Source organism: Ochrobactrum sp. P6BSIII, assembly GCF_014138065.1.
Lineage (GTDB): Bacteria > Pseudomonadota > Alphaproteobacteria > Rhizobiales > Rhizobiaceae > Brucella.
Window position 1 is genome coordinate 226664 of record NZ_JACGXB010000004.1, and the last position, 57671, is coordinate 284334.

Below are 57671 nucleotides of genomic sequence, written 5' to 3' on the forward strand. Positions count from 1 at the left end.
TCTGCCTCCGCCATTCCGCAGGAAGAACTCCTGCGCATGACGGACGACATCATTGCGGCGCTGAAGACCGTGTACGACCCGGAAATCCCGGCGGATATTTACGAACTCGGTCTGGTCTACAAGATCGATATCGAAGACGACCGTACCGTGAAGATCGAAATGACACTGACAGCTCCCGGCTGCCCGGTTGCTGGCGAAATGCCGGGCTGGGTTGAAAACGCTGTTGGCGCAGTTGAAGGCGTTTCCATGGTCGAAGTTTCGATGACCTTCGATCCGCCATGGACTGCAGATCGCATGTCCGAAGAAGCACAGGTCGCTGTCGGCTGGTACTGATTGTCGTTACAAATCCATGTACGAAAAAGCCCTGCTATGCGGGGCTTTTTCGTTTGCAGTGCTCAGTCGCTCAATGTCCGGTCGTCTTGGCGTAATGCAGGGATTGCTTGCCTGCACAGCCACGCAGCAATCCGACAAGGCCGCCAAGCGCCGTTGCGGATGCAAGTACTGCAGGTGCTCCCTTCAGGGGGATAGACAATATGGACACCAGCAATTTCCAGCTGCGGCTTGCCAGCAGGGAAGGCAGTTTCCCAAGCGCTCGTGACGGGTTTTTCTTATAGTTCGAAATGAACTCCGTCGTATTGTGATCGCGATTACGGCGGAAATGATAGGAAAGCGTCAACCGGCAAAGCGGCACGGTTTCGTAGACGATCGCATCTGGCGCCCAACCCGTTCGCGCGCCAAGCGATTTCGCCTTCGCCCATAAATGCCAGTCCTCGCCGCCCGTCAGGCCGAAATAGGAATCGAATTTGAGGCCCGTCTCGCGGAAAAAATCGAGTCTGCCCATCCAGCTCCCGGTGGCAACCTTGATGCCATCAGCCATGCCGCCTTCCCATTTCAGGCGTGATTTGCGCTCTGAACGGCTGGCGAGCCGATCCAGTCCGGACCAGACGAATTTCTGCCAGTTGTTCAATTTGCTATCTATAGGCATTGGGCGCACGGGAGAGCCGACAATATCCAGCTTCTCGCGTTGCTGCTCTGCAAATAACTCAACCAGCCAGTCAGGTTCAGGAATCTCGTCATCATCAATAAAGACCAGAAAATCATGATCATTTCTGATGGCATGATTGAGCGCGCAATTGCGGGAATGCGAAATGCCGATCCGCTGTTCCAGCTGATACTGGACAACGTGCTCCGGCATTCGCGCTTCAAAGCGAGCAACCCGTTCATCCAGCGTTCTGCGCGTGTTGTTCTCCACGACCAGAAAATGCAGAGCGGCCTGTTCTGGCACGATGACGCTTTCCAATGACTTTAAAAGTGTACCCAGCATCGCAGGGCGATTTCTGGTTACAACAGAAACCAGAATGGAAAATTTTTGCATGAACCATCTCGTTCTTAAATAATGTCAAATTATATATTGAGTTGAGGAATGGTTGCATCGCAAATAATTGGGTTTAATTTTATAATGTTTATTATTAGAAATATAATATATAATTATACTACAAAGAAATTGGGTGTGACGCGAAATATGTCAGCCCCGATGGTCAGGCAAAGTTAAGACAGCAATTGGTTTTGAGTGGCGGCAAAAACTGGAGCGGGTAGCGGGAATCGAACCCGCGCGTTCAGCTTGGGAAGCTGACAGGCTACCATTACATCATACCCGCAATCTGCAAGATATTTCAGTATCTTGAAGCCTATTCTGGCTCAATCAGATCGAAGAGTTTTGCACTCTGGGAAACAAGCTATGTTCTCTTGCCGAGCCCGTCAATCTGTAAGATCACGGCAACGCTATCCATCATGAAGAAAGTTGTCCTTCAGTCGCAAAGCTGTGATTGACCGTGATCCTTATTGATCGAAAGCGCCATGAAAATAAGAATATTTTGTCTTATTTATAAGTATGGCCCGGCCCGACAGGTATTGGTGTTCTTCGGAGATAGGATCATCGAAGAAACCTGCGAGTTGACGGACCATCGGAGGAGCGCAATTCGATTGCGCTGTCTGGAGGAAGACTAGGATGCGTTACCATCTTATGGCTGCTGTCGCAGCAGGTGTTTCGCTTTTTGCCTTTGCGGCACACGCAGAAGATTTCACTATCGGAAAACTGAAGGCCTATGATCGCGCGAGCCAGGTCGTGACATTGGATAATGGTCAGAGTTTCGAACTTTTCCCGAATACACATCCCAATGTCAGGGTTGGACAGAAGGTCATCGTGGACTGGCAGAGCAATCTGAACGGCGATGACCATGCCGATTTTGTCGGTCCGATGCCGATGCATTGAAACTGGGAGCTTCAAATAAGAACGGCTTCGTGAAAGAGGCGGCATTCGTGCCGCCTCTTTGCTTTTGATCACGCGCTGTTACCGTCTTCAACTCTGCTGTCGTGGCGCGAGAATTAGCGCTGTCGCATATTGATATCCGTCAATCTGTCGCCATTTGCTGAACACGGAGTCCCGCCCGGCGGTTCTCCAAGGTGCGGACTAAGAGCGAAATCGATTGACGGATACTACATGGCGAAGACAACCAAGCGTCGCGCATTGCTGATCGTGAACCCTAATGCCCGTAACGGGAAGGGGTTTGGCGGCATGATGAGAACGGAACTTGAGCGCGGCGGATTGGAGTTGTTCGAGCATCAACCTCGCGAGGGTGAAACCATCTCGGATGTCATCTCACGCGAGAGGGACCATGATCTGGTCGTCATTGGCGGCGGAGACGGCTCACTCAATGCGGCTGCAAAAGGGCTTATTGAGACCGGCATGCCGCTTGCCATTTTGCCGCTTGGTACAGCCAATGATTTTGCCCGCACTGTAGGCATCCCAGCCGATCCGGTTGAGGCGGCACGTCAGCTCGTCGCTTATGAAACTCATCCCATCGATCTGGGCGAGGTGAATGGTCATCTCTATTTCAATGTGGCGAGCATCGGGTTTAGCGCCGAACTTGCGCAGCAGTTGAGCGCGGACGCGAAAAAGAAATGGGGCAAGCTCGGCTATGGTATCGTCGCAGCGCGCATTTTAATGCGTTCAGAGCTGTTTACAGCCTATCTCGAACATGACGGCATCACCGAAAAGATCAAAACCCTGCAGGTGTCGGTCGGTAATGGCAAGTTCTACGGTGGCGGTATGGCCGTTGAAAAGGACGCTGCCATCGATGACGGCAAGCTGGATTTCTACAGCCTCGAAGTCGACCACTGGTGGCATTTGCTTCGGCTGTTGCCAAGCTTGCGGCGAGGCACACAGTCGAAATGGGATGATGTGCGCGCTTTTCCCACCACAGAGGTGATTATCCGCACCAAGAAGCCGCGCGCGGTCAATACTGATGGTGAGCTTTCCACCTGGACGCCGGCGCATTTCAAGCTGCATCGGCGGGCGATCAATGCCCTTATTCCGGCTCCATCGGCGCGTAGTGGCTGAAAGTTAGTCAAAAAAAGGGCCCGCAGCTATGAAGCGCGGGCCTAATCATGACGTTAGGTGACTGGCTCAGAGGTCAAGAGAGCCACTTCCAAAACGGGATACTCCTCCGAATGTTCCGTCTTTAGAAGAAAAAATACCAGATAATCAGCACGAGGATGAATGGTACGCCCAGAAGCCACAGGATGAGTGCTCGAAACATGATGTTCTCCTTGTTGTATGTTTCCAACTCTGTGGGAGGCTGGTTGGTTCCACAATTCAGGGAGGCGGCGCGCTGCACCGTTAATCATCTTGTGCGTGTATCGACTCAAATTACAGCTTTTCTGAAAGTTTTAATGATCCGTCAATAAATCGGTGACATCACTGGATTTATGTAAAGTGCAGCCAGCGTTTTTGGCTGCCTGTCGAGTAACGGGCGTGTGGCGTATGAGTTCGAAGCGTGGGCTGAAAATTTCGGTCAGCGAGAAGGCGGCGATGTTGCGTGACAAACGCGGCTCGGTCGCCATGATGACCTTCATGGCTATTGCCGTTGCTCTTGCTGGTTGCGCCACGCCTCCACAGGGCAAGCCTAAACCCAAGCGCTCCAAGGAATATTTCGCTGAGTCCAAATATGGCGTGAAAGCCAGCCCCCGTGTTGCCTATGGCACCGGTAAGCCTTTGCCGCGCGGCGGCGGACGCGATCAGACGGGCCAGCCTTACAAGGTCAAGGGCCGCTGGTACTATCCGAAAGAAGACAAGAACTATACGGCTGTCGGCCGTGCGTCCTGGTATGGCGAGGCCTTTCATGGCCGTCTGACCGCCAATGGCGAAGTCTATGATATGGCGCATCTGACCGCAGCGCATCCGACCATGCCGCTGCCGAGCTATGCCCGCGTGACCAATATGGACACTGGCAGCTCCGTCATTGTTCGCGTGAATGATCGCGGCCCTTACGAATATAACCGCGTGATCGATCTGTCGCAGAAGGCGGCGGAAATGCTCGACTACCAGCATCACGGCACCGCCAATGTGAAAGTCGAATATGTCGGGCGCGCGCCGCTGGAAGGCAACGACGACGCCTATCTGTTGGCATCCTACCGTCCGTCTGGCGGCGACATGATCGGCCAGCCAGCAACGGGCGTGATGATGGCCATGAATGGTCCGACGCCTACATCGCCGAAATCCCGCATTCCGATGCCCGCCATGGCCCCGCAAAGCGCGCCTATGCCAGGCTATGCGCCTGTTCCGCAGGAATCGCCGTTCTCGGTCAATCCGGCTTATGGTGATGCTTCCGGCCCCGCACCGATTTTGCCGCCGAATGTGCCGACGCCGTCGCGCAAGCCGAATTCCAGCTTTGGTATGGCTAATGCCGGTCATATCAACGGACTGGCTGGTTATGCGTCTGACCGGATCGCCGCGAGCGCCTATACCAAAGAGCGCACTTATGGCAGCATCCTGACGCCAAGCGCTATATCGAGTGCATGGAAGCGCCGCAACGCGGAAGAGCACGGCGAATATGTCGAGCTGGGCCTGTTCGACACGCTTGAAGCTGCTGAAAAGATGCAGCGCGCACTTCCGAAAACAGCTAAAATCAGCCGCACCAAGGTGCCGACTGAAAAGGGCGAGTTCTATGAACTGACCGCCGTTGCGGAAAAGGGCGGTAACGATGCCTTGCTGCGCGCAGCCTGGAAGGCTGGAGCAGCGAACGCATTTGTCGTGCGCATGGACTGAGTGTCTGATCTAAAGCCGTAAGCCTTTTTGCTTTTTGATTCAGACACGAAGAGCGGTTCAATCGCATCATATTTGAGTGATGCGGTTTGAAGGATTGATTTTGGTCGAATTCGTTGCGTAAGCTTGCGTTCAGTGCGGTCGTGACAGGATTTCCATGGGGCTTCATTCGAGAATTGCTGGGGTTTTAGCAGCAGGAACGGTGGGAATCGCTGCCGTTCTGACGTCTTTTGTGTCTGTCGCTGCACCAGTTGAGACGTCGCTCGTGGTCAAGGCTCCGCAAGCCCTGCTGATCGATGATCGCAGCGGCACTGTGCTTCTCTCAAAAGGTGCAGAAACGCCAATCCCGCCCGCATCGCTTGCCAAGCTGATGACGGCGGAAGTGGTGTTTGAAGCGCTGGAAAAAGGCCAGACGACGCTCGAAACGCCCTATACGGTCAGTGAAAATGCATGGCGCACCGGCGGCGCTCCATCGGGCACATCCACCATGTTCGCCCGCATCAAGTCGTCACCGACCGTCGCGGACCTTCTTCAAGGGCTGATTGTTCAGTCGGCTAACGATGGTGCGATCGTTCTGGCTGAAGGACTGGCTGGAAGCGAGCAAAGTTTCGCAGAGCGGATGAACCAGCGCGCCAGGGAGCTTGGTCTTTCCAATTCAGTGTTCGTGAATTCGACTGGTTTGCCAGCAAACGGACAGTCGGTCACGTTGGATGATCTGGCCAAACTTGCGCGCCATATTCACTCGGCTCACCCGGATTTCTACAAATATTATTCGCAGGAAGCCTTTACCTGGAACAACATCACGCAGCGCAATCGCAATCCGCTGTTGCGGCTGGACGTTGGCGCGGATGGCATGGGCACCGGTTATACGGAAGCATCGGGCTACGCTCTCGTCGCATCGGCGCAGCAGAATGGGCGGCGTCTGTTTCTGGCATTGAGCGGTCTTGCCAGCGTCAAGGAACGCGAAGAGGAAGCCAGAAAGCTCATTCAGTGGGGCATGACGTCGTTTGACGATATGCGTCTTTATTCGGCAAACGATATTGTCGGTGAAGCGCAGGTCTTTGGCGGCACGCAGGCCAGCGTTTCGCTGAAAGTCAAAGATGATGTCGAATTGCTGCTGCCAAAAGAGGGGCGGGAGAAGCTGAAAGCGCGGTTCATTTATGAGGGACCGCTGCATGCGCCGGTTGAAGCGGACAGCAAGATCGGTCTTCTGGAATTTGACCTCAACGGCAACATGGTTCAGCAAGTGCCGCTATATGCAGCGCAATCTGTAGAAGAAGGCTCTCTTGCTCAGAGAGCCTGGAGCAGCGCGGTTGAACTCTCGACCGGCTGGTTGCGGAAATATCTTTAGACAGTTTTTGGGATGTGCTCAAAATTCTCGACCTGACCGCCAAAGGCCGGTATGAACTTGAATCAAGTTCTTGTGGCGATTGAATCTTTTCAGAACGTAATGCGGAAGCCAGAGTGTCAGGATTATTCATCACATTCGAAGGCGGCGAAGGTGCAGGCAAGTCGACGCAGATCGCCTTGCTGGCCAAATATTTGCGCGCAAACGGATTTAATCCCGTCATTACGCGTGAGCCCGGCGGTTCGCCGGGTGCCGAGGCTGTGCGGCACGTCATCCTGAGCGGCAATGCCGAAAGCTATGGCCCGGCTATGGAGGCGATGTTGTTTGCGGCGGCCCGCGCCGATCATGTCGATCAGCTGATCCGCCCGGCGCTTGCCGAGGGGCGTGTTGTGCTGTGTGATCGCTTCATCGATTCCAGTCGCGCCTATCAGGGTGTGACCGGTAATCTCGATGGGACCTATATGGCGGCGATTGAACGCATTGCAATCGACGGTGCTGTTCCTGACATGACGATCATTCTCGATATTCCCGCTGAAAAAGGGCTTTCTCGCGCAGGGAAACGCCGTGGGAACGAGACTGCGGATCGTTTTGAAAAGGAAGATATTGCCGTGCATGAGGCGCGCCGTCAGGCATTTCTGGCCATTGCTGAAACAGAGCCTGAGCGCTGCAAGGTTGTCGCGGCCGATCGACCGCAGGAAGAAATCGCCGAGGATATCGGCGCACTGGCCAGTGAACTCTTGAAAAAGAAGGGGCTGTTGTGATCGACGAACTCGACGTCCCCAAGGCGCATGATTCCATTGAAGGCATTCCGGAGCCGTCCGCGAGCGATTATCTGACCGGCCACGGAGAGGTGACGCGCTTTCTGGCGCAGGCCTATCGCGAAGGCCGGATGCATCATGCGTTGCTGCTTGAGGGCGAGCAGGGCATCGGCAAGGCGACGCTGGCCTTCCATCTGGCAGGACACATGCTGAGCCATGGCGATCAGGCTAATGCGCCGGAAGACATTGGCACGCCGGATTTCGCAAGGCCGCTTTGGCGACAGATTGCGGGTGGAATGCACCCGGCGGTGTTGCATATCAACCGCCCATTCGATCAGAAGACCGGCAAATTCCGCACGGGTATCACGGTCGAGGAAATCCGCCGCGTCACGCATTTTCTGACACGCACCGCTTCGGACCATGCATGGCGTATCGTTATTGTTGATCCTGCCGATGACATGAACCGCAATGCGGCCAATGCGCTTTTGAAAACGCTGGAAGAACCGCCAGCACGCGCGCTGTTCGTGCTGGTTTCGCATTCATCCGGTCGCCTTTTGCCGACCATCCGCTCGCGCTGCCAGAGCATCCAGATGCGCCCGCTGGACGAAGTGGCCATGAAGGATGCACTGTCCCATGTGGGTGCACACATCGGACTAGACGCGGCAAGTGTCACGCCGACGCTGCTGGAACGCGCGGAAGGCAGCGTGCGCAAGGCCCTTCTGCTTGTGGCGCACGGCGGCATCGAGATTTCCGACACGGTCGATGGGATACTGGAACGGCCAGCTTTCGATTTGCCCAAGGCACAGGCGCTGGCCAGTGTGCTGACCGGTCGCGAGGCTGAAATACAGTATCAACTCTTCCGCGACCATCTGATGGAGCGCATCGCTGCTGAAGCGCGCAGGCGCGCTGAGGCGGGGCAATTACGCGAGGCCGATCAGTGGTCACGATTCTGGAGCGACCTCGGTCGCGAGATCGTCGATGCCGAAACCTATAATCTTGATCGCAAGCAAGCGGTTGTGATCCTGCTGGAGAAGACGCATCGCGCTTTTCACACCGGTGCCGGGTCGTAGCTCCAGATAAGCCCAACTTGCTGCACTGTGGCGTGACATGACCGCTCACATGGTTTATGTCACAGCCGACGATTTTATCTTGTGTGTGTCTGGTGATCGTTCCCGCAAACGGTCAGGCGCGCTTTCAAACATCGAAAGACCGGGTCCATAATGAGCCGCGAAAAATACTATATCACCACCGCGATTGCTTACCCTAACGGCAAGCCGCATATCGGTCACGCTTATGAACTGATTGCAACCGACGCGATGGCGCGTTTTCAGCGCCTGAACGGCAAGGATGTGCATTTCCTGACCGGTACGGACGAGCATGGTATCAAGATGCTGCAAAGCGCGCGCAAGGAAGGCATCACGCCTCGCGAGCTTGCAGACCGCAATACTGAAGCTTTCCGTCGCATGGCCGAGGTGCTGAACAGCTCGAACGACGACTATATCCGCACCTCTGAAGAGCGCCATTACAAGGCCAGCCAGGCCATCTGGCAGGCAATGGCTGCCAATGGCGACATCTACAAGGGGGGCTATGCGGGCTGGTACTCGGTTCGCGACGAAGCCTATTATGGCGAGGAAGAAACCGAAGTCCGTGCGGATAATGTTCGCTACGGTCCACAAGGCACGCCTGTCGAGTGGGTTGAAGAGGAAAGCTATTTCTTCCGTCTTTCGCAATATCAGGACAAGCTGCTCGAGCTTTATGAAAAGAATCCGGGCTTCATCATGCCTGCCGAACGCCGCAATGAAATTGTGAGCTTCGTGAAGTCCGGTCTGAAGGACCTGTCGATTTCGCGCACCACTTTCGATTGGGGCATTCCGGTGCCGGGCGACGAAAAGCACGTCATGTATGTCTGGGTCGATGCGCTGACAAACTACATCACGGCGCTTGGGTATCCCGATACGACCAGCGACAAGTGGGCTTATTGGCCAGCCGATGCGCATATCATCGGCAAGGACATTTCGCGTTTCCATGCGGTCTACTGGCCTGCATTCCTGATGTCGGCAGGTATTCCGCTGCCAAAGCGCGTTTTTGCACACGGCTTCCTGTTCAACCGCGGCGAGAAAATGTCGAAGTCGCTCGGCAACGTCATCGATCCGTTCGGTCTGGTCGAGCGTTACGGTCTGGATCAGCTGCGCTACTTCCTGATGCGCGAAGTGCCGTTCGGTCAGGACGGCAGCTACAGCCATGATGCTATCGTCAACCGCACCAATGCCGATCTCGCTAACGATCTTGGCAATCTGGCGCAGCGTTCACTGTCGATGATCGCCAAGAATTGCGAAGGCAAGGTTCCGCAGCCGGGCGAATTCTCGGATGCCGACAAGGCCATTCTCGATCAGGCTGATGCAGCGCTGGAAACGGCGCGTAAAGCCATGGACGATCAGGCGCTGCATCTGGCGCTTGGCGCGATCTTCGCTGTAGTCGCGGAAGCCAACCGCTATTTCGCGGGTCAGGAGCCTTGGGCGCTGCGCAAGACCGATCCGGCGCGCATGGGTACCGTGCTCTATGTGACGGCAGAAGTCATTCGCCGTGTCGGCATCATGGTGCAGCCTTTCATCCCGCAATCGGCAGAAAAGCTGCTCGACATTCTGGCGGTCCCTGCCGACAAGCGTCAGTTCACTGACGTGGCAGCAAGCCAGCTTGTCGGCGGTGCCGATCTGCCAGCCCCGCAGCCGGTTTTCCCGCGCTATGTGGAAACAGAAGAGCAGAACTGAGTGCGATGATGCTTGTCGATAGCCATTGTCACCTCGACTTTGCCGATTTCGAGCCGGAGCGCGATGCTGTTGTACAGCGCGCGCTCGATGCCGGGATCAAGCGCATGGTGACGATCTCCACGCGCGTTCGCAAATTCGATACGATCCGCGCCATCGCGGAGGCCTATGAGTCTGTCTATTGCTCGGTCGGTACTCATCCGAACAACGCGCATGAAGAACTGGACATTACGGCTGACGATCTTGTGCGCCTTGCGGACCATCCGAAGGTTGTCGCCATAGGCGAGGCGGGTCTCGATTATCACTACGACTACGCTCCGCCCGAAGCGCAGCGTCAGGGGTTTCTCGTTCACATCGAAGCCGCGCGCCGGACGCAGCTGCCGCTTGTCATCCATGCACGCAGTGCAGACGATGATATGGCCGAAGTTCTGGAACAGGAAACGGCCAAGGGCGCTTTCCCTTTCATTCTCCATTGCTTTTCTTCCGGACGGGCACTGGCTGAAAAAGGCATTGAACTGGGCGGTTATGTTTCCTTTTCCGGCATTCTGACTTTCAAGAACTCGCCGGAAATTCGTGAAATAGCCACCATCGTTCCGCGTGACCGCCTGCTGGTGGAAACGGATGCGCCGTTCCTCGCCCCGCTGCCGCATCGCGGCAAGCGCAACGAACCGTCTTTCGTGCAGCACACCGCTGCCATGCTGGCCGATACGATTGGCGTGAGCAATGACGAAATCGCCCGTATCACGAGCGACAACGTGTTCAGGCTGTTCTCCAAGATGCCTCGGCCTTCAGAGGAAGTTTGAGCGTGACTTCTCCCCGAAATTGCCTGCGTTTCACGGTTCTGGGCTGCGGTTCGTCGCCCGGCGTGCCGCGCATCAATGGCGATTGGGGTAATTGCGATCCGGAAAACCCGAAAAACCGTCGCACCCGTACGTCACTGCTGGTGGAGCGTTTCAATGCGAACGGCCACTATACGACAGTGGTGATCGATACGGGGCCGGATTTCCGCACGCAGATGATCAATGCCAGCGTGCATTCGCTTGATGCGGCGGTCTATACCCATCCGCATGCCGACCATATTCACGGGATCGACGATCTGCGCACCTATGTGGTGGATAATCGTCGCCTGATGGATGTCTATGCCAATCGCTTCACGCGCAACCGGCTTTATGATGCCTTCGGCTATTGCTTCGAGACACCGGCGGGCTCAAGCTATCCGCCGATCTTGAGCATGCATGATATTGCAGCTGAAACACCCTTCACCATCGACGGTGCAGGCGGTGAAATACGGTTCGAACCATTCCGTCAGATCCATGGCGATATCGAGTCGCTTGGCTTCCGCATCGGCAATGTCGTCTATTGCACGGATGTCAGCGCATTCCCGGACGAGAGCCTGCGTTATGTCCGACATGCGGATGTGCTGATCCTCGGCGCTTTGCAATATCGCCCGCATCCGAGCCATTTCTCGCTTGAGCAGGCGCTGGAATGGATTGAGCTATTTGCGCCCAAGCGGGCAATTCTCACGCATATGCATGTGCCGCTCGACTACGAGACAGTGCTGCGTGAAACGCCCGATAATGTTGAGCCCGGCTATGACGGGCTCCGGTTTGAAATCCCGCTCTAAACAAAAAAGCCCGGCATCTCTGCCGGGCTTTTTGTTTCGTGTGGTGCGCAATCAGGCGCGGGCCGGGAAGGGCATCACATTGCTGCCTTCCGGGGTGCCTTCAGCGCTGCCCTCTGCGGACTTCTTGGTGGTCTGCTTGTCTTCGAGAGCCAGGCCACCGGCACGGAGCAGGTCGGAGAAACGACCGCCACGGGCTGCGAGCTCGTCAAAGCTGCCGCGTTCGACCAGATGGCCCTTGTCCATGAACAGAACCTGATCCGCCGAGCGAACCGTCGACAGGCGGTGCGCGATGATGAAGGTAGTGCGATTCTGGCTCAGATCGTCCACAGCCTGCTTCACCTTTTCTTCGGTCTCGACGTCGAGCGCGCTAGTCGCTTCGTCGAGCACGAGGATCGGAGAATCCTTCAGGATCGCGCGGGCAATTGCCAGACGCTGGCGTTCACCACCCGAAAGCTGCGAACCGCGTTCGCCGACGACCGTGTCGTAACCATTGGCCTTGGCAAGAACGAAGTCGTGGGCTGCGGCAGCCTTGGCTGCGGCATGGACTTCTTCATGCGAGGCGTTTTCACGACCGACGCGGATATTTTCCTCGACGGTACGGTTGAAGAGACCGGCATCCTGAAACACGGTGGCAATCGCATGACGCAGCGAGCGCCGGCTGACAGTGCGCGTATCGACACCGTCGATCAGCACGCGACCAGCAGCCGGATCGAACACACGCTGGAGAATATTGATCAGCGTGGTCTTGCCTGCACCGGTCGGGCCAACGATGGCGACGGTCTGGCCGGGCTTCACCTCGAAGGAAACGTCATAGACGCCCTGACCCGAATTCGGGAATTCAAAGGTGACATTGTCGAAAATGATGTCGCCCTTGACGTTTTCCAGATCGGCCACATTCTGCGGTTCCTGACGGTCGGCAGTCGCATCTTCCATTTCGAAGAATTCTTCGAGCTTGGCGCGTGCCGTCACGGTCTGGTTGATGAAGGCGCTGATCTGGTCGAGACGGCCGATCATCAGCTGTGCGAAGCCGATAAAGGCAATCACGTCGCCAACGCGCATCTGGCCTTTGGTCACGAAATAAGCGCCGAGAACCAGCACGACCACCATAGAAAAGGTCGAAGCCATGCGGTTCAAACCACTGGCGAGTGCCCACCAGTTGAGAACCGGAAACTGTGCCTTTTCCAGATTGCGCGCATAGTCGCGCAGCGCCTGCGTTTCAGAGGCAATGCGATTATAGCTCTGCACGACCGAAACATTGCTGATCGTATCGCTGACATGCTCGAACAGCTTGTGATGGTGCTTTTCGACAGCCATCTGGCCGTCCTTGGTCTTGCGCATGACCAGCTGACCGATCATGACATAGATCACGCCGAGCACGATCAGGACGAGCGACATACGCATGTCCATGTTCATGGCGACCGGAATAAGCGTCGCCAGTGCCACAACCGTGGTCAGGTGCTGACGCATGAATTCAAGCCAGAGCGTGAAGAGCGAGTCCGTTGCGCGGATCAGCGTGTGCAGGGCATTGGACGTGCCGCGTTTCTGATGCCAGGCGAGGGGCATGGTGATCAGGCGCTCATAGGAGTCGATCATCACGCCCAGACGGCGGCGATGCGCAAGCCTATCCGCACCACGCGCCACGAAAACGGCTGCGATGATGTTGAAGACGCCAAGCGCGGCCCACATCGATAGAGGGGAAATGATATCCCCCTTATCCGAGATAGCCTGAATGACCTGACCGAACAGGATCGGTTCGGCCAGCGTAACAAGGGCAACGAGGACACTCGCAACACACATCGATATCGTTGCGGCTTTCTCAACCGCAAGATATTCCATGGCTCGCCAGTATATTTTGAGCAATGACACTTTCGCACTCCCGCTCGTTCTATTTACGGGGCTAAATGGTACGACCCCACTGTTCTATCAATATCTAATGTCGGGAAGAAGTGGCTATTGGGTGTCAGAACCGACCATAAATTAAAAACGTATGTAACTGACTGTGAAGATTCTGGCCTTTTTCGTCCAATATTGGGCGCAAGTGGCCTGAAAGGCGTCAAATCGCAGTTTTCCGGAATTGCACTAGCAATCGGGGAAACTCACGTCTATTGACAGGATTAACAAGTTGGCGCGCGCGGTCGCGCCTCAGAAAGATATTGATCGGGTTTTTCCATGGCAGGCGTTGAACAGAAGATTGTGGATACGAGCGAGGCGGGCATGCGTCTTGATCGCTGGTTCAAGGTTCACTTTCCTGGGCTGGGCTTCGGTCATCTGCAAAAACTGCTGCGTTCCGGTCAGGTTCGCGTCGATGGCGGTCGCGCCAAGGCTGATACGCGTCTTCAGGCGAACCAGATGGTTCGTATTCCGCCGCTCGGCGTCGACGAAAAGGCGTCCGGTCCGGTCACGGCGCGCACCATCCGCAGCCAGCAGGACGGCGACGTTCTTTCGCAAATGCTGATTTATGAAGACCCGAAAGTGTTTGTCTTCAACAAGCCCGCCGGTCTGGCCGTGCAGGGCGGTTCGGGATTGACGCGTCATGTTGACGGCATGCTGGAAGCCTGGCGCAATAAAAGAGGCGAGAAGCCGCGTCTGGTGCACCGCATCGACCGCGATACGTCTGGTGTGCTGGTCGTTGCCCGCACACGTGGCGCTGCACAGGCTTTGACCGCCGCATTTCGCGAGCGTGACACGAAAAAGACCTACTGGGCTCTGGTGAAGGGCGTTCCACGCAAGCGCGAAGACAAGATTTCGACATGGCTGGTCAAGGAACAGACGCCCGATGGCGACAAGATGCGCGTTTGCCAGCACGGTGAGCCGGATTCCGATCATGCGGTTTCCTATTACCGCATCATCGAAAAGGCGGGCAACAATCTGACCTGGCTGGAAATGGAGCCTTATACGGGCCGCACGCACCAGCTTCGCGTCCATGCCGCCTATATCGGTCATCCGATCATCGGCGACCCAAAATATTTCGAAGCCGACCAGAACTGGGAGTTCCCCGGCGGCATTCAGAAGCGTCTGCATCTGCATGCGCGTCGCATCCGCATCCCCAACCCATCGGGTGGTGTGATCGACGTGACCGCACCGTTGCCGCCGCATATGGTGCAGTCGTGGAACCTGCTCGGCTTCGACGAGGACAGTGCGGAAGACTGACAACATAAAGAAGAAGTGAAATGGCAGGGGAAAATGGGGGGACGGCGCAAGGCCGGGCTTCTTTCGATGGGCTGGCCATTGCTCTGGTCATCTTCATCATGTTCAGCTGGGGGCTCAATCAGGTTGCTGTGAAGATCGGCAATCAGGGTTTTAACCCGATGCTGATGGCTTCCGCCCGTTCGGTTTTGGGCGGGATATGCGTGTTTCTCTGGTGTTTCTGGCGGCGCATTCCGCTGTTCAGGAAAGACGGGACTCTGCTGCCCGGCATCCTTGCAGGATTGCTTTTCGGCACTGAGTTTGTGCTGATTTTCATCTCGATGGACCTGACAAATGTCAGCCGCGTGACCCTGATGATGAATGTCATGCCGTTCTGGGTGGCAATCGGCAGTCATTTCCTGCTCGGCGAACGCATGTCTGTCCGTGCCTTTGTCGGCATGTGCGTGGCTTTTCTCGGCGTGTTCATCGTCTTTTCCGACCACGTCAGCCGACCGGGGCCATATGCGTTCTATGGCGATCTTCTGGCGCTCGTTTCAGGTATTCTCTGGGGGCTGACCACACTGGTCATCAAGCGCAGCAAGCTTGCTTATGCCGTTCCGGAGAAAATCCTGCTGTACCAGCTTGTCGTTGCCGCTTTGGTTCCGTTGCCGTTCATCGGCTTCGCCGGTCCGCTCGTTCGCGATCCGAATGTTCTTTCGGTGATCTCGCTGCTGTTTCAGTCCTTCTTCGTGGTTGCATTCACCTATCCGCTCTGGTTCTGGATGGTGAACCGCTATCCGGCCTCGAAACTCTCCAATTTCGCCTTTCTCACGCCGGCCTTTGGCGTATTGCTAAGCGGCATCGTTCTGGGTGAAGCATTGAGCTGGAAGATATTCGCAGCCATGGTCCTGATTGGCCTCGGCCTGATCATAATCAATCGACCGGCAAAGGCGGCAACAGCACGATGAAACTCGTTCTTTTCGATTGCGACGGCACTCTGGTGGATAGCGGTGACTTCATTCATCGCTGCATGGCGGAAAGCTTTGCCGATGCAGGGCTGACGCCGCCACAGCAGGCCGAGACGCATTCGATCATCGGCCTGTCGCTTCCTTTGGCCATAGCGCAGTTGCTGGGGCGCGAACCGGACGAGCAAGTCGACTGGCTGACGCAGCGCTATAAAGAAAATTTCATTCGCCTGCGACAGGCGCCGGATTTTGAGGAACCGCTTTATGATGGCATTCTGCCGCTTCTGACGGAACTTGGGGAGCGGGATGATCTGCTTTTGGGGATCGTTACGGGCAAGTCGCGTCGCGGCGTTCATGCGGTGTTCGAACGCCACGGCATTGGGAAGCATTTTCTGGTCATTCGCACGGCGGACGACTGCCCGTCCAAGCCCCATCCGGCGATGGTGCTTGAATCCTGCGCGGAAATGGGGATAGAACCCGACCGAACCATTGTTATCGGCGATGCGATCTACGATATGCAGATGGCCCGCTCGGCTGGCGCTTTGGCGGCAGGCGTGTCATGGGGCTATCATGACCGACAGGCGCTTGTCGAAGCCGGTGCACAGCACATATTGAGCACGCCGCACGACCTTCATCCGCTGCTGAAAGCAATGGATACGCTTTAAAAATTGGAAAGACCCATGCGTGATACTTTGAGCGATCTTGAAGCTGGTAAGCAGCTTTCCGACGAGAATCCCATCATTCGGGCCCAGAAGCTGATGCAGGCGCAGCTGCCGAAACGCTTTTATGAGCGGGTGGATGTCGCCGAAGTCGATGGTGGCTTTGCGGTTCATCTTGATGGTCGCCCCGTGAAGACGCCCGCGCGCAGCCTTCTGCTACTGCCGACGGTTGCTGCAGCAGAAATCGTCGCTGAAGAGTTTCGCGCGCAGGAAAAGGTCATCGATCCGGGCAAAATGCCTGCCACCCGGCTTGTGAACACCGCCATTGACGGTATTGCACAAGACCCGCAGGCGGTGCTTGAGGATGTGTTACGTTTCGCAGGCACGGACTTGCTGTGCTATCGCGCCGACGCACCACAGGAACTCGTTTCCCGCCAGACAGCGCGTTGGGACCCACTGATCGACTGGGCGGAAACACTTGGCGCCCGTTTTGCGCTCGCCGAAGGTGTCATGCATGTCGAGCAGCCGCGTGAGGCGATCACGGCATTTGGCATTCATCTGTCTGCTTTCAACGATCCGATTGCGCTCGCCTCGCTTCACACGATGACGACCCTGACCGGTTCGGCCATCATTGCGCTGGCTATTGCCAAGGACGAAGTGTCCGCCGAAGACGGCTGGTCGCTGGCGCATATTGATGAAGACTGGACGACTGAGCAGTGGGGCGAAGACGCCGAAGCTGCGGCGCGGCGTAAGGCACGCGAAGTCGAAATGATGATCGCGGCGCGTATACTCAAGGCGCTCTGAACCCATTTCTTAGATAGCTTATCCAAAGCACTGATAACAAAAAGAAAACCCGGCCATGAATCCGGGTTTTCTTTCGCGCGTTTTTAAAAACGCGTCGTTCCCCTCGGTAACTCTTGGAGTTGCGGGAGCGCAAGCGCCCCCGCTTACCCATGGATTAGACCGAGTAGTACATGTCGAATTCGACCGGATGCGGGGTCATTTCGAAACGCATCACTTCGGCCATCTTCAGCTCGATGAACGAGTCGATCTGGTCGTCGGTGAACACGCCACCGGCCTTCAGGAATTCGCGATCCTTGTCGAGCGACTGGAGCGCTTCACGAAGCGAGCCGCAAACGGTCGGGATCTTCTTGAGTTCCTTTGCAGGCAGGTCGTACAGATCCTTGTCCATGGCCTGGCCAGGATGGATCTTGTTCTTGATGCCGTCGAGGCCAGCCATCAGCAGGGATGCGAAGGCGAGATACGGGTTGGCAGCCGGATCCGGGAAGCGAACTTCAAGGCGCTTCGACTTCGGCGAGGAGCCGAAAGGAATACGGCAGGAAGCCGAACGGTTGCGTGCCGAGTAGGCCAGCAGAACCGGAGCTTCATAGCCCGGAACCAGACGCTTGTAGGAGTTGGTCGACGGGTTGGTGAATGCGTTCACAGCCTTGGCGTGCTTGATGACGCCGCCGATGAAGAACAGGCAGTTTTCCGACAGACCGGCATATTCATTGCCAGCAAAGGTCGGCTTGCCGTCTTTCCAGATCGAGAAGTGAACGTGCATGCCCGAGCCGTTATCGCCGAAAATCGGCTTTGGCATGAAGGTTGCGGTCTTGCCATAGGCATTGGCAACCTGATGCACGACATACTTGTAGATCTGCATCTTGTCGGCGTTGCGAACGAGCGAGTCGAACTTGACGCCGAGTTCGTGCTGAGCCGATGCCACTTCGTGGTGATGCTTTTCAACCGTTACGCCCATTTCCGTCAGAACGGTGAGCATTTCGGAACGCATGTCCTGGCAGCTGTCGATCGGCGGAACCGGGAAATAGCCGCCCTTGACGCGCGGACGGTGACCGAGGTTGCCGGTTTCATAGTCGGTGTCGTCGTTGGACGGCAGTTCGGTCGAGTCGAGCTTGAAGCCCGTATTGTACGGGTCAGCCTTGTACTTCACGTCGTCGAAGACGAAGAATTCGGCTTCCGGGCCGACATAGACCGTGTCGCCGATACCGAGCGACTTCATGTAGGCTTCCGCCTTTTTTGCGGTCGTGCGCGGATCGCGGCTGTAGGCTTCGCCCGAGATCGGCTCGAGAATGTCGCAAAGAATGACCAGCGTGGACTGGGCGAAGAACGGGTCGATATGAGCCGTCGTCGGATCGGGCATCAGAACCATGTCGGATTCGTTGATGGCCTTCCAGCCGGCGATCGACGAGCCGTCGAACATGACACCGTCAACGAACATTTCTTCGTCAACAAGGCCGATATCCATCGTGACGTGCTGGAGCTTGCCCTTCGGGTCGGTGAAGCGAAGGTCCACAAACTTGATGTCGTTGTCTTTGATCTGTTTCAGAATATCGTTGGCGGTCGTCATTTTAATTCCCTGTTTGCACGACGAAGGATAGGTAGGCTGATGTCAATCAGATGGCGTCCACGCCGGATTCACCGGTGCGGATGCGAATGACTTCTTCAATGTTGGAGACGAAAATCTTGCCGTCGCCGATGCGGCCCGTCTGGGCTGCCTTGCGGATGGCTTCAATCGCGTTGTCGACGGTTTCATCCGCTACAATGACTTCGACTTTCACCTTGGGAAGAAAGTCGACGACATATTCGGCGCCGCGGTAAAGCTCGGTATGACCTTTCTGTCGTCCAAAGCCCTTGGCTTCGATGACAGTAATACCCTGCAAGCCGACTTCCTGAAGGGCTTCCTTCACTTCATCGAGTTTGAAGGGCTTAATAATGGCTTCGATCTTTTTCATCAGAGAATGGTCTCCGCTTTTCTTCAGAAATGAGCGTTGTGCCCGTTTCACTGTAGGAGAAGCATGAAGCGTGCCAGTTTCAAAAACTTAGGCAAAATTTTCTCTTCTCTTCCATTTCCTTAGCAGAGTGGCACTAAAGGCGGCACCTTTGCAAGGCGGTGCCTATCGCTGGGGTGTGGAAGAGTGATCCCGATACCGAATGTATGATTAAAAAGTAATCAATTTGCGACAAATATAGGCTCTCTTGCACAAAGCCCAGTGGCGCGTGTTTAATCACCGCAAAATCCGTCTTACGAAACAGGTGCGTGATGTTGGAATTGCTTTCGCCCGATGAAATGGCCGCAGCGGACCGCTGGACCATGGATAATGGCGTGCGAGACGGCTTTTCCCTGATGTTGGCGGCCGGACGGGCCGTTGCGGATGTCGCACGGCGCATGTTCGCGAACAAGGGACCGGTCGCGGTTTTGTGCGGACCGGGCAATAATGGCGGTGACGGTTATGTCGCAGCACAATATCTTCTGGAAGCGGGTTTCGAAGTGGTCTGCTTTAGCGTGGCACCGCCGCGAAAGGGCACCGATGCGCTTCGCGCTTCGCTGTTTCACAAGGGCGAGGTGCGCAACATCAACGAATTTTCACCCGCGAGTTTTACGGGCGTCATTGACGCCATTTATGGCGCGGGACTGACGCGCGATATTCAAGGCGCAGAAGGCGTGGCCATCGACGCCATCAACGCATCAGACATTCCGGTTGTCGCCGTCGATCTGCCAAGCGGTGTGTCGGGCGCCAGCGGGCAGATACTGGGCGTGGCCGTCAAGGCGCGGGCGACGGTGACATTCTTCCGCAAGAAACCCGGCCATTTGTTGCAGCCGGGCAGGGCCTTATGCGGTGTTCTTCATGTCGCGGATATTGGCATTCCGGATCGCGTTCTGGACACTATTCATCCGCAGGCGCGTGAAAATGCTCCCGGATTGTGGATTGAGGACCTGCCTGTCCTGAACGTCAACGCCCATAAATATAGCCGCGGCCATGCCGCGGTCTTTTCCGGCGGAATGCACGCTACAGGGGCGGCGCGATTATCCGCACTTGCCGCTGCAAGAAGCGGCGCAGGAGCCGTAACGCTGTTATCGCCGCCGGACGCTGTGGCCATCAATGCGGCCCATGTCACCAGCATTATGGTGCGCGAGACCCGCAGCGCCAAGGATGTGCGGGATTTCGTCGCTGATCGAAAAGTTGCGGCAGTTGTGCTCGGCCCCGGCTATGGAAATGCGGTTTTTGCGCGCGAGCACGCCCTGATGTTGGCAGGTGGTTCGGCATCGGCATTTTCCGCACTTCAGGGGCTTGTGCTTGATGCCGATGGCATAACGGCCTTCGAAAAGAACCCGCGTGAACTGTTTGAGGCCAGAAAAGACGCAAAGACCGCACTCGTTCTGACACCTCACGAAGGGGAATTCCGTCGGCTCTTCCCAGATGTCGCCAGTGAGGATGCGTCAAAGCTCGACAAGGCGCGCAAGGCTGCTGCCCTTGCCAATGCTGTGGTGATCTATAAGGGGGCGGATACGGTCATCGCCGCACCGGATGGTCGCGCCGCGATCAATGCGAATGGAACGCCATTTCTAGCGACTGCGGGGTCTGGCGATGTTCTGGCAGGCATTGTGGGCGGATTGCTGGCGCAGGGAATGCCGCCCTTTGAAGCAGCCAGTGCTGCTGTCTGGGCGCATGCCGATGCCGGTCGGCGTTTTGGTCACGGATTGATTGCCGAAGACCTGCCCGGTTTGCTTCCAGCCGTCTGGTCGGCTCTGGTGGGGTCAACCCGAAACTAAAAGCTATCGGTGACGGGAGCCGCCTTGGCCGGTGCCGACATCGATGATGATATCGCCAGAGACAGACACATCGGTGTTGCCGACGCGAAAGTTCTTCCAGTTTCCCTTCGGAGCCTGATCCGGTTCCGGGGCGGGCGGCGGAGCCGAGACAAGCGGCTTTTGTGCTTCAACGCCCGGAAGCCCGGGCGCAGTTTTTTCCTGAGCGAAAGCGCCCGCTGCCAAAACAGTTGAAAAAGCCAGCGTAACAAACTGAAAAACTGTATTTTTCACCGTTCACTATCCTTTCAGACTGGGTCGGAGACCGCATCTATCAGCTGTTCAGCCATTTCGAGGGTGAATTCGTCATAATGCGAAATCACGCGGCTCGGCTCGTAATGCTGGACCGGAAGGTCGGTATAGCCGAAATCGACGGCTACTACCGGAATACCCGCAGCCTTGGCGGTATCAATATCCGTGCGGCTATCGCCGACCATAAGCGCGCGATCCCGATTGCCGCCGGCGCGGGCAATGGTGTCCGTCAGGTGGCGTGGGTCGGGTTTGCGCCAGGCGAATGTGTCTGCGCCACAAATGGCGGCAAAGCGCGAGGCTTCGCCCATCGACGTCAACAGCTTCACCGAGAGAGATTCGAACTTGTTCGTGCAGACAGCCAGTTCGAAGCCGTGTGCCTGAAACCGGTCGAGCGCTTCCAGTACGCCGGGGAAGAAGATGGAATGTCCGGGCATATTGTCCGCGTAATGCTCGCGGAACTCCTCCACCAGACGGTCGAGACGTGTCTCGTCGATCTGGGTTTGCTGGGCAGCAAAAGCGCGTTCGATCATTGTGCGTCCGCCCTGACCGACAAAGCGGCGCAAGGCCGTGCGATCAGCCGCCTTGAGGCCGGAAATCGACAGGCAGTGATTGAGGCTGTCGAGAAGGTCCGGCGCGGTATCGACGAGCGTGCCGTCGAGATCGAAAACGATGATGGGCTTGGCACTGGCAACGGACATAATGGGTCTTTCGCATAGATGGGGTCTGGCATACGTAACCGATAGCGCACGGTGGCTCAAGGGTAGGTTCTTTAGTCGCGCAGATGTGAAATTCTGCGTCATATTTAAATAGATGCTTTGTTGTGATGCCCACGCGTGCTAGAGGCGAACCGAATTGGGACGAGAATCCGCCGGGTCAACCCGGAGGATATGCTAGGATTTCTTTCATGGACGAAGCACGCAAGCTGAAGATCGCCGCCGCAGCCGAGGCACTGACGCATGTCAAGGACGGTATGCGTCTTGGCATCGGCACCGGCTCCACGGCAGAAGAATTCGTGCGTCTGCTGGCCGAAAAAGTGCAGGGCGGTTTCAAGATCATCGGTGTGCCGACATCCGAACGCACCGCCAGCCTGTGTCAGGAACTGGGTGTTCCCCTCACAACACTGGAAGAAACCCCGCATCTCGATCTGACCATTGACGGCGCTGACGAAGTCAATGGCGAGCTTTCGCTCATCAAGGGCGGCGGCGGTGCGTTGCTGCGCGAGAAGATCGTAGCCGCAGCCTCTGACGCCATGATCGTCATTGCAGACCAGTCGAAAGTTGTGGAAACGCTCGGTCGTTTTCCGCTTCCCATCGAGGTCAATCGCTTCGGTCTCGGCGCAACGATGCGCGCAATCGAGGCGGCAGCCGCGAAATGCGGCCTTGCAGGCCCGCTGAACCTGCGTTTAAAAGATGGTTCGCCTTTTGTAACAGATGGTGGACACTACATCGTCGATGCATCTTTTGGCCGCATTCCCGAGCCAAAGACACTCTCTGACGCTCTCTTCGCCATTCCTGGCGTTGTCGAGCATGGACTTTTCATCGGGCTGGCGCGTGCGGCAGTAATTGCCGGAACCGACGGCATTCGAACCCTGAACCGGTCTTGAACTGCCAGTGCTACAGCTGGTGTTGAACTGATTGAACGGAGTATTGAGCATATGATCCCGGTAACTGGCTTTCGTCGTCTGATTGCACCGCTTTCCGTATTCGCCCTGATGGCCGGCGTTCATGCGGCTTCGGCGCAGGAAATCACTGATGCCCATCTGCAGGCTGCCCGCGAAGCGATCTCCGCGATCCACGCAACCGAGCAGTTCGACGAAATTCTGCCGAACGCAGCCCGTGCGCTCAAGGGCGAGCTGATCCAGAAGGATCCAAACCTCGAAGGTCTGATCACCAAGACCGTCGATGAAAAGGCTCTGGCTCTGGCTTCCCGCCGTTCGGACCTCGAAACCGAATCCGCCCGCGCTTATGCAAAGGCATTTTCCGAAGAGGAACTGAAGGCAATCTCGACCTTCTACACCTCGCCAGCTGGCAAGAAGCTCCTGTCGGAAGGCCCGATCGTGACCCGCGAAGTCGTGAAGGCTGCCAATGTCTGGCAGAATGGCGTTGCTCGTGACCTCGCTCGCGACGTTGCTGAAGTTCTGGCCGCTCAGGCCGGTTCGAGCGCCGCTCAGCCGACGGACCAGCCTGCTCAGCAGTAATTTGCGAACAGCATAAGAAAAATTGAAAGCCCGGCGACTTGGCCGGGCTTTTTCTTTTGCTTACATATCACCCGAATCTGTTGTTGATGCAGAATCCCGCCGGAAAAGCCTCGGGCGTTCGGGCGTGTGATTCAAAAGGAGAATTCCCATGGCCAGCTACGACTACGACCTCTTTGTTATCGGCGGCGGTTCCGGCGGTGTGCGTGCAGGCCGTCTGGCAGGTGCCATGGGGAAAAAGGTCGGTCTGGCGGAAGAGTATCGCATGGGCGGCACTTGCGTCATTCGTGGCTGTGTGCCGAAAAAGCTGTTTGTCTATGCCTCGCAGTTTCCTGAACATTTCGAGGATGCCGTTGGCTACGGCTGGACCGTGGGCGAGAGCAGCTTCGACTGGAAGAAGCTTATCGATGCCAAGGACAAGGAAATTGACCGTCTGGAAGGTCTCTACCGGAAGGGACTGGAAAACTCGAAGGTCGAAATTTTCGCAAGTCGCGCGGTGCTCGTCGATGAGCACACGGTCGAGCTGAAGGCCGATGGGCGTCGGATCACGGCCGAGCATATTCTGGTTGCCACCGGTGGTCGGCCGAACCCGCATGAGGCACTACCCGGTCACGAGCTTTGCATCAGCTCCAACGAAGCCTTCCATCTGGAAGAATTGCCCAAGGCGATTGTCATCGCGGGCGGCGGCTATATCGCGGTCGAGTTCGCCAATATCTTCCATGGTCTCGGTGTGGACACCACGCTTGTCTATCGGGGCAAGGAAATCCTGAACGGTTTTGACGGCGATGTGCGCCATCTGTTGCATGAAACCATGGCTGCCAAGGGCATTCGCATCATTTGTGAGGCAGTGTTCGAAAACGTCGCGAAGCAGGCAAACGGTCTGTTGTCGATCACGCTGTCCAACGGCGAAACGCTTGAAGCCGGGCAGGCGATGCTTGCGCTTGGCCGCATGCCCAATACGGACGGTCTCGGCCTTGAGGCTGCTGGCGTGAAGCTCGACAAGCTTGGCGCAATCGAGGTGGATGATTATTCGCGCACCAGCACCGCCAATATCTGGGCGGTCGGCGATGTCACCAACCGCGTGCAGCTGACGCCTGTGGCCATTCACGAGGCAATGTGCTTCCTCGAAACGGTGTTCAAGGACAATCCGACCAAGCCGGATCATGAGCTGATTGCAACCGCTGTCTTTTCCCAACCGGAAATTGGCACTGTCGGTTTGAGCGAAGAGCAGGCTGCGAAGAAATATCCGGAAGTTGAAGTCTATCGCGCGCTGTTCCGCCCGATGAAGAACACGCTTTCGGGCCGCAACGAAAAGATGCTGATGAAAATCGTCGTCGATGCGAAGAGCCGCAGGGTTCTGGGCACCCATATTATGGGGCCGGACGCCGGTGAAATGGCGCAGATTCTGGGCATCTCTCTCAAGGCGGGAGCGACCAAGGACGATTTCGACCGCACCATGGCTGTGCATCCAACTGCAGCCGAAGAACTGGTCACCATGTACAAGCCAAGTTATCGCGTCGTAAACGGCGAAAAGGTCGACGGCTGATCCTTTCGCCGCAGGCGAATATCCTTAACGAATATTACTGGCATTAAACCCGCACGTGCATTATATCAGCGCGACCCACGCACGCCGGGGTTTAGATATGAGGCTGGCATCTTCTTCAGGTGCAAGCCTCATGTTCGGGAATTCCGGCTTTCGTGTAAGGAGGATATAATCCGAGGATTATCGAGCGGATAACGCAAAACAGGTGCTCTAATGACGAAGAACTGGACCCCGCATTCCTGGAGAAACAAACCGATCAAGCAAGTGCCGTTTTATCCGGACGCACAGGCTTTGAACGACGTTGAGGCCCGTCTTCGCACCTATCCGCCATTGGTTTTTGCAGGCGAGGCGCGCAAGCTCAAGCAACAGCTGGCCGCAGTGGCGGAAGGCAAGGCATTTCTGCTTCAGGGCGGCGATTGCGCTGAGAGCTTCGCTGAACATGGCGCGGATAATATCCGCGACTTCTTCCGCGTGTTCCTGCAAATGGCCGTCGTACTTACCTTCGGCGCTTCCAAGCCGGTGGTGAAGGTTGGCCGTATTGCCGGTCAGTTCGCCAAGCCGCGTTCGTCGGATATGGAAACGAAGGATGGCATTGAGCTGCCGTCCTACCGTGGCGATATCATCAACGGCATCGATTTCGATGAATCCTCGCGCACGCCCGATCCACAGCGCCAGGACATGGCTTATCGCCAGTCGGCCGCGACGCTCAACCTGCTGCGTGCTTTCGCGCAGGGCGGCTATGCCAATCTGGAAAACGTGCACCAGTGGATGCTCGGCTTCGTTGGCAAGAGCCCGCAGGCTGAACGTTACACCGCTCTGGCGCAGCGCATTTCCGAAACGATGCACTTCATGCGCGCTATCGGCATCACTTCCGACAGCAACCATTCGCTGCGCGAGACGGATTTCTACACCAGCCATGAAGCACTGCTTCTCGGCTATGAAGAAGCGCTGACCCGCGTCGATTCTACGTCGGGTGACTGGTACGGCACGTCCGGTCATATGATCTGGATCGGTGATCGCACGCGTCAGGCTGACCATGCGCATATCGAATACTGCCGTGGCATCAAGAACCCGCTCGGTCTCAAGTGTGGCCCGTCCTTGCAGCCGGATGACCTCATCCGCCTGATCGATCTGCTCAACCCGGAAAACGAAGCTGGTCGTCTGACGCTCATTGCTCGTTTCGGTTACGACAAGGTGGGCGATCACCTGCCGCAGCTCATCCGCGCTGTCGAGAAGGAAGGCCGCAAGGTTGTCTGGTCCTGCGATCCGATGCACGGCAACACCATTACCGCTGGCGGTTACAAGACGCGTCCGTTCGACCGTATCCTCAAGGAAGTGGAATCCTTCTTCGCGATCCATCGCGCCGAAGGCACACATCCGGGTGGTATCCATGTCGAAATGACCGGCAAGAACGTTACGGAATGCACGGGCGGCGCCCGCGCCATTTCCGCAGACGATCTTCAGGACCGCTACCACACGCATTGTGATCCGCGTCTCAATGCCGATCAGGCATTGGAACTGGCGTTCCTGCTGGCCGAGCTTCTGAAGAAGGAGCGCGATGCAGGAGCTGACAAGCAGGTCGCTAGCGCCTGAGCAGTTCTTAAATAGCTATCGTTACGCAGGGCGGAGGTTTCGATCTCCGCCCTGTTGCTTTTGAGGCAAAGTTCTCTAAAGCATTCTCGGGCAACAGCGCGAAATCATGACCAGTGTCTTTTGGGGGTATTTATGCAGCGCATTTTTCTGGCTTTCCTGAACTCGATGCGGGCACTGAAATACCTCGCGGGCAATGAAAAGGCTGTGCAACAGGAACTGGTACTGTTCCTGATCTCGTTGCCAGTCGCATTCTTCCTCGCGCCGACATGGCTTGCCTTCCTGCTGATGACCGGCTCGATCCTGTTTTTGATGATGGTCGAAATTCTGAATACGGGTATCGAGGCCACATGCGATGCGGTTTCGCTTGATTTTCACAAGGAAATCCAGATCGCCAAGGATTGCGGCTCCTTGGCTGTGCTGATTGCAATTATATTTGTCGTTGCAACCTGGGGCTATGTGCTGATTTCGTCTTTCTATTATTAAAATAAATACAGTACTATTCGAAATGGAGAGTGTGCGAATAGTTTCTTCATTGTTGGTATTTCGTAAATTTTACTGATTGATATCTTCTCTTGGAAATGAATCACGGAGAGGAAAATGATCAGAATAATTTATCTGTTTTTATTGTTGATATTCATAATGTCGGCTGGGCTCTATTTTGTTGACGCCAACGCCGCCGATGCTTCGCCTTCGGAAACGAATGGGCATCATTGTGATAGTTATGAAAATCTGGCGGATTATATTCATTGTCTTCCTACAACACCGAATGCGGACGGGAAGTGATTTACAGCAGGTCGCGAAGTTGGCGCATGTCGATCTTCGGGGGGGTGAGAATAATTCAGGTCATTCTCGTCAGTAATCTAAGCCAATCTCCGAGGGGATGCAGAGCCGCTCATTGCATCCCTTCCACTCCCACGCTAAATCTCAGACAGAAATAGTGTTGGTGAGAATCTCATTATGCTTCGTATTGCAGTCGCGCAGCTCAATCCCGTCATGGGCGATATCGCCGGAAATCTTGTCAAAGCTCGCGCCGCTCGTGCACAAGCTGCCGAGATGAAGGCTGATCTCATCCTGTTCACAGAGCTGTTCATTGCCGGTTATCCTCCTGAGGATCTGGTGTTGAAGCCATCCTTCGTCGCAGCCTGCGAGCATGCAGTTCGCGAACTCGCCGCCGATACGGCGGATGGTGGACCGGGCGTCATCATCGGAACGCCTTTGCGGCGCGAAAGCGGTTTGCACAATTCGGTCATGGTGCTGGATGGCGGTGAGGTGATTGCCGAGCGGTTCAAGGTCGATCTGCCGAATTACGGCGAGTTTGACGAAAAACGCGTTTTCGAGGCTGGCCCGCTGCTTGGCCCGGTCAATTTCCGGGGCGTGCGCATCGGCATCCCGATCTGCGAGGATATCTGGGGTGAACTTGGCGTTTCGGAAACGCTTGCCGAAAGTGGTGCTGAATTCCTTCTCGTGCCCAATGGTTCTCCCTATCATCGTTCCAAGCTGGACTTGCGCTATCAGGTCGTTCTGAAGCAGGTGCTGCTGGCAGAATTGCCGATGCTCTATGTCAATCAGGTTGGCGGTCAGGACGAGCTTGTCTTCGACGGTGCGTCATTCGCTTTCAATCCGGGCAACAATTTCGCGTGCCTGCAAATGCCGCAATTTGCCGAGCAGATTGCCTTGACCATCTGGCGGCGTGACGGTGACACATGGCGTTGTGAAGAGGGTGAGAAGGCCACACTTCCAGAAGGGTTGGAGACGGACTATTCCGCCTGTGTGCTGGGTCTGCGTGATTATGTGAACAAGAACGGTTTCAAGGACGTCGTTCTTGGTCTTTCGGGCGGTATCGACTCGGCAATCTGCGCTGCCATGGGCGTTGACGCATTGGGGCCGGAGCGCGTGCGCTGCATCATGTTGCCATATCGCTATACGTCGGATGAATCCCTGAAAGACGCAGCCGATTGCGCCAAGGCGCTTGGCGTGCGTTACGATATCGTGCCGATCGCCGAGCCGGTTGAAGGCTTCATGAGCACGCTCCAGCCACTCTTTGCTGGAACCAATAGCGGCGTGACTGAAGAAAACCTGCAAAGCCGTGCGCGTGGCACGATCCTGATGGCGGTGTCGAACAAGTTCGGCTCCATGGTCGTCACGACCGGCAACAAGTCGGAAATGTCGGTTGGCTACGCAACGCTTTATGGCGATATGAATGGCGGCTTCAATCCGATCAAGGACGTGTACAAAATGCAGGTCTATGCGATGTCGGAATGGCGCAACAGCCATGTTCCGCAAGGTTCGCTCGGACCGACAGGCGCGGTGATCCCCGAGAACATCATCTCCAAGGCACCGTCCGCCGAATTGCGTGAGAACCAGACCGATCAGGACAGCTTGCCGCCATATCCGGTGCTCGACGATATTCTGGAATGTCTGGTCGAAAACGAAATGAGCAATGCTGATATCGTTGCACGCGGTCATCCGGTTGAAACCGTGCAACGGATCGAACATCTGCTCTATCTGGCTGAATACAAGCGCCGGCAATCTGCGCCGGGTGTAAAGATTACCAGGAAGAATTTTGGACGCGATCGCCGTTATCCCATAACGAACCGCTTCCGCGACCGCTGAACATACTGACTGAAAGCCTTTGAAATGACTGTAACTGTGCGTTTCGCTCCGTCGCCGACGGGCTATATTCATATCGGCAACACGCGCACTGCGCTGTCCAACTGGCTTTTTGCCAAGAAAAACGGCGGCAGGTTCATCCTGCGCTATGACGATACGGATGTTGAACGGTCGCGTGTGGAATATGCCGAGGCCATCGCAGTCGATCTCGACTGGCTGGGCGTGAAACCGGACCGCGTCGAATATCAGTCGAAGCGTTTTGATGTTTATGCCCGCGCAGTGGAAAAGCTGAAGGCCGCAGGCCTGCTTTATGCCTGCTATGAAACCGCTGACGAACTGGAACGCCGCCGCAAGCTGCGCTTGGCGCGCCGCCTGCCGCCGGTTTATGGCCGCGAGGCGCTGAAGCTCACCGATGCGGAAAAGGCCGCTTTCGAGGCGGAAGGCCGCAAGCCGCATTGGCGTTTCCTGCTACCGAATTTCGAGAGCGACCCGTTCGCAACACAGCGCACCGAAGTTCACTGGGACGATCTGGTGCGTGGGTCTCAGGTTGTTGATCTGGCGTCCATGTCGGACCCCGTGCTGGTGCGTGAAGATGGCACCTATCTCTATACGCTGCCTTCGGTCGTGGATGATATCGATCTTGGTGTCAGCCATATTATCCGTGGCGACGACCATGTGACGAATACGGGTGTGCAGATTGCAATCTTCCGCGCGCTCGGCGCTGAGCCGCCGGTGTTCGGACACCATAATCTGCTGACAACCACGACCGGCGAAGGGCTTTCAAAGCGCACGGGCGCGCTTTCGGTCGGATCACTGCGCGAAAACGGCTACGAGCCGATGGCGGTTGCTTCGCTGGCTATTCTGATCGGCACGTCGGAAAACGTCGCCGCCGCGCCAACCATGGATGCGCTGGCAGAACGTTTTGATCTGGCGTCAATTTCGAAATCGTCTGCCAAGTTCGATCCGGCAGAACTGGACACGCTCAATCGCGCATTGCTGCATGAAATGTCTTTTGCAGACGCCAAGCCGCGGTTCTCAGCACTTGGCATTGAAGGCGAGAAGGCCGAGCCATTCTGGCTCGCCGTGCGCGGTAATCTGGATCGTTTCGGTGATGTGCAGCATTGGTGGCAGATCGTGACCGGTGACCTGCCGGACGCGCCGGAACTGTCGGATGAAGATCGCGAATTCGCGCGCGCCGCGTTCACGCTTTTGCCAGCAGGCCCTTGGGATCAGCAGACCTGGAAGATGTGGACGGATGCGGTCAAGTTGGAAACGGGACGCAAGGGTAAGGGGCTCTTCATGCCGTTGCGTCTGGCGCTGACCGGACAGGCTCACGGGCCAGAACTGGCCGACCTTCTGGTGTTGATGGGCCCGGAAAAGGCGCAAAGCCGACAGCCTTGATCGGATCGTTTCCGATAGGAAATAAAAAAGCCGGCACAGTGGATACTGTGCCGGCTTTTTTGTTTTGGAAGATGCTTACTTGCGGAGCTTTCCCTTGCGGGCAGGCGCTTCGCCTGCGCGCTGCAACGCTTCCACAACCGACAGAGCGGTCATGTTGACGACACCGCGCGATGTCACCGAAGGCGTCAGAATATGCGCAGGGCGTGCTGCACCGAGCAGGATCGGGCCGACATGCAGCGCGTCTGTGACGGTCTTGACGACGTTGAGCGTGATATTCGCTGCATCGAGGTTCGGGAAAACCAGAAGATTGGCTTCACCCTTGAGGCGCGAATTCGGGAACACGCGGTCACGCAGCGCCTGAGACAGCGCTGAGTCACCATGCATTTCGCCGTCGGATTCGAGGTCTGGAGCCTTTTCCGCGAGAATAGCGGCAGCCTGACGCATCTTTTCCGCACTGGCGCTTTCCTTCGAACCGAAATTCGAATGCGAAACGAGAGCAGCCTTCGGCACAATGCCGAAGCGGTCGATTTCCTTGGCGGCGAGAATTGCCATTTCGGCAAGCTCGTTGGCATTCGGATCGACATTCACATAGGTGTCGGTCAGGAACAGCGCGCCGCGCTGCGAAATCAGCAGGCTGAGTGCGGAGTAATCGCGGATACCCGGCACAATGCCGATGATCTGGCGCACAACGCGCAAATGGCGTTCGAAACGGCCTTCAAGACCGCAGATCATCGCATCCGCTTCGTCACGCATTACTGCGAGTGCCGCAATAGCGGTCGAATTGGTGCGCACGATGGTGCGGGCAGCTTCCGGCGTGACGCCCTGACGACCCGTATAAGACAGGTACAGGTCGACATAGTCGCGGTAGCGTGGATCGTCTTCAGGGTTGATCAGTTCGAAATCGACGCCTTGACGGATTTTCAGGCCATAGCGGCGCAGACGCGTTTCAACAACCTGCGGACGACCGACGAGGATTGGCGCGGCGATACGTTCTTCGATCACCACCTGCGCGGCGCGCAGCACGCGCTCATCTTCACCATCGGCATAGATGACGCGCTTCGGCTTGTCTTGCGAACGGGCCGCAGCGAAAACCGGCTTCATGATGAGGCCCGAGCGGAACACGAAGCGGTTCAGCCTGTCGAGATAGGCTTCCATGTCTTCGATCGGGCGCGTGGCGACACCGGTTTCCATCGCAGCCTTGGCGACAGCCGGAGCAATGCGCAGGATCAGGCGCTGATCGAAAGGCGACGGAATGATGTAGTCCGGGCCGAAGGTCGGTGTATCGCCGGAATAGGCTTTGGCAGCGACATCGGAAGGTTCTTCACGTGCAAGCGACGCAATGGCGCGCACTGCGGCAAGCTTCATCTCTTCATTGATCGCGGTTGCGCCGACATCAAGCGCGCCGCGGAAGATGTATGGGAAGCAAAGAACGTTGTTGACCTGGTTGGGATAGTCGGACCGACCGGTGCAGATCATGGCGTCGGCGCGCGCAGCGCGCGCTTCTTCCGGCATGATTTCCGGCTTTGGATTGGCCAGCGCCATGATCAGCGGCTTTTCAGCCATCTGATTGAGCAGTTCCGGCTTCAAAACGCCCGCGGCTGAAAGGCCGAGGAACACATCCGCGCCGCCGATGACATCGGCCAGGGTGCGTGCGTCGGTCTTCTGCGCATAGATTTCTTTCCAGCGGTCCATCAGCGTGTTGCGGCCTTCATAGACCACGCCTTCCAGATCGCAGACCCAGATGTTTTCGCGCTTGGCGCCGAGATTGACGAGAAGATTGAGGCAGGCGAGAGCCGCCGCACCGGCACCGGAGGTGACGATCTTGGCGTCTTCAATCTGCTTGCCAGCAAGCTCCAGACCGTTCAGCACTGCGGCGGCTACGATGATCGCCGTACCATGCTGATCGTCATGGAAAACCGGAATATTCATCTTGGCGCGAAGCTGTTCTTCAACTTCGAAACATTCCGGCGCCTTGATATCTTCCAGATTGATGCCGCCGAAGGTCGGCTCAAGAGCGGAAACCACGTCGACGACACGGTTGATTTCAAGCGCGTCGATTTCGATGTCGAAAACATCGATATCGGCGAATTTCTTGAACAGGACCGCCTTGCCCTCCATGACCGGCTTCGATGCGAGCGCGCCGATATTGCCGAGGCCGAGAACAGCCGTACCGTTCGAAACCACCGCCACGAGATTGCCGCGCGCCGTATATTCGGCGGCGGTTGCCGGGTCTTCCTGAATGGCGAGGCAGGGAGCGGCAACGCCCGGCGAATAAGCGAGCGCAAGGTCACGCTGGTTTCCGAGCGGCTTGGTTGACTGGATTTCCAGCTTTCCGGGCTTCGGATATCGATGGAAAAACAGAGCTGCTTCATCGAAGTCCGAACGCGTCGGCGTGGAAGGAGTTTTCTTGGTCATAGTCGCATCGCTTTCCATTTTTCCGCACCGCCGGGATGATGAACGGCGCGTGGAGGGTGCAATTACATGCACACCGAGCCTTTAAACACGTGGGTCGGGCATTCTGGTTTTAACTTAAACTCTCACGTCCCATTAGGCCCGTTTTGGAGAATGAGTTTATCTGTAATGTAATGGCCGCGTCAGAAGGCACTCTGATAAGCACCGCCGTCAATAACGAGATTCTGCCCCGTTATATAGCCTGCATGCTGTGAGCAGAGAAAGGCGCAAGCTTTTCCGAACTCTTCTGGCTGGCCAATGCGTCCTGCCGGGATACGGGCTGCTCGCTTGGCGGCTTCCGCTTCTGCGGTGGTGCCGGTCTTCTCTGCCGAGAAGGCAAAGCCCTTGCGCAGGCGGTCGGTGTCGAAGGCACCGGGCAGGATATTGTTGATGGTGACATTGGCTCCCGCAACGGTGCGGGCAACGCCAGCCAGAAAGGCGGTCAGCCCGGCACGGGCCCCGGACGACAGGTCGAGCCCCGGAATGGGCGCATAGACCGAGGTGGAGGTGATGTTGACGATGCGGCCAAAGCCGCGCTCGACCATACCGTCGATGACTGCCTTGATCAGCTCAATGGGGGTGACCATGTTCTGCGTCACGCCTTCGAGAAGGGCTTCGCGGTCGAGCAAACGGAAGTCGCGGAAAGGCGGCCCGCCATTGTTGTTGACGAGAATATCGGGGTTAGGGCAGGCGGCAAGCAAAGCCTGCTGGCCTTCCGGGGTCGAAACATCGGCAGCCACGGTAACCACATTGACGCCATAGGCCGAGCGGATGGCCTCAGCTGCTTCAAGCAGTGTTTCTTCACTACGACCGTTCAGCACGATATCGCATCCTGCTTCGGCCAGTGCTTCGGCGCAGGCGCGGCCCAGACCTTTGCTGGAAGCGCATACGATTGCCTTGCGACCTTTCAAGCCCAAATCCACGGCTCGATCCTCTTTGCTTTTTTAAAGGTCATGGAGACATGCCACCAAGCGCCAAGGGCAATCAACCGGATTCTGGTTGACGCGCTGATGTGTCCACTTTTCTTGCGCCCGATTTGAACGTTTTTCGGTGTTTTTCACGCTCAATGTTCTGTGATCGCGGTCTTCGGGCGACTGCTGGCCTGTCGGCAGCTGTCATATGCGCGTTACAGTCCCGTCATGCCTCTGTGACATGAATCAGGTTTTCTGCATGCAGTTTCAGGTTGCCATTGAGAGGGACAACCAAAATGAGCACTGACGCAGCAGAAGCGAAGAAATTCCGGACGATTTTCATCTCGGATGTGCATTTGGGGTCAAAAGCCGCGCAGGCCGACCTGCTTCTCGATTTCCTGCGTTATCATGATGCGGATACGATGTATCTGGTTGGCGATATCGTCGATGGCTGGCGGTTGCGGCGCAACTGGCACTGGCCGCAGGAACATAACGACGTTGTCCAGAAGCTGCTGCGCAAGAGCCGCAAGGGCACCAATATCATCTACATCGCCGGCAATCACGATGAGTTCCTGCGTAATTTTCAGGGAACGCATTTTGGCGGTATTGAAGTCATGAACCGCTCCATTCACGAGACGGCGGATGGCCGCAAGTTTCTGGTGATCCACGGCGATCAGTTTGACGTGGTGGTGCGCAATGCCCGTTTCATCGCTTATCTCGGCGACTGGGCCTATGATACCGCGATCTGGATCAACACATTGATGAACCGTGTGCGGTCTCTCTTCGGTCTGCGCTACTGGTCATTTTCGGCCTGGGCGAAGTTCCGGGTGAAAAAGGCGGTCAATTTCATTGGCGAGTTCGAAACGGTCGTGTCTGAAGAGGCGAAGCGCATCGGCGTCGATGGCGTCATCTGCGGCCATATTCATCACGCCACCATCGAAAAGATGAACGATGTTGAGTATATCAACACCGGTGACTGGGTGGAAAGCTGCACGGCGGTGCTGGAGCATTTCGACGGTCGCATGGAACTGGTGAAGTGGACCCAGATGCGCGACGAGAAATCGTCTGGCGGCAAAGCCATTGCGCAGGACAGCCGGGCTGATGACAACAGAATTGTCCGGCTACCACGTGCTGCCCGCAACGCGGCGAAAATTGCCGGATGAACAAGCTCGTCATCGTCACCGACGCCTGGCATCCACAAGTCAACGGTGTCGTTCGGACACTGACCAAGTGCGAAGAAATGATGCGCACACGGGGCTACGAGGTGATCGTCGTTTCCCCACTCGATTATAAATCGATACCGTGCCCGACCTATCCCGAGATCAGGCTTGCTCTGACCACGCCCGGTGCATTTCGGCGGCGGCTTGTACAGATGAAGCCGGACTATATCCATATCGCTACCGAAGGTCCGCTGGGCTATATGGCGCGGCAGGCTTGTCTGAAAAAGGGTTGGAGTTTCACCACCAGTTTTCACACGCGCTTTCCCGAATATGTGGCGGAGCGTTTTCCGGTTCCCTTGAGCTGGAGCTATGGATTTCTGCGGTACTTCCACAATGCCGCGTCGCATACGCTCGTGCCGACGCAATCCATTCTGGACGATCTGAAAGAGCGTGGCTTCACCGGCCTCAATCTGTGGACGCGCGGCGTGGATCGCGGCGTTTTTCACGCCCGGGCCAATGTGAACCGCGATCTGCCGGGGCCTGTCTTCATCTGCGTTGGGCGCGTGGCAACGGAAAAGAACCTTCCGGCATTTCTCAGTCTCGATCTTCCCGGTACCAAACTGATCGTCGGCGACGGCCCGGCGCTCGATGATCTGAAATCACGTTTTCCGGATGCTGTATTTGTCGGCAAGCGGGAAGGTGAGGCGCTTGCGGAAACCTATGCGTCGGCTGATGTGTTCGTTTTCCCAAGCCGGACAGACACGTTCGGCCTTGTTCTGCTGGAAGCAATTGCGTCAGGCCTTCCTGTCGCGGCATTTCCTGTGCCGGGATCGAAAGACGTCATCGGTGCGACGGGCGCAGGCGTTCTTTCAGATGATTTGCACGCGGCTTGCATGGCCGCGCTGGAGCTTGAACCCTTCGATCCCGAACAGGTTCTGAAGCCCTTTACGTGGGAAACCTGTGCCGACATCTTTGAAGAGGCTTTGACCTCCATTGCTGGTGATCGCCCTTCGCGGACCTATCAGGAGGCCGCTCAGCCCCAGACGGTCGCTTCCGGCGGATAAACAAGCGCGCCGTCGTAACGAAGGCCCGGATCACGATCATGCGCAAGGAGCAGTGGTCCGTCGAGATCGACAACCGTTGCCTTTTGGGCGAGCAGCACTGCGGGCGCCATGCCGAGCGATGTGCCAACCATGCAACCGACCATGATTTTCAGGCCAAGACCAATGGCCTTTTCGCGCATCACCAGCCCTTCGGTCAGTCCGCCTGCCTTGTCGAGCTTGATGTTCACGGCGTCATAGCGCTTGGCAAGCTCTTCCAGACCCTCTGACGTGTGGACGCTTTCGTCGGCGCAAATCATGACCGGGCGTTCAATCTCGCTCAGGATCGCATCTTTACCAGCGGGCAGGGGTTGTTCGATCAGGATCACGCCCGCATCGGCGGCAGCGCGCATGTTTTCGGCAATGTTCGCGTCGGTCCAGCCTTCGTTCGCATCAATGATGATCCGGCTGTTTGGTGCTGCTGCGGCGACGGCGCGAATGCGCTCAATGTCGTTCTCGCCGCCCATCTTCACCTTGATCAGAGGGTAATGTGCAACTTTGGCCGTGGATTCTGCCATTTCCTCTGGCGTGCCCAGCGAAACGGTAATCGCCGTTTCAAGTGGCTTGAATTCACCGCCCAGCATATCGGCAACGCTTTTACCGCTGATCTTGGCTTCCAGATCCCACAAGGCACAGTCGACGGCGTTACGCGCGGCACCCGCGGGCATCAGCTTCTGAATGTCCTGACGTGTCACGCCGCCTTCGATCTCGGCCCGGACGGCTTCGATTGCAGCGGTGACGCTTTCAATGCTCTCGCCATAGCGCGCATAAGGTACGCATTCGCCGCGCCCTTGATGCTCACCGTTGCCAATTGCACACACAACAACGGCAGCTTCAGTCTTTGACCCACGCGAAATTGTGAATTTTCCAGCGATGGGGTAGCGTTCAACAAGGATGTTCAAGGTATTCTGCATGGAGAGCCTTCCGAATCTCAATCCCGAAAAGTTGATGGGCTTTTGGGATGAGATGGTGCGTGAGAGCGCGGAATTGGGGTATTCGTCTGATTCATCGGGCGGATGCTCCAATACGCTGTATTTCGGTCGTGTTACGACTCGTATATGAGGTTTGCCATGTTGACCGACACTGCTGACAAAGCAAGAGCTGCCGCGAATGTCGCGCCAAAGATCGATGTGGCGGATCAGGATGGCGTGCGCCTCGTTCGCCTGAGCGGACGCTGGGTTTCGCAAAGCGTCCATCTTGTCGATGACAAAATGCGCAGCCTCGAAAAAGTCGCGGGCGGCCAATCCACGCATATTGATGCTTCCGGCATATCCGGTCTGGATACGGCAGGCGCCTGGCTTGTCGAGCGGCTGAGGCAGCGTCTCGTGACCCAGAAGGCCGATGTGCAGCTTGAAGGCATTCGCGAATCCTGGGCACCGCTGATGGATGAAGTTGGCGGCGCGGTTGAGCGGGCGCTCGATGTTCCTCGCACCAAGAAGCCCTTCTTTCTCATTGCTTTTCTGGCTGCCCTTGGCGGTGGCGTCGTCTCGATTTTCGACGACTTCAAAATGTCGATGCACATTCTGGGTGCCACTATTCGCGGTGCGCAGCTCAAATATGGTCGTGGAAGCGGGATTCCGATTGCCGCCATCGTAACGCAGATGGACCGTATGGGCGTGGGTGCCATTCCCATTATCATTCTGATGTCGACCATCGTCGGTGCGATCATCGCGCAGCAGGGTGCTTTTCAGCTGCGTTACTTCGGTGCTGAGATTTTCGTGGTCGATCTGGTCGGTATTCTGGTCTTGCGTGAATTGGGCGTGCTTTTGACCGCGATCATGATTGCCGGTCGTTCCGGCAGCGCGATTACAGCGGAAATCGGCTCCATGAAAATGCGCGAAGAAACGGACGCGCTGACGGTTATCGGGCTCAATCCTGTAGGCGTTCTGGTGTTTCCGCGCCTTGTTGCCCTCGTCATCGTGCTGCCGCTGCTGACCATCATTTCCAATCTGGCTGCATTGGTCGGGGCAGGCGGCGTCGCGTGGTTTTATTCCAATATCTCGCCGGAGGCCTTTATCAGCCGTCTGCATGATGCAGTGGCGTTGAACACCTATTTCGCCGGTTTGATCAAGGCGCCGTTCATGGCAATGATCATCGGTATTCTTGCTTCGGTCGAAGGTATGAAAGTCGGCGGAAGTGCAGAATCACTTGGACGCCGGGTCACCGCATCGGTGGTGAAGGCTATTTTCGTGGTTATCGTCGTCGACGGCATGTTTGCTATGTTCTACGCAGCGATTAATTTCTAGAGATTTATATGACCGTTGTTTTGTTTGGGTTCTTTGAGACACAGTTACACAGAAAACTGAACCTGCGGTCGCTTTCGGCTGTTCAGTCGGAAGCTTGGCTCGGTTAAAGAATAGGTATGGAGAACGGTATCGACGTAGAGTCGCAACCACAGCAGGATGAAAGCCATCACACGGCGATACCGATGATTTCGGTACGCGACGTAACGGTTTCGTTTGGCCGTTCGCCAGTGCTGGATAGGCTTTCGCTCGATATCTACAAGGGCGAGGTTTTGGGCTTCATCGGTCCGTCGGGATCAGGCAAGTCCGTGCTGATGCGCACAATTTTGGGGCTGAACAAGAAGCAGTCCGGCGAAATCGAGATTCTCGGCCGCAACATTGATCGTCTCAATGAAATGGAGAAAATGGCCATCGACATGCGGATGGGCGTTCTTTTCCAGCACGGCGCGTTGTTTTCCGCGCTCAACGTGCTTGAGAATATTCAGGTTCCGATGCGCGAATATCTCGATCTGTCGCCAAAGCTGATGGATGAGCTGGCGCGACTGAAGATCGATCTCGTAGGACTGAAGCCTGATACGGCTGAGAAATTTCCATCGGAACTTTCAGGCGGCATGATCAAGCGTGCCGCTTTGGCGCGTGCGCTGGCGCTCGATCCGGATATCGTTTTTCTCGACGAGCCGACCTCGGGGCTCGATCCGATCGGCGCTGCGGAGTTTGATGAGCTGATCGCGAATCTGCGCGATACGATGGGTCTCACCGTCTATATGGTCACGCACGATCTCGACAGCCTCTTCGCCATCTGTGACCGGATTGCCGTTCTGGGGAACAAGAAAGTGCTGGTCAGCGGCACGATTGAAGACATGCTGCATGTAGACGACCCATGGGTTAAATCCTATTTTCGGGGCAAGCGAGCGCGCCAGATCGATACTTCGGCGCCATCAAGACGGCGGCCCGGCAGCCGCTTGCAGACGGGATAAGATATGGAAACAAAAGCCAATTACGTTCTGGTCGGGGTTTTCACGCTGCTTGTCAGCCTGCTGGCTTTCGGATTCGTGTACTGGATCGCGCGCTTCGGTGAGGCTCGTGAATCCATTCCCATGGATGTGCGTATTCCCGGTTCGGTAACGGGCCTGACTGTTGGAAGTCAGGTTTTGTTCAATGGTATCAAGGTCGGTGACGTTCGGGGTTTGCATCTCGATGAGAGCAACCCGGAAATGGTGATCGTGCAGACACGTGTGAACGGCAGCACACCAATCACGCGTTCGACTGCCGCAACGCTTGGCTTTCAGGGTCTGACCGGTCAGGCCTATATCGAACTCAAGGGTGGCCGTCTGGATGAGCCTAACCTGCTGACAGAAGCAGCCAAGGAAGAATCGGTGGCGCGTATCGACGCTGACCCGTCTGCGGTCAACAATCTCCTCGCCACCGCACAGGACATTTTCGGACGCGCCAACACGGTGCTCGGCGAGCTGGAAGGTTTTGTCAAAGAAGCCCGTGGTCCTCTGACCGACACGATCAACAATACCAAGACATTCACCGATGCGCTGGCCAAAAATGCCGATGTCATCGACGAACTGGGCTCCAATGCCGGTAACATCAAGCAGATCATCGAAGACGCGAAGGAAACGATGGCGCGTCTCAATGCTGCGTCGGTTCGCGTTGACGGCATTCTGGCCAAGACCGACAAGCTTCTGTCCACGGATGACAAGGACGGGGTTGTGGCGCAGGCCAAGGCGACGCTTGAATCCATTCGCCAGACCTCGGACAATCTCGACAAGCGGTTGGGACCGATAGCAGATAATTTGCAGCGTTTCTCAGGCCAGGGTCTTCGAGACGTGCAGTCCGTGGTTGTTGACAGCCGCCGCTCGATACAGCGCATCGAACAGGCGATCACAGAACTCGAACGCAACCCGCAACGTTTGATTTTCGGCGGGCAAGGCAGTGTACCTCAGTATAACGGAAGGGCGCGTCATTGATTTTCTCGGCTGAAAATTCGACAAACGGGTCTATGAACGTGAAATCGCGCCGCAACCGTTCTCTCGCAGGTTCTGTTTCGCTTGTTCTGGCGGCGCTTCTTGCTGGCTGTGGAACGACACCTCTCGATACGTTCAATCTGACGACGCCGAAGCCAGCTGTGTCGTCGCCGAGCCGCAAGAGCTTGCAGCTTTTAGTTCCGACGCCGACGGCGTTGAAGGCGCTCGATAGCGAAAACATCGTGATCAGTTCCGCGCCGGGTTCCATCGAGTATCTCAAAGGTGCGCAGTGGGGCGACAGGCTGACGAATATCGTTCAGTCCCGCCTCGTCCAGGCTTATGAGAATACCGGGGTGTTTGGCGGTGTAGGCCGTCCGGGTGACGGTCTGGCGATCAATTATCAGATCCTGACCGATCTTCGCATGTTCGGTGTTCAGGTCAGCGGCGGCTCCAGAACCGCTGTTGTGGAACTCGCCATCAAGCTTATGAACGACAAGACAGGCGAAGTACGCGCAACGCGGGTGTTCCGTAGTACCGCGCCTGTTAGCGGAACCGGGAATGCGGCTTACGTGAAGGCGCTCGATGCAGCCTTTGATCGTGCCGCAAATGAAATTGTCGGCTGGACGGTTTCCGCTATTTAAGTCGCATAGACGGTCGAGCGGATCAGCAAAAATGAATAAGGCGGGGTTTGAACCCCGCCTTTCTTTTTATCTGGAATCAGAAAACCCGGGAACGGCGAACTTTGCCGCGTCTACGCCTACGTACACTGCGCCGGTTTTATCCCGTCAGAGCAACAAAAAAACGCGGCCCGAAGGCCGCGTTCTGACTAGTTATGTCTCTAGCGCTTGTTAGCGCAGGCGACCGCTGGCATGGGCCAGCATGGTGTAAACCTTGCCGGTATCGGACGTCAGATAGGTCTGCGTCACCATGTTGTCGCGGTCGTTACGGGCGACATCTTCAAGCAGGCGCTGGAAGTCGTCCATGTAGCGGTCCACGGCGCGGCGGAATTCGCCATCCGTCTGATACTTGCGCTTGATGTCGTCAAACGTCTGCTGGCCCTTGAGTGTGTACAGGCGACGGGTGAAGACGTTGCGCTCACCACGGCGATAGCGGTCCCAGAGTTCAACCGATGCTTCATGATCGATAGCGCGGGCGATATCGACCGACAGCGAGTTCAGCGATTCAACCACATGGCTTGGCGAACGCGGAGCGGCGGTTGGCTGTGCCTTTGGCTGAACGGCTTCTTCTTCCTCACGCGATGCGCGGGCAAGGAGATCGGAAACCCAGCCGCGAGGCTTTTCAGCGGTAGCGGCCGGAGCCGTTGCGGCCGGAGCCTTGGGCATTTCCACCGGACGCTGGCGAACGGCAACGTCAGCCTGTGCGACCGGAGCTGCTGAGGGCTGAACTGGTGCCTGAACAGGAGCCGGGCGCTGTGCAGCGGGTGCAGGACGCGAAACCGGACGGTCTGCGCGGCTTTCGCCAACGTCGACCAGACGGCCCGACTTGTTGACGATTTCTGCCAGTTCCTTGAGCGCGCTGATCTGCTCGCTCACGGCCTTGCGCATGGCGGTCGTTGTTTCCTTGGCTTCGGCAGGCATGTCGAGAACGCCGCGCTTCAGCTCACCGCGCGTGGTGTTCAGCTCGGTGCGAATTTCGCCAGCGGTGCGACGGATATCGTCGGTTGCTGCCGAGAACTTCTGGGCTGCCTGCTCGACGATTTCCGAAACGCTTTCGCGCATCTTTTCCGCCGAGGCGCGGGTCTGGCCTTCTGCGCGCTGGAATGCCGAGGCAACCAGAGTTTCGAAGGACTGCATGAGCTTCTCAATACCTTCCGACTTTTCCACGAGGCCGGAAGCCAGCTTGTCGAGCGCCTGCTGGCGGTCGGACAGCGTGGTGACGAGACCATTCTGAGCCGAATTGATCATGTCGGAGGCCGAGGAAAGAACCTTTCCATGGTCTTCGAAACGGTCTGCAATGTCGGCGATCTGCGACAGCGTGCTATCGGAAAGCGCACGCAGCGTACCGATATTGGTGTCGATCAGACCGGTCGAGGCCTGGAACATCTGCGCAGCGCGATTGGTGTTTTCGACGAAGCTCGACGTCGTGTCGACGAGACGACCATCGATATCGGTCAGGTTGCGCGTTGCAGCGTCGATCAGCTTGCCAAGCTCGCCATTCGAAGTGGAGAGGCGGTCGATCAGCTCGCTGACATTGTCGGAGAGACCAGCTTTTGCCTGCTGAACAGCTGCGATGGTTTCTGCCGTGCGGTTTGCCAGTGCATTCACCAGAGCGGCATTTTCCGAACGCAGGCGGTCGGTTGCGGCATGGGTTGCTTCTTCAAGCTGCTGTGCCAGACCGCGTCCACTATCGGCAAGGCGCTGTACCAGCGGCTCTGCCGTATCGTTGAGGATCTTGGTGATTTCCTGCGAGCGAGCCGAGAGAACTGCATTGAGTTCACGCGTGCGCTCTTCAAGAGTGACAGCCGTCGTATCCGTAACCTGCGCGATGCGGGCTTCCACAGAACCGAGTTCCATCGTGATGCGCGAGCCAATGTCACCGAGACGGGTGGCAATTGCGTCGGCGCGTTCCACGAGGCGGGCTTCGGTGCCTGCCAGATTGTCGGCAACGCTGACCGAGAAGGTTTCGCTGTGACCGGCAAGGGTCTCGCTCGTCTTCGATGCGGTATCGGCGATGCGAGCCTCGATGGCGCTGAGTTCGCCGGTGAGGCGGTTCTCGATGGCTTCAAGACCGCTCGCAATAGCGCCGGCGCGTTCATTGAGGCGGATTTCGGTGCCTGCCAGATTATCGACAACGCTGGCTGCAAAAGCTTCGCTGTGACCGGCGAGGGTCTCGCTCGTCTTGGCTGCCGTATCGGCGATGCGGGCTTCGATGGAACCGAGTTCGCCGGTGAGGCGGGTTTCGATGTCGCCGAGACGTCCGGCAATCGCATCGGCGCGGTCACCGAGACGGGCTTCCGTACCCGACAGATTGTCGATCAGGCGTGCGCTGAACGCTTCGCCGAAGCCATCCAGTGCCTGACCGGCCTTGGCAGCTTCTGCGGAAAGCGTGCTTGCCGCTTCGCCGATCTTCTCGCGTAGCGAGGTGGCAACAACGCCAGCGCTCTGTTCCAGCGCACGGCGAACATTGTCGACGCCGATAGAAAGCGCCTTTTCCATGGTCTGCGTGCGCTCTTCGATAATGCCGGTCTGGCCTGCGAAAGCATCGTTGATGATGGCGCTGCTATCGGCAATGACGTTACGCAGATTGGCAGTGTGCTCTTCAATCGCGCCGTTCTGACCTGCGAATGCCTGATTGATAACGGCACCGCTTTCCGCGATGACACTGCGCAGATTGGCGGTGTGTCCTTCGATGATGCCGGTCTGGCCTTCGAAAGCCTGTCCAATAGCGGAAGCGCTGTCGGCAATTGCGCCGCGCAGATTGGCAGTGCGCTGATCCAGAACGTCGCTATGGTCTTGCAGAGACTGGTTGAGCGAAGACGTGCTGTCGCTCAGCGTTGCGCGGATGGCCGCTGCACGCGTTTCAATCGTCTGCTCATGGCCGTTCAGAATATCAACCAGCGAGTCATTGTGGTTGCTCAGAACAGTGCGCAGGCCGTTTGTGCGTTCTTCCACATGACGAACATGTTCGCCAAGCGTTGCTTCGAAAGCGTCGCGTCCGGCTGCGATGGATTCGCCGAGCGTTGCCGCGCGTTCGTCCAGAATGCGAGCCAGCGAAGACTGGTTGTCGGCAATAAGTGCCTGAAGCGAGCTGACGCGTTCATCGAAGGTGCGCGCCATGACTTCGCGATTTTCGTTGAAATTATCGCGCATTGCAGCCGTGCGTTCATCCATCAGCTGAGCAAGCATGGCCTGATTGCCGGTGATGACGGTATGCAGAGCGGAAGCGCGTTCTTCCAGCGAACGGGCATGATCGGCAAAGCTCGCATCCAGCAGTGCCGAATGGCTCGCCATTGCCTGCTGCAGCGCGTTGGTGCGCTCTGCCAGAATGGCGGCATGATTGTCGGCAACAGAATTGAGCGCCGATGCGCTGCCATCAATCGCATTGCGGATGTCATCGGTGCGGGCTGCCAGCGTATCGGCATGTCCGCGTATGACTGCCGAAACACGGTCGGTTTCGCCTTCCAGCGAAGCAGCCAGTACATCGCGGCTTTCGGCCAGCTTGCCTGCAAAGGAAGCTGCCTTTTCACCGAGAAGATTGCCGACGCTTTCACCGATCGAGGTCAGATCGTCGCTGATCTTCGTCTTGGTTTCATCGATCATCGAGCTGAGCGAAGCGCGACCGCCGGAGAAGGTCTCGGCGATTTCACGCGTGCGGGCGATGAGATTTTCGTTGATCTGGCGCGAGCGTGTTTCCAGAGCGGCGTTGAGCTTTTCTGTGCTGCTGTCGAGTGCGTGGGCGCGAGCCTCGAACTCGGAAAGCAGGGCATGGCCGCGTTCGGACAAGGTGCCTTCCAGATTGGCAAGGCGCGTGTCGAACTCGCTGACCATCGATTCCGTGGAGCTGCCAAGCAGGTTGGCAATGCCAGCGGCGCGTTCGTCCAGAGCCGTCGTGAAGCGCTCGGAAATCGTGCGGGACTGTTCGTCCAGCGTCGCGATACGCGTATCGAGCAGATTAGCAAAAGCCTCGCCCGAAGTCGTGATGCGCGAGCCGATATCGCCGGTCCGGGTTTCAATGGCTTCGGCAATAGAGCTACCGCTTTCATTGATGCTGCCAATCAGGCGTTCGCCGGATTCGCTCAACAGCGAGCTAAGCTGCTGGGAAGCAGACAGAACATTGTCGCGAATGATGTTCGATGCGCTCGACAGTTCTTCCTTGAGCTGCTCATGCGCACCGGAAATCGAGGAGCGGACGCGTTCGGCATGGCTGACAACGGCTTCACGCTCATTGCCCAGATCGCCGACCAGCGAACGAATGCGAACTTCATTATCGCTATAAGCGCGTTCAAGCTGATTGACTTCAGATTGAACCAGGGTTTCCAGCTCGACCGCACGGGCAAGCGTGCGCTCGATGCCTTCGTTCATTGCAGCCACTTCGCGGCGGACGGCCTGGCTCAGCGTCGAAACGCGGTCAGCCGATACGGCTTCCGGCTGAAGCAGCTTCATGGCGGCTTCAGACATGCTACGCGCGGCGTTATGCATTTCCTGTGCGCGCTTCACAAGCTGCGCAAAGCCCCAGAACATGGCGACGGGCAGGGCAACGCCTGCAACCACACCAATCCCAGCAGGCGAAGTGAAGAAGTTCTTGGTGGCTTCAAGACTGGAGAAAACAGTCGGATCGATAGCCTTGCTAAGTGCAACGCCACCGGCGGCCCAAAGCACGCTGATGGCTGTGGTGGTCCAGTAAAGCTTGGACGAACGTTCGGTCACGCGGCGCGGTGCGGTTGCGATAGCGCGGTCGTTGCGGGAGTCGTCGTTGGCGGGCGTGCGTGCTGCGGGCGTTGCAACGCTGACGGTCGCTGCCGGTGCAACAGGACGCAGGATGGCTTCCGGAGCTTCCGGCACGTCTGCAAGCTGAGGCGAAGGAGCGGCTTGCGTCGTGTCAGGCTTAACCGGGGCAGGCTTGTGCGGCGTATTGGCGACGATTTGCTGAATTGCTGGCGCGGCTTTAACCACCGGCGGCACAGGCGGCGCGGCAGGCGTGGCGATAACGGATGCAGAAACGATTGGCGCAACCCTGGTTTCGATTGCCGCTGATGCGACTTTCGCAGGTTCTGCTGCCTTCGTCTTCTGTTCCGCGACCAGCTCTTCAGCGGCGCGCGAAATCTGCTCTTCCAGATCGTCGACCGAGAAGCTCTCGTCGAACGCACTTAAGTCCATATCGATATCGAGATCATCGCCGAAGTCGATGTCGAGTGCCTGTTCTAGTGCCTTTTCAACCTCAAGGTCGAGCTTCTGTGCCTTGGATTTGGAAGCCATTGTTCGCCTACCTCGTACTCAATTACCGTGACGGCCGGATCGTCAAAGAGCCGTTACTAAACTTTATCCGCCATTTTGCATCGTACCGGCTCGGTCCTGTTAAGGAAATAGGCGACGCCCGCTGATGCCTAAAACTTTAAATACAAGGTTAACAGAAAACGTTTGGCTTCACTAAAATGCGATGTTTCCGGGCTTTTTGCAATTATTAGCAAGTTGTGGAAATCAGCAAGGGTCGCTTTTTTCGGCTCGAAAGGCGGTGCGAATTCGTTAACAAAATTGCCCGTATTTCGAATTTACGTTCCGGTATTGCAATTTTAAGCTGTATTGCCTGGGCGCAGGATTCGTTGATCCGATTGTCTGCATTCCCATTTTTCTCATCATATGCCCCAATCTTGCACAACGGCAAGGCAGAGTTTTGCAGAAAACCTTTTATATCACCGCTGGCACAGCCGCTTTTACATTATATAACACGGCATATTGGCGCAGTTGGGCTTAACGGGGCTCTCACAGTTGAAACTAGGGCCGGAACGCCGTATCTGCCTTTGCGAGATTATGCGTGCAGGTCCCAATTTCAGGTGATCCGCCGCAAGGGATAAAAGATCGCGTGGTTTCACGCGTTTCAAGGAATGAAAATGACCAAGATCGTATTCGTATCCGCAGACGGCGCGGCACGTACCGAAGTTGAGGCCGATAACGGTTCCAGCGTGATGGAAGCGGCCATTCGCAATGGCATTCCGGGCATCGATGCCGAATGCGGCGGCGCCTGCGCCTGCGCAACCTGCCACGTTTATGTCGATGAAGAATGGACGGAGACAGTTGGCGGACCCGATCCGATGGAAGAGGACATGCTGGATTTCGCCTATGAGGTGCGTCCGAATTCGCGCCTATCCTGTCAGATCCGCGTGACCGATGCTATCGACGGTCTCGTCGTGCAGGTTCCGGAACGCCAGAACTAAGAGGATGGCAGCCACTCCGGGGATCGGTATAAGAAGCGATATAGCGATCATCGGGGCAGGGCCGGTTGCCCTCTTCGCCGTTTTCCAGCTCGGCCTGTTCGGATTCAAATGCCGGCTGATAGACGCGCTGGATCGGCCGGGCGGACAATGTACCGTCTTTTATCCTGACAAGCCGATCTTCGATATTCCGGGCTTCCCGACAATTATGGGCGACGAGCTGGTGTCGCGGCTGCTGGAACAGATCGCGCCTTACGGTCCCACATTCCATTACGGTCAAACCGTTGCGATGCTGGAACGCGTCGGAGAGCGCTTTGCCTTGACGACAGACAAGGCGATCTCAATCAAGGCTGATGCCGTGGTAATTGCTTCAGGTCTGGGGGCATTCGGACCGGATGGTCAGATCGTGCGACCCGATCCATTGGCCGAACTTGGCTTGGAGAGGGCAGGCAATGCGATTGCTGTTTCACCCGAAAGCTTCGCAACATCACAGCTCGATATCTATGCGATTGGCGATGCCTGCCATTATCCGGGCAAGCTGAAGCTGATCCTGTCCGGCTTTCATGAAGCCGCTCTCATGACGCAGGCTGTGCGCAAGAGATTGCAGAAAGCCGGATCTCAGTAATCAGCGCGGCAGCTGGTTCATCTTTTCAAGACGATAGGTCAAAAGGCGCTCGAAGCGCTTTTCAAAATTAATGGTCTCGACGCGGTCGAAACGCTGTTGCGCCTCATCATGGGCTTCCATGAGACGTGCAGTGATCTTGTCGATATCCTTGCGCAAAACGGCGCAATCCGAACGCGAAGGAAGTGCACGGATCTGTCGTTCCATCTCGCTGGCATGGCTGCGCGCAATGACGATGTGGCTTTCCTCGTGACGGCGAATGTCCTGATAGAGCGTGTCCCAGATCAGCGCCAGTTCCGGCGTTGCCTTGCGGCGCTGCGCCCAGCGCGGCAACGAAACTTTCGCGTGAACATTGACATAAACGTCCTGCACCTTGCAGGATTTGCCCGGCGCGCGGCCATAACGGACCTTGGCGTCAAAGCGGATTTCCGCTGCACCCGGATGATGTTGTCCGGTTTTCTTCAGAAAGGGGCCGCTGCGGGACAGTGCCTTATCCAGTTCAGCTGCGGTCTTGCCATTGATGGTGTAATATTTGAATTCGCGGAAGATTGAGGCGGCGTCAGCCTGAGATGCAAAGATTGCCAGAGCTGCGCCAAAAGCCAGAATCCGCTTTTTGAAAATCATATCCTGGCACCTTTTTTCTCAACACTGAATAAACTCATATTTTGCCGTCGCAGCTTGGCATGCAAACGTCAAGAGAACTATAACGCTTTGGTTAAATGACATTCGGCCAGCTTGGTTGCATCGCGGGCCTTAATTAGCATCTATACAGGAATAACCGGAAATGGCGAAAATCTGGCATCTGGCTCATGGGCGTAGCCTTGAGTTCGGGGAAAAGTCCGTGATCATGGGCATTCTTAATGTCACGCCGGATTCCTTTTCCGATGGCGGGCATCATAGCGAATTTGAAACAGCGCTCGCTGCTGCCGGAAAGATGCTTGAGGACGGCGCTACCATCATTGATGTTGGCGGGGAATCGACCCGTCCGGGCGCGGAAAGCGTCGATGCGATAACCGAACAGGTCCGTGTCGTGCCGGTCATCAAGGCGCTGACGGAACGTTTCGGCTGCATTATCTCGGTTGATACTTATCGGGCATCGACCGCAAGAGCGGCAGTTGAGGCCGGTGCCCATATCGTCAACGATGTTTGGGGCTTGCAGCGCGAGCCGGCTATTGCCGATGTTGCTCGCGAAACCGGAGCCGGGCTTGTTATCATGCATACGACCCGCGACCGGGAAACTGATCCCGATGTCATCGAAGATCGCGCCGTCTTCCTGAACAAGTCGCTGGAGATCGCAGCAGCGGCAGATATTGATCGATCCCGCATTGTTCTCGACCCGGGTTTTGGCTTCGGCAAGACTGTCGAAGACGACGTGGTTTTGATGGCGCGGATGGAGGAGTTGCAGCGTTTTGGCTATCCGTGGCTGGTCGGCACCTCCCGCAAACGCTTTGTGGGCACGATCACAGGTGAGACCGACCCATTGAAGCGTGATATAGCTACATCTGCGACTTCGGTGGCATTGCGACTGGCAGGAGCCGACATCTTTCGCGTTCACAATGTCGCTTTTAATAGAGACGCTCTTGCAGTTGCGGATGCTATCCTGCAAGTGAAGCGCAGCGAAAACAGAAAGTGAAGCCGTGTACACGATCCGGATTATGAATTGCGCATTCTTTGCGCACCACGGCGTGTTCGATGAAGAACACAAACTCGGTCAGCGTTTTTATGTCGACGCCATTCTGGATGTCGATCCGGGCAATGCGCTGGAAAGCGACGATATTGAAGGCACCGTCCATTATGGGACGGCTTTCACGGTGATCGAGGAAATCATCACCGGTCGCCAGCGTTATCTGATCGAGACTCTGGCGCTTGATGTCGCCAAAGCTCTGAGCAAGCGGTTTCCGCAGGTCAAGCGTGCGGAAATTACCGTTCGCAAGCCCAATGCGCCGGTGCCGGGTGTTCTGGATCATGTCGAGGTTACGGTGGTTTATCCGCAGTGAGCGTAGCCGCAGGACCTTATCGCGCCTGGCTTGGCCTTGGCGGGAATATTGACGACCCCATTGTTTCGATGGCCAGTGCGTTGCGTATGCTGGATGCGCGCGCTGATACAAACGTCGTGGCTGTGTCGTCCGTCTATCGCACCCCGCCATGGGGCAAGACAGATCAGGCTTGGTTTCACAACGCCTGCGCAGAGTTGGTAACCACGCTCGAACCGCTTGAACTCATTGCGACATGTCTTGATATCGAGCGCTCGCTGAAGCGTGTGCGGTTGGAGCGTTGGGGCCCGCGTATTATCGATATCGACATTCTTGCGATGAAAGACGCTGCCGGGCAGCCGATAACGATGGCGCTGTCGGAGCTTCAGCTCCCCCATCCGCGCTTGCAGGAACGGGCTTTCGTTCTTGTGCCGCTCAACGATATAGCGCCGTCATTGATGGTTGCCGGGCGTAGCATTGCCGAATGGAAAGCGGATGTTTCATCATCCGAAATAGAAAAAGCCCGCACGGATGCGGGCTGGTGGAACCAATAAAGCTCAAGAAAGGTTCCGATCTTAACGGAATCGTCGGAACCGCTCTATCTAGTTGTTTTCACGCATTATCCTACGCAAAACCGCTTCGCACTTTTGCTGGAAATGCTCTAAGCAATCAGTTCTTGGCGATGCTGCCGACGGCGACATTATCAATGCGCTTGAGGCTCATGCCGATGACCGGAACGAGTTCCTTTTCGACACGCACCGACACGGTGACATTCATCGTGTTCTGATCCGAAACGCGAGCCAGCATGGCGCCGTTCAGCTGTTTGCGATTGAGGCCGAAAACCATCTTGTTGCCGCTGACGGAGCCCGAAGTCACATCGAGGCCTTTGCCTTCGGACCCGTCATTGAACTTGCCGGAATAACCGGAACCGACGCGCGTGACGGTTGCCTTCATGGGCTGCGAAAAGACGCCGACGCGGCAGCTGCCGTCCAGTGTCATGCCAACCGCATCGTCCGGTGTGGAACCAGCGAGATTGCAGACGAATTTGGTGCCCTTGTACTTGCCGGCAACGATTTCACCGGGGCCGGACCACTGGCCTTCAATCGTCTGGAAAAACTGCTTGTCCTTGTCTGCGGCCAGAACCGGCGCAGCGGAAAGCGAGACGGGCAGCAGCGTCAGGCAGGCAGCGATGCAATTCTTCATAGTCGGCTCTGTCCCGGAATTTGCGACCTCAACTGGACGCCATTCCTAATCGTTGTTGGTCAGCATGTCACGACCGAATGTCGTGTCATACGCTGCAAAAAGCCGGAATGACCGGCAATGTCAGAAACAATCGGACTGAATGGGCACATCAAAACAGGATTATGCCAAACGACCAGATCACTCGATTCTGACGCAGGATTTCTATCTGCTAATAATCGTCTTGAATGGTTAACGCTTAGTTTTCATCGGGCTGAAAGTCGGACTGTTTTCCCCGAAAACTCACGGCTGTGTTTTACCCGTCGAAGCCTTGCCGGACTTCGATGCGGCCGTTCTATCGGCATTAACGCGGGCCAGATCACCGATGAAATCGCCGACGCCGGGGCGTCTTTCTGCATTGAACGGGAAAGGGCGCACGACGTCCATCGCCGCTATGCCGATCCGCGCAGTCATGAGGCCGTTGACCACGCCTTCGCCGAGTTTGGCCGATAGCCGCGATGCCAGACCCTGGCCGACCAGCTGCTGGATCACGCTGTCGCCCATGGCGAGTGTGCCGGTGACGGCCAGATGGGCGAGAACGCGTCGCGCCAGCTTGATGAAGCCTAGTGTGCCCGGCCTGCCGCCGTAAAGCTGCGAAAGCCTGCGAATGAGCCGTGCCGACTCAAAAATCACATAGCCAATATCGACCAGTGCCCGCGGGCTGATCGCTGTGACAATCGATACGCGCTTCGATGCATTGAGAATGAGCGAGCGCGCTTCGCGGTCGAGCGGGCGCAGAATTTCCGTTTCTGCAAGCCGGATCAGATCGCGCCCATCGATAATGTCGTCGGTCAAACCGTCGAGAAGCTGACGTCCACGCGCCGTTTCCGGCAAATTGGCCGCAATGGCGCGCAAGTCATCAACCGCTTTGCGGGCGGCAGCCATATCGTCACGCTCGGCGGCGTCCGCTGCGTCCTTGCGCAGATGCTGCACAGAGGCGAGCCGTCGCAGGGCCAGCAATTCCCTGGTTATGATGGCGATGAATGCGGCGAGGGCTACAAGCGCCACTGCCAGTGCGGTCCAGCCAAGCCAGTCGGCACGGGCAAAAAGCGCCTGAATAAGGTCTTCTGTCCAGATGCCGACGGCGAAGGAAACCAAAATGCCTAATGCGCCGGTCAGGATTTTTCCAAGCGACCATCCGCCGAACCAGCCTTTGCGTTTCGGCGCTTCGAAGGCCGGATCAAGAATTTCGAGTTCGGCAGCTTCCTCGTCGCTGAGTTCGAAAATATCGGGTTCAACGACGATCTGCTCCAGATCTTTTACAGCACGAGGGCGGCGTGGCATCTCATCGGGGGCTTCCGGGAGAGGCTTTGCGCGTGGCGGAGTATCAACCTTGAAGGAAGTCGGTTTGCGCGGTGTATCATCGCTCATGCCAGACGATCTCCGATCAGGAACTGAAGGGCGCGGTCCAGCCTTATGTGCGGGAGCGACAGCGTCACCCCCTCGGCAGTGCGTTCAAGGCGTGGAGGGCGGAACCGGACGAAGCGAATGGCAGGGTCTTCCGGCGTGGAAACTTGTTCAAAAATTGCATCAGGGTTCTTTGGCAAGTCACCGGGAAATATAGCCGTTTCCGTTTCACCATTAAATGTCTCACCATCGATGCGCTCGCCCTTGAGCGGTGTGCCGACGATGACAGGGAGAACCTCTTTTCCCTGTGTGACAGTCGCTTCGCGGGTTGCCCGCACTGCTGCCATGGCCAGAACATCAATGTCTGCGCCTGAAAAATTCGCGCGCTCGATGGCGCGTTCCACAAGACGACGCACAATGGCCTGCAAGCCATCATGGCTTTCATGATGCAGATGGTCGGCCTTGGTTGCGGCCACCAGAATACGCCCGATGCGGCGCTGGATAAGTCCAGTCAGGAGATTGGCACGTCCGGGTCGGAAACAGGACAGAATGTCGGTTAACGCACGTTCGAGGTCTGCCACCACAGCGCCGCCAGCGTTCATGGCCTGCATGGCGTCGATCAGCACGATCTGGCGGTCCAGTCGCGCAATATGTTCGCGGAAGAACGGCTTCACGACATAGGTCTTATAGGCCTCGTAGCGCCGTTCCATCATGGCGGCGAGCGATCCGGCCTTAATGTCGTTCTGTGAGAGATTGGGCAGTGGCGCAAAGGTCAGCGCTGGCGAGCCGTCGAGATCACCCGGCATCAGGAACCGACCGGGCGGCAAAGTGGAAAGCGCACGCTCGTCGGCTTTTCCGGCCCGCAGATAGGCAGTGAAGCTCTTGGCCAGCCGCTGCGCCGTCAATTCGTCGGCCTTTTCGGTCGGATCGACCGAGGCAGCTTCCACCAGCCAAGGCTGCGCCAGATCGATATGGGTCGGTTCGTTGGCCAAAGCGAAGGAATCTGCACTAAATTCGGCAAAGCTCTTGCCGAGCAGCGGCAGATCAAGCAGCCATTCACCGGGATAATCGACAATATCAACCGAAAGTCGCCCGGGAGACAGCCAGCGTCCCCATGCAGAGGCCGTTTCATATTCAATAGTCAGGCGAAGCTGCGAAATGGCGCGTGTCGAATCCGGCCAGATGCGCTCATCGATAAGCGCCGATAGATGTTCTTCATATTGAAAGCGCGGAACGGCGTCGTCTGGCTGCGGCTCCAGAAGCGCGCGAGAAATCCGGCCTGACTTGTAAGCTTCGAACATTGGCAGCCTGCCACCATGAACGAGATTATGCACCAGTGCCGTGATGAAAACCGTTTTACCAGCGCGGGACAGGCCTGTCACACCAAGGCGCAGCGAAGGAGAAAGAAGCCCGGTCGCACGTTCCGTCAATGTGTCCAGTGCGATTTTGGCTTCATCGCCGATACTGGTAAGCTTTGCCAATGATGTCCTCGCAGGGTGAATCCCAATTCACGCTATAAATAAGATGACGAGCCCATTTCGCAAGAAGAGGCCCCGTCCGCATCATCTTTCAAGCTTATGGCTGCGGAAAACTTTCAAGAAATCCGTGTTCACCGCTGAGATCGCTCAGCTTTCCAGAAAAGGATATGGTGGCGAGAGCGGCGGTCGGAAAACCGGCATGCAGCCGGTCGAGACTGTCTGGATCGCCTTTTGCGCATAGTGCAAGCGCCAGATCTTCCATGCTTGGATTGTGCCCGACCAGCATCAGCGTCTCGACATCGCCATGCGTGCGGATGGATCGGAGATATTCAGCTGCGCCGCCGCTGTAGATTTCGTCGTCGATGACAGTTTCCACCTCGACGCCCAGCCTTTCCAGCAGGCCGAAGGCGGTTTCCCGCGTGCGGCTGGAGCCGGACAACACAACGCGGTCGGGCAGGAGGCTTGTTGCGCGCATCGCCGCGGCAAGCCGGTCAAGTGCAGCGTGACCTTCCGCATCCAGCGGCCGGTCATAGTCTTTCATCCCGGGCTTTGCCCAAACGGCTTTGGCATGTCGTAGGAGAAGCAATCGACTCATCTGTACCGTCCCGAACCTGATTACACAGATGTTTTGCCATGAATTTTGCTAAAATGCGCGGTGGTTGCGCTGTTGGTTGTGATTTTCCACCATTGCCTGACGTTATTCACAGCGGATTTATGCCAATTTATTGGGCAGAATAGAGCAACGAAATCTGAATTAGTGAATTGATGTTTCCCATTGCAATCTAAATTTAATCGTCGATGTCATCCTCCAGACATAATGGGCGGAGTATCTGTGGCGCGCGTCATTTGCACAATTTTTTTGCAAATACACACAAAATTGATGCACTAAAAAGTAGTGGGATACGTTTCTTTGATGTTGTGTCGACTGGACGATGGACTTATATAACCGCACGCGTCTCCTAGATGTGGGGTGATTCAGAATGAGTGAATTAATCGACCTTGACTATAGGCCCACTGAAGACGAACCGTTCATGAATGAACGGCAGAAGTCTTATTTCCGCGCGAAGTTGATCGCGTGGAGGAATGATATTCTGCGCGAAGCGCGTGAAACGCTTGAAGCGCTACAGCAGGAAAATGCAAACCATCCCGACCTGGCGGATAGGGCATCCTCCGAAACGGACCGGGCAATCGAGCTTAGGGCTCGCGACAGACAGCGGAAGCTGATTTCCAAGATTGATGCGGCTCTGAGCCGGATTGACGAAGGCACTTATGGTTTCTGTGAAGAAACCGGCGAGCCAATCAGCCTGAAGCGTCTGGATGCACGCCCAATCGCGACGTTGTCTATTGAGGCGCAGGAACGTCATGAGCGTCGTGAAAAAGTTTATCGCGACGACTAAAACATAACGTTGGTTTGAGAAATTTCGAAGGCTGCGGGCAACCGCAGCCTTTTGTTTTTGCATATGCATCAAATGAAAACGCCAGCGGCATAAACCGCTGGCGCTTCAATCTTAGAGCATTTCCAGCAAAAGTGCGAAACGCCTACGCGGGGAACTCAGTCCACTGGACTGAGTTCTGGTCCCGCTTCGATGCGTAGGATAATGCGTCAAAACAAATAGATAGAGCGGTTCCACGATTCCGTTTTAACCGGAACCGCTCTAAAAGAACAGTTCGCTTATGGGCGGGTTTCGTTCTTTGTCAGTTCACCGAGAAGCTTTTCCATCTCGTCTTCAATATCGTCGGATGGTGTATCGTCGGTCGCTGAGATATCGAGTGAGCTTAGCAGTTCATCCTCGAAGAAGTCAGCCGTCAGATCCTGTTCCGGTGTGGGCGCTTCTTCCTTGGCCGTTACTGTTTCCGTCTCGAGATCAGCCATGATCGCGTCGTGCAATGCGCCGCCCAGTCCTTCCAGTCCGTCATCTTCCGTTGCCGGAGCTGATTGCGCCGGCGCGGCAACTGTCACTTCCGGCTCGACGCGCTTAGGTTCTGCTACACTGGTGAAATCCGGCGTTACGGTGGACGAAACGGATGGGCTGGTCACATCAAGTGGCGGCGTAGGTGCAGTTGTTGGAGCGGCAGCCGGTTCACGCTCTGGCACGATGCTGCCAAGGTTTGCGGAAGCGACAGTGGCAGCAGCAGCGCCAGCCGCCACGGTAGCCGTAGTAGCCAGATTTGAGGTGGAGCTGACCACGCCGCGCGATACCTGGCTGAGTGGATAGGCAGGATGGGCGCGTGCAGGCGGCTGCGAAGGCTGCGGCGGTTGAGCCGGAAGTACGGTGCGCGGCTGCGGCGGATAATTCGGAGCGGGTCTTGGTTGTGGACGGTTTTGGGGCGCTGCCTGTACGGGCGGCGCAACTGGAGGGCGGGCAGGTGCCTGCGGGGCCGCGGGAGCAACAGTCGGTGCCACCGGCGGGCGTGGCGGCACACGCGGTGCAACAACCTGCGGGGCTTCCTGCCGGACCGGTTCTTCCTTTGGCGGTTCCGGCTTGCGATAGACCGGCGTCTCGATAGCCGAGCTGAGCTGGATCGCTTCATCCTTTTCCGGCGCTGATTCTGGCGCGGAGTTTTGTGATGACAGAGCAGGGCGCTCGTTCACATCGCTGGCAATCGTCGCCTCGTGCTGGCGAAAGCGCTCGATATGTTCCGGCTCGATGCGCGAAGTCTGCACGCGGGCATGCGCACGTGATTCCATGACGATATTCTGTTCGACCACCACATCGGTCGGGCCGCCGATGAGCAGCAGATGCTCGACATCATCGCGACGAATGAGAACCAGCTTGCGGCGGCTATCCACCGCTGCGGCATCCATAACGGAAAGGCGCGGCTGGCGCGACCGGCTGTTCGATGTGAAGCTGCCCCCGCTGAAACGGCGGATAATACTCAAGACAACGAAAATTCCGCCGAGAATGATCGCAAATATAAGCACAAAGCCGACAATATTAGCCGCGCTTTCTCCAACGATGCCGCTGAGCCATTCCTTCATGCGGATACCCTCTTAAATTCTATATTCGAAAAACGCTGATGAAACGGAGATTGCGCATCCCCCGACATTCCGCATCATCGCGTAACTTGCATTTTCAGGACAGTAGTTGAATTTGCAAGCGTTGGGAATGTTCTATCAAATTGTGGGCGAAATGCGGGAAATCTATGAACGCCCATCAAAACAGTGAAAAACGACCCGGTTTACACCGTTTCTGTGTAGCAACGCTTGTGCTGCTCGCCGATTAACGCATTCTGCGAATCGGATATACCCAGATGCATGGCGTTTCGCCCCGCTGCGCGATCGTTTATGGAGAACGCGCAAGGAAATGGGTGGCGACAGGATCGGGTTGCTTAATGAGTGAAAAGACGTCTTGGCTGATTGAAACAATGCGCGGCACAATCGCAGCCTGCGGAGAACAGTCATGCAGCATGGAAGGTCGGTGGGCTTGATGTCTCGACAGACGGACAACGCATATCCGAAACCGCTCGTCACACCGAAGCGCAATTCCAGCGGCGCGCTGCGTCTGCTGATCGTCGGCCTTCTGCTGACCGGGCTGGCGGTTGTCTATTTCCTGTTTCGCGACCGGATTGGCGATGGCTTCGCGCTCATCCTGATGGGCATACTGTCTATGGTCGGCGTCTTCTATCTTCTGGGGGCCACCACAGGACTCATACAGTTCAGCCAGCGTAAAGGCGGGCAGGATCTGGCGCATTCCTTCATGGATTCGCAGCCGGAAGGCACGGTCATTTCCGAT

At 56.6% G+C, this 57671-nt stretch carries 51 protein-coding genes, 1 tRNA gene and 1 pseudogene (2 of these 53 running past the window's edge); 35 read left to right on the plus strand and 18 right to left on the minus strand.

From position 1 onward, the window contains the following. Positions 1–333, plus strand: partial view of an SUF system Fe-S cluster assembly protein gene (locus FHW00_RS07505; RefSeq protein WP_078338533.1) — the 3' portion only. 87 nt of this gene lie to the left of the window's left edge; 333 of the gene's 420 nt are visible here — the last part of the coding sequence; the start codon falls outside the window, past its left edge; the stop codon is at positions 331–333. 70 nt (positions 334–403) lie between these two features. Here the strand turns inward: FHW00_RS07505 and FHW00_RS07510 are convergent, their stop codons facing one another. Both FHW00_RS07510 and FHW00_RS07515 read right to left on the minus strand, forming a co-directional pair. After that, complete coding sequence (locus tag FHW00_RS07510; protein WP_078338534.1) at positions 404–1375, minus strand: glycosyltransferase; 972 nt, start codon at positions 1373–1375, stop codon at positions 404–406. Between the two features lie 209 nt (positions 1376–1584). Continuing rightward, a tRNA-Gly gene (locus FHW00_RS07515) sits at positions 1585–1658 on the minus strand. Between the two features lie 350 nt (positions 1659–2008). On the opposite strand from FHW00_RS07515, the gene FHW00_RS07520 reads away from it, so the two are divergent. The 9 genes from FHW00_RS07520 to FHW00_RS07560 all read left to right on the plus strand — a co-directional run bounded on the left by FHW00_RS07520 (position 2009) and on the right by FHW00_RS07560 (position 11599). Continuing rightward, the gene (locus FHW00_RS07520; RefSeq protein WP_078338535.1) at positions 2009–2272 is read left to right on the plus strand and encodes a hypothetical protein; all 264 of its coding nucleotides are present in this window, start codon (positions 2009–2011) and stop codon (positions 2270–2272) included. 228 nt (positions 2273–2500) lie between these two features. Beyond that, complete coding sequence (locus tag FHW00_RS07525) at positions 2501–3400, plus strand: lipid kinase (protein WP_078338536.1); 900 nt, start codon at positions 2501–2503, stop codon at positions 3398–3400. A 423-nt stretch (positions 3401–3823) separates the two neighbouring features. Beyond that, entirely contained in the window at positions 3824–5107 is a 1284-nt protein-coding gene (locus FHW00_RS07530) for a septal ring lytic transglycosylase RlpA family protein (RefSeq protein ID WP_078338537.1), read from the plus strand. A 154-nt stretch (positions 5108–5261) separates the two neighbouring features. Then, the gene (locus FHW00_RS07535) at positions 5262–6455 is read left to right on the plus strand and encodes a D-alanyl-D-alanine carboxypeptidase family protein (RefSeq protein WP_078338538.1); all 1194 of its coding nucleotides are present in this window, start codon (positions 5262–5264) and stop codon (positions 6453–6455) included. A gap of 113 nt (positions 6456–6568) precedes the next feature. Then, the gene (gene tmk, locus FHW00_RS07540; RefSeq protein ID WP_078338539.1) at positions 6569–7213 is read left to right on the plus strand and encodes a dTMP kinase; all 645 of its coding nucleotides are present in this window, start codon (positions 6569–6571) and stop codon (positions 7211–7213) included. Next, positions 7210–8280 carry a DNA polymerase III subunit delta' gene (locus FHW00_RS07545; protein WP_078338540.1) on the plus strand — a complete coding sequence of 357 codons (1071 nt, stop codon included), beginning with the start codon at positions 7210–7212 and terminating at the stop codon, positions 8278–8280. Before tmk ends, FHW00_RS07545 begins: the two co-directional genes overlap by 4 nt. 150 nt (positions 8281–8430) lie before the next feature. Beyond that, positions 8431–9978, plus strand: coding sequence for a methionine--tRNA ligase (metG, locus tag FHW00_RS07550; RefSeq protein WP_078338541.1), 1548 nt, complete (start codon positions 8431–8433; stop codon positions 9976–9978). A gap of 8 nt (positions 9979–9986) precedes the next feature. Then, positions 9987–10778: a TatD family hydrolase gene (locus FHW00_RS07555; RefSeq protein ID WP_078338652.1), complete on the plus strand. Its 792-nt coding sequence runs from the start codon at positions 9987–9989 to the stop codon at positions 10776–10778. Positions 10779–10780: 2 nt separating this feature from the next. Further along, positions 10781–11599, plus strand: coding sequence for an MBL fold metallo-hydrolase (locus tag FHW00_RS07560; RefSeq protein ID WP_078338542.1), 819 nt, complete (start codon positions 10781–10783; stop codon positions 11597–11599). A gap of 51 nt (positions 11600–11650) precedes the next feature. Here the strand turns inward: FHW00_RS07560 and FHW00_RS07565 are convergent, their stop codons facing one another. Beyond that, a complete protein-coding gene (locus FHW00_RS07565) occupies positions 11651–13465 on the minus strand; it encodes a glucan ABC transporter ATP-binding protein/ permease (RefSeq protein WP_078338543.1) in 1815 nt (604 codons plus the stop codon). Between the two features lie 303 nt (positions 13466–13768). Here FHW00_RS07565 and FHW00_RS07570 point away from each other — a divergent pair, with 303 nt between their 5' ends. The 4 genes from FHW00_RS07570 to FHW00_RS07585 are packed head-to-tail and all read left to right on the plus strand — an operon-like array spanning position 13769 to position 17153. Beyond that, on the plus strand, positions 13769–14749 hold the full coding sequence (locus FHW00_RS07570) for an RluA family pseudouridine synthase (RefSeq protein WP_078338544.1): 981 nt from the start codon (positions 13769–13771) through the stop codon (positions 14747–14749). Positions 14750–14769: 20 nt separating this feature from the next. Further along, complete coding sequence (locus FHW00_RS07575) at positions 14770–15693, plus strand: DMT family transporter (protein WP_078338545.1); 924 nt, start codon at positions 14770–14772, stop codon at positions 15691–15693. After that, positions 15690–16355, plus strand: a complete 666-nt coding sequence (locus tag FHW00_RS07580; protein WP_078338546.1) for an HAD-IA family hydrolase — start codon at positions 15690–15692, stop codon at positions 16353–16355. Before FHW00_RS07575 ends, FHW00_RS07580 begins: the two co-directional genes overlap by 4 nt. 15 nt (positions 16356–16370) lie before the next feature. Beyond that, the gene (locus FHW00_RS07585) at positions 16371–17153 is read left to right on the plus strand and encodes an ATP12 family chaperone protein (protein ID WP_078338547.1); all 783 of its coding nucleotides are present in this window, start codon (positions 16371–16373) and stop codon (positions 17151–17153) included. A gap of 154 nt (positions 17154–17307) precedes the next feature. On the opposite strand, the gene glnA is transcribed toward FHW00_RS07585, so the two are convergent. Then, positions 17308–18717, minus strand: coding sequence for a type I glutamate--ammonia ligase (gene glnA, locus FHW00_RS07590; protein ID WP_078338548.1), 1410 nt, complete (start codon positions 18715–18717; stop codon positions 17308–17310). A gap of 46 nt (positions 18718–18763) precedes the next feature. Next, the gene (locus FHW00_RS07595; protein WP_078338549.1) at positions 18764–19102 is read right to left on the minus strand and encodes a P-II family nitrogen regulator; all 339 of its coding nucleotides are present in this window, start codon (positions 19100–19102) and stop codon (positions 18764–18766) included. A gap of 308 nt (positions 19103–19410) precedes the next feature. On the opposite strand from FHW00_RS07595, the gene FHW00_RS07600 reads away from it, so the two are divergent. After that, the gene (locus FHW00_RS07600) at positions 19411–20922 is read left to right on the plus strand and encodes an NAD(P)H-hydrate dehydratase (RefSeq protein WP_078338550.1); all 1512 of its coding nucleotides are present in this window, start codon (positions 19411–19413) and stop codon (positions 20920–20922) included. A 3-nt stretch (positions 20923–20925) separates the two neighbouring features. On the opposite strand, the gene FHW00_RS07605 is transcribed toward FHW00_RS07600, so the two are convergent. Continuing rightward, entirely contained in the window at positions 20926–21144 is a 219-nt protein-coding gene (locus FHW00_RS07605; protein WP_078338653.1) for a hypothetical protein, read from the minus strand. A gap of 62 nt (positions 21145–21206) precedes the next feature. Then, the gene (locus tag FHW00_RS07610) at positions 21207–21908 is read right to left on the minus strand and encodes an HAD family hydrolase (protein ID WP_078338551.1); all 702 of its coding nucleotides are present in this window, start codon (positions 21906–21908) and stop codon (positions 21207–21209) included. Between the two features lie 206 nt (positions 21909–22114). On the opposite strand from FHW00_RS07610, the gene rpiA reads away from it, so the two are divergent. The 7 genes from rpiA (at position 22115) to gltX (ending at position 30551) form a co-directional block, all read left to right on the plus strand. Next, positions 22115–22813: a ribose-5-phosphate isomerase RpiA gene (rpiA, locus tag FHW00_RS07615; RefSeq protein WP_078338552.1), complete on the plus strand. Its 699-nt coding sequence runs from the start codon at positions 22115–22117 to the stop codon at positions 22811–22813. A 51-nt stretch (positions 22814–22864) separates the two neighbouring features. Then, on the plus strand, positions 22865–23407 hold the full coding sequence (locus FHW00_RS07620; RefSeq protein ID WP_078338553.1) for a DUF2059 domain-containing protein: 543 nt from the start codon (positions 22865–22867) through the stop codon (positions 23405–23407). Positions 23408–23555: 148 nt separating this feature from the next. Further along, complete coding sequence (gene gor / locus FHW00_RS07625) at positions 23556–24950, plus strand: glutathione-disulfide reductase (protein WP_078338554.1); 1395 nt, start codon at positions 23556–23558, stop codon at positions 24948–24950. Between the two features lie 210 nt (positions 24951–25160). Continuing rightward, positions 25161–26540 (plus strand): class II 3-deoxy-7-phosphoheptulonate synthase, encoded by a 1380-nt coding sequence (locus FHW00_RS07630; RefSeq protein WP_078338555.1) that lies wholly within the window; start codon positions 25161–25163, stop codon positions 26538–26540. Positions 26541–26672: 132 nt separating this feature from the next. Further along, positions 26673–27023: a diacylglycerol kinase gene (locus FHW00_RS07635; protein ID WP_078338556.1), complete on the plus strand. Its 351-nt coding sequence runs from the start codon at positions 26673–26675 to the stop codon at positions 27021–27023. Positions 27024–27497: 474 nt separating this feature from the next. Further along, on the plus strand, positions 27498–29153 hold the full coding sequence (locus tag FHW00_RS07640; RefSeq protein WP_078338558.1) for an NAD+ synthase: 1656 nt from the start codon (positions 27498–27500) through the stop codon (positions 29151–29153). A gap of 24 nt (positions 29154–29177) precedes the next feature. Further along, on the plus strand, positions 29178–30551 hold the full coding sequence (gene gltX, locus FHW00_RS07645; protein ID WP_078338559.1) for a glutamate--tRNA ligase: 1374 nt from the start codon (positions 29178–29180) through the stop codon (positions 30549–30551). Between the two features lie 75 nt (positions 30552–30626). Here the strand turns inward: gltX and FHW00_RS07650 are convergent, their stop codons facing one another. Both FHW00_RS07650 and FHW00_RS07655 read right to left on the minus strand, forming a co-directional pair. Next, positions 30627–32966: an NADP-dependent malic enzyme gene (locus FHW00_RS07650; protein WP_078338654.1), complete on the minus strand. Its 2340-nt coding sequence runs from the start codon at positions 32964–32966 to the stop codon at positions 30627–30629. A gap of 179 nt (positions 32967–33145) precedes the next feature. Beyond that, positions 33146–33925: an SDR family oxidoreductase gene (locus FHW00_RS07655; protein ID WP_078338560.1), complete on the minus strand. Its 780-nt coding sequence runs from the start codon at positions 33923–33925 to the stop codon at positions 33146–33148. 284 nt (positions 33926–34209) lie between these two features. Here FHW00_RS07655 and FHW00_RS07660 point away from each other — a divergent pair, with 284 nt between their 5' ends. Continuing rightward, positions 34210–35076, plus strand: a complete 867-nt coding sequence (locus FHW00_RS07660) for a UDP-2,3-diacylglucosamine diphosphatase (RefSeq protein WP_078338561.1) — start codon at positions 34210–34212, stop codon at positions 35074–35076. After that, complete coding sequence (locus FHW00_RS07665) at positions 35073–36137, plus strand: glycosyltransferase family 4 protein (protein ID WP_078338562.1); 1065 nt, start codon at positions 35073–35075, stop codon at positions 36135–36137. Before FHW00_RS07660 ends, FHW00_RS07665 begins: the two co-directional genes overlap by 4 nt. On the opposite strand, the gene dgcA is transcribed toward FHW00_RS07665, so the two are convergent. Then, positions 36107–37087 carry an N-acetyl-D-Glu racemase DgcA gene (dgcA, locus tag FHW00_RS07670; RefSeq protein ID WP_078338563.1) on the minus strand — a complete coding sequence of 327 codons (981 nt, stop codon included), beginning with the start codon at positions 37085–37087 and terminating at the stop codon, positions 36107–36109. The two genes, FHW00_RS07665 and dgcA, sit on opposite strands and share 31 nt — an antisense overlap. 156 nt (positions 37088–37243) lie before the next feature. On the opposite strand from dgcA, the gene FHW00_RS07675 reads away from it, so the two are divergent. From FHW00_RS07675 to FHW00_RS07690, 4 genes are all read left to right on the plus strand, one after another. Further along, the gene (locus FHW00_RS07675) at positions 37244–38419 is read left to right on the plus strand and encodes an MlaE family ABC transporter permease (RefSeq protein WP_078338564.1); all 1176 of its coding nucleotides are present in this window, start codon (positions 37244–37246) and stop codon (positions 38417–38419) included. A gap of 116 nt (positions 38420–38535) precedes the next feature. Beyond that, positions 38536–39393: an ABC transporter ATP-binding protein gene (locus tag FHW00_RS07680; RefSeq protein WP_078338565.1), complete on the plus strand. Its 858-nt coding sequence runs from the start codon at positions 38536–38538 to the stop codon at positions 39391–39393. Positions 39394–39396: 3 nt separating this feature from the next. Further along, positions 39397–40392, plus strand: coding sequence for an MlaD family protein (locus FHW00_RS07685; protein ID WP_078338566.1), 996 nt, complete (start codon positions 39397–39399; stop codon positions 40390–40392). A gap of 38 nt (positions 40393–40430) precedes the next feature. Beyond that, positions 40431–41030: an ABC-type transport auxiliary lipoprotein family protein gene (locus tag FHW00_RS07690; protein ID WP_440631089.1), complete on the plus strand. Its 600-nt coding sequence runs from the start codon at positions 40431–40433 to the stop codon at positions 41028–41030. A gap of 207 nt (positions 41031–41237) precedes the next feature. On the opposite strand, the gene FHW00_RS24510 is transcribed toward FHW00_RS07690, so the two are convergent. Together FHW00_RS24510 and FHW00_RS24515 are read right to left on the minus strand one after the other, a co-directional pair. Further along, positions 41238–43793: a hypothetical protein gene (locus tag FHW00_RS24510; RefSeq protein WP_445557926.1), complete on the minus strand. Its 2556-nt coding sequence runs from the start codon at positions 43791–43793 to the stop codon at positions 41238–41240. After that, a pseudogene (locus FHW00_RS24515) lies at positions 43767–46348 on the minus strand (kinesin); the annotation flags it as partial. The gene FHW00_RS24510 and the pseudogene FHW00_RS24515, both read right to left, overlap by 27 nt. Positions 46349–46957: 609 nt before the next feature. Between FHW00_RS24515 and FHW00_RS07700 the strand changes: the two are divergent. Together FHW00_RS07700 and FHW00_RS07705 are read left to right on the plus strand one after the other, a co-directional pair. Further along, positions 46958–47281, plus strand: coding sequence for a 2Fe-2S iron-sulfur cluster-binding protein (locus tag FHW00_RS07700; RefSeq protein WP_078338655.1), 324 nt, complete (start codon positions 46958–46960; stop codon positions 47279–47281). Between the two features lie 4 nt (positions 47282–47285). Then, positions 47286–47903 (plus strand): NAD(P)/FAD-dependent oxidoreductase, encoded by a 618-nt coding sequence (locus tag FHW00_RS07705; RefSeq protein WP_078338569.1) that lies wholly within the window; start codon positions 47286–47288, stop codon positions 47901–47903. On the opposite strand, the gene FHW00_RS07710 is transcribed toward FHW00_RS07705, so the two are convergent. Then, on the minus strand, positions 47904–48524 hold the full coding sequence (locus tag FHW00_RS07710) for a DUF922 domain-containing Zn-dependent protease (RefSeq protein ID WP_078338570.1): 621 nt from the start codon (positions 48522–48524) through the stop codon (positions 47904–47906). 160 nt (positions 48525–48684) lie between these two features. Here FHW00_RS07710 and folP point away from each other — a divergent pair, with 160 nt between their 5' ends. From folP to folK, 3 genes are all read left to right on the plus strand, one after another. Then, complete coding sequence (folP, locus tag FHW00_RS07715) at positions 48685–49533, plus strand: dihydropteroate synthase (protein WP_078338571.1); 849 nt, start codon at positions 48685–48687, stop codon at positions 49531–49533. A gap of 4 nt (positions 49534–49537) precedes the next feature. Beyond that, positions 49538–49897 carry a dihydroneopterin aldolase gene (folB, locus tag FHW00_RS07720; protein ID WP_078338572.1) on the plus strand — a complete coding sequence of 120 codons (360 nt, stop codon included), beginning with the start codon at positions 49538–49540 and terminating at the stop codon, positions 49895–49897. Positions 49898–49965: 68 nt separating this feature from the next. Continuing rightward, positions 49966–50427, plus strand: a complete 462-nt coding sequence (gene folK, locus FHW00_RS07725; protein ID WP_210276487.1) for a 2-amino-4-hydroxy-6-hydroxymethyldihydropteridine diphosphokinase — start codon at positions 49966–49968, stop codon at positions 50425–50427. Positions 50428–50542: 115 nt separating this feature from the next. Here folK and FHW00_RS07730 read toward each other — a convergent pair whose 3' ends face one another. The 4 genes from FHW00_RS07730 to FHW00_RS07745 all read right to left on the minus strand — a co-directional run bounded on the left by FHW00_RS07730 (position 50543) and on the right by FHW00_RS07745 (position 54532). Continuing rightward, the gene (locus FHW00_RS07730) at positions 50543–51076 is read right to left on the minus strand and encodes a hypothetical protein (protein ID WP_078338574.1); all 534 of its coding nucleotides are present in this window, start codon (positions 51074–51076) and stop codon (positions 50543–50545) included. Positions 51077–51355: 279 nt separating this feature from the next. After that, the gene (locus FHW00_RS07735; RefSeq protein WP_078338575.1) at positions 51356–52483 is read right to left on the minus strand and encodes a YcjF family protein; all 1128 of its coding nucleotides are present in this window, start codon (positions 52481–52483) and stop codon (positions 51356–51358) included. Then, on the minus strand, positions 52480–53940 hold the full coding sequence (locus FHW00_RS07740; protein WP_078338576.1) for a YcjX family GTP-binding protein: 1461 nt from the start codon (positions 53938–53940) through the stop codon (positions 52480–52482). Before FHW00_RS07740 ends, FHW00_RS07735 begins: the two co-directional genes overlap by 4 nt. Before the next feature lie 94 nt (positions 53941–54034). Continuing rightward, positions 54035–54532, minus strand: coding sequence for a SixA phosphatase family protein (locus FHW00_RS07745; protein WP_078338577.1), 498 nt, complete (start codon positions 54530–54532; stop codon positions 54035–54037). Between the two features lie 385 nt (positions 54533–54917). On the opposite strand from FHW00_RS07745, the gene dksA reads away from it, so the two are divergent. Next, a complete protein-coding gene (gene dksA / locus FHW00_RS07750) occupies positions 54918–55334 on the plus strand; it encodes an RNA polymerase-binding protein DksA (protein WP_078338578.1) in 417 nt (138 codons plus the stop codon). Between the two features lie 275 nt (positions 55335–55609). Here the strand turns inward: dksA and FHW00_RS07755 are convergent, their stop codons facing one another. Next, entirely contained in the window at positions 55610–56917 is a 1308-nt protein-coding gene (locus tag FHW00_RS07755) for a flagellar biosynthetic protein FliO (protein ID WP_078338579.1), read from the minus strand. A gap of 448 nt (positions 56918–57365) precedes the next feature. Here FHW00_RS07755 and cckA point away from each other — a divergent pair, with 448 nt between their 5' ends. Continuing rightward, positions 57366–57671, plus strand: partial view of a cell cycle histidine kinase CckA gene (gene cckA / locus FHW00_RS07760; RefSeq protein WP_078338656.1) — the 5' end (the start) only. 2268 nt of this gene lie beyond the right edge of the window; 306 of the gene's 2574 nt are visible here — the first part of the coding sequence; the start codon lies at positions 57366–57368; its stop codon lies off the right edge, out of view.

Bases quoted from the DNA above. Each gene is read 5' to 3' on its own strand.
- FHW00_RS07510 (WP_078338534.1), bottom strand. From the start codon at position 1,375: ATGCAAAAATTTTCCATTCTGGTTTCTGTTGTAACCAGAAATCGCCCT.
- FHW00_RS07520 (WP_078338535.1), top strand. From the start codon at position 2,009: ATGCGTTACCATCTTATGGCTGCTGTCGCAGCAGGTGTTTCGCTTTTT.
- FHW00_RS07525 (WP_078338536.1), top strand. From the start codon at position 2,501: ATGGCGAAGACAACCAAGCGTCGCGCATTGCTGATCGTGAACCCTAAT.
- FHW00_RS07530 (WP_078338537.1), top strand. From the start codon at position 3,824: ATGAGTTCGAAGCGTGGGCTGAAAATTTCGGTCAGCGAGAAGGCGGCG.
- FHW00_RS07535 (WP_078338538.1), top strand. From the start codon at position 5,262: ATGGGGCTTCATTCGAGAATTGCTGGGGTTTTAGCAGCAGGAACGGTG.
- metG (WP_078338541.1), top strand. From the start codon at position 8,431: ATGAGCCGCGAAAAATACTATATCACCACCGCGATTGCTTACCCTAAC.
- FHW00_RS07555 (WP_078338652.1), top strand. From the start codon at position 9,987: ATGCTTGTCGATAGCCATTGTCACCTCGACTTTGCCGATTTCGAGCCG.
- FHW00_RS07570 (WP_078338544.1), top strand. From the start codon at position 13,769: ATGGCAGGCGTTGAACAGAAGATTGTGGATACGAGCGAGGCGGGCATG.
- FHW00_RS07575 (WP_078338545.1), top strand. From the start codon at position 14,770: ATGGCAGGGGAAAATGGGGGGACGGCGCAAGGCCGGGCTTCTTTCGAT.
- FHW00_RS07580 (WP_078338546.1), top strand. From the start codon at position 15,690: ATGAAACTCGTTCTTTTCGATTGCGACGGCACTCTGGTGGATAGCGGT.
- FHW00_RS07585 (WP_078338547.1), top strand. From the start codon at position 16,371: ATGCGTGATACTTTGAGCGATCTTGAAGCTGGTAAGCAGCTTTCCGAC.
- glnA (WP_078338548.1), bottom strand. From the start codon at position 18,717: ATGACGACCGCCAACGATATTCTGAAACAGATCAAAGACAACGACATC.
- FHW00_RS07595 (WP_078338549.1), bottom strand. From the start codon at position 19,102: ATGAAAAAGATCGAAGCCATTATTAAGCCCTTCAAACTCGATGAAGTG.
- FHW00_RS07600 (WP_078338550.1), top strand. From the start codon at position 19,411: ATGTTGGAATTGCTTTCGCCCGATGAAATGGCCGCAGCGGACCGCTGG.
- FHW00_RS07610 (WP_078338551.1), bottom strand. From the start codon at position 21,908: ATGTCCGTTGCCAGTGCCAAGCCCATCATCGTTTTCGATCTCGACGGC.
- rpiA (WP_078338552.1), top strand. From the start codon at position 22,115: ATGGACGAAGCACGCAAGCTGAAGATCGCCGCCGCAGCCGAGGCACTG.
- FHW00_RS07620 (WP_078338553.1), top strand. From the start codon at position 22,865: ATGATCCCGGTAACTGGCTTTCGTCGTCTGATTGCACCGCTTTCCGTA.
- gor (WP_078338554.1), top strand. From the start codon at position 23,556: ATGGCCAGCTACGACTACGACCTCTTTGTTATCGGCGGCGGTTCCGGC.
- FHW00_RS07630 (WP_078338555.1), top strand. From the start codon at position 25,161: ATGACGAAGAACTGGACCCCGCATTCCTGGAGAAACAAACCGATCAAG.
- FHW00_RS07635 (WP_078338556.1), top strand. From the start codon at position 26,673: ATGCAGCGCATTTTTCTGGCTTTCCTGAACTCGATGCGGGCACTGAAA.
- FHW00_RS07640 (WP_078338558.1), top strand. From the start codon at position 27,498: ATGCTTCGTATTGCAGTCGCGCAGCTCAATCCCGTCATGGGCGATATC.
- gltX (WP_078338559.1), top strand. From the start codon at position 29,178: ATGACTGTAACTGTGCGTTTCGCTCCGTCGCCGACGGGCTATATTCAT.
- FHW00_RS07650 (WP_078338654.1), bottom strand. From the start codon at position 32,966: ATGACCAAGAAAACTCCTTCCACGCCGACGCGTTCGGACTTCGATGAA.
- FHW00_RS07660 (WP_078338561.1), top strand. From the start codon at position 34,210: ATGAGCACTGACGCAGCAGAAGCGAAGAAATTCCGGACGATTTTCATC.
- FHW00_RS07665 (WP_078338562.1), top strand. From the start codon at position 35,073: ATGAACAAGCTCGTCATCGTCACCGACGCCTGGCATCCACAAGTCAAC.
- dgcA (WP_078338563.1), bottom strand. From the start codon at position 37,087: ATGCAGAATACCTTGAACATCCTTGTTGAACGCTACCCCATCGCTGGA.
- FHW00_RS07675 (WP_078338564.1), top strand. From the start codon at position 37,244: ATGTTGACCGACACTGCTGACAAAGCAAGAGCTGCCGCGAATGTCGCG.
- FHW00_RS07680 (WP_078338565.1), top strand. From the start codon at position 38,536: ATGGAGAACGGTATCGACGTAGAGTCGCAACCACAGCAGGATGAAAGC.
- FHW00_RS07685 (WP_078338566.1), top strand. From the start codon at position 39,397: ATGGAAACAAAAGCCAATTACGTTCTGGTCGGGGTTTTCACGCTGCTT.
- FHW00_RS07700 (WP_078338655.1), top strand. From the start codon at position 46,958: ATGACCAAGATCGTATTCGTATCCGCAGACGGCGCGGCACGTACCGAA.
- FHW00_RS07705 (WP_078338569.1), top strand. From the start codon at position 47,286: ATGGCAGCCACTCCGGGGATCGGTATAAGAAGCGATATAGCGATCATC.
- FHW00_RS07710 (WP_078338570.1), bottom strand. From the start codon at position 48,524: ATGATTTTCAAAAAGCGGATTCTGGCTTTTGGCGCAGCTCTGGCAATC.
- folP (WP_078338571.1), top strand. From the start codon at position 48,685: ATGGCGAAAATCTGGCATCTGGCTCATGGGCGTAGCCTTGAGTTCGGG.
- folK (WP_210276487.1), top strand. From the start codon at position 49,966: ATGGCCAGTGCGTTGCGTATGCTGGATGCGCGCGCTGATACAAACGTC.
- FHW00_RS07730 (WP_078338574.1), bottom strand. From the start codon at position 51,076: ATGAAGAATTGCATCGCTGCCTGCCTGACGCTGCTGCCCGTCTCGCTT.
- FHW00_RS07735 (WP_078338575.1), bottom strand. From the start codon at position 52,483: ATGAGCGATGATACACCGCGCAAACCGACTTCCTTCAAGGTTGATACT.
- FHW00_RS07745 (WP_078338577.1), bottom strand. From the start codon at position 54,532: ATGAGTCGATTGCTTCTCCTACGACATGCCAAAGCCGTTTGGGCAAAG.
- dksA (WP_078338578.1), top strand. From the start codon at position 54,918: ATGAGTGAATTAATCGACCTTGACTATAGGCCCACTGAAGACGAACCG.
- FHW00_RS07755 (WP_078338579.1), bottom strand. From the start codon at position 56,917: ATGAAGGAATGGCTCAGCGGCATCGTTGGAGAAAGCGCGGCTAATATT.